Below are 56,373 nucleotides of genomic sequence, written 5' to 3'. Positions count from 1 at the left end.
GGCCCTGGCGCGTGCTAGAGTCCTCTGGAGTCTCGCCCGGAGGCGGGGGTTCGCGCGCTTGCTCGGGTTTCGACAAGGAGGATCGAAGATGACCGCCGCGATCATGACGTTGGGATTGGCGCTGGCCGTCGGCGGCGTGGGACAGGGGCCTTCCTGCGCGGGATGCGTTCAGGGGGTGCACCATCACCACGCCCGAGGGGGCCATGCGCACGGCCACGGCGGCCACGGACGTTCGGCCGGCTGGATCCTCCCCCCGGGCCCCGGCGACGGCTGGGGGTTCCCCAACGGCGAGCCCCACAACGCCGGCTGGTACTCGCCCGGCCATTATCTGCCGCTGGGGGCCGACCGCACCGCCGACTACTACTTCCCGCGCTACTTCGCCGTCCCCCCGGAGCAGATGTTCCCCGGGACCGACTACAACCCCTACGTCAATCGCGGCCAGCGCTACCTGCCGTTCGCGGGGGCGGGGGGCGACCACCCGGCCGGGGGGATGCCGCAGGATTCGTCGACCAGCCCGGTGCAGCCCTACACCTCGATGGACGGCGCGCAGCCGACCTCGCCCGTGCCGACGCTTCGCGGCCGGGTCGACGCCCCGCCCCTTCCCGCCTCCGGCGGCACCGGCCTGACCCCCTGATCCGGCCCCTCGGATCCGTCGCGACGCGGCGACCCGGCTCGACCGCCCGTGCAGGCCCAGGCCGGGGTGCACGGGCGTCGCCTTGTGCGGTGCTTGCCAACGTCCTAGCATTTCTTTACGATCGAGTGATCCGGATGTCGCGACCCCTGGCGATGCGCCGAATGCGTCGTCGAGGAAACCTCGCGAACCTTTCGGCCCGAGGGGTCGTAGCACCAGCACGCGACGGCCCTTCGTGGCCCGCGACCGCCGCGCCTCCCGTGCGCGATCGTCCGGGCTCCGCCCCGATCCGTGTTTCGAGACACGGCCGCCGGGTCATTCGCTCGTCTTCATCTGGTATTTTGTAAATCGATCGATCGTTCCCGACATCGACTTCGGCCTCGGCTGAGGGCTCCCGCATCCCGGCCGTCGATCCGTCGCCGCATTTCCGAGTTCCAACCTGAGTTGAGGCTCCGTCTTACATGAGTTCCGAAGTCATCATCGAGACGCGGAATCTGACCAAGGTTTATCGCGACTTCTGGGGAAGGCCGAAGGTCCAGGCGCTGAAGGCGCTTGACCTCCAGGTCCATCGCGGCGAGATCTTCGGACTCCTGGGCCCCAACGGCTCCGGCAAGACGACGACGATCAAGCTCCTCCTGGGGCTGCTGTTCCCGACCGAAGGGGACGCCCTGATCTTCAACGAGCCCACCTCCAACGTCTCCAAGAACGAGCGGATCGGCTATCTGCCCGAGGAGACCTACCTCTACAAGTTCCTCAACGCCGAGGAGACGCTCCACTTCTACGGCCGGCTGTTCAAGATGCCCTCCTCGGAGCGGAAGAAGCGGGTCGGCCAGCTCATCGACATGGTGGGGCTCTCGGCCGCCAAGCACCGCCAGCTCCGCGAGTACTCCAAGGGCATGCAGCGGCGGATCGGGCTGGCCCAGGCCCTGATCAACAATCCCGAGCTGATCCTCCTCGACGAGCCGACCTCGGGCCTGGACCCGATCGGCACGGCCGAGATCAAGGAGCTGATCCGCGAGCTTCGCGAGCAGGGGAAGACGGTCGTCCTCTCGGGCCACCTGCTGGCCGACATGCAGGACATCTGCGACCGGATCGCGATCCTCCACCGCGGCGAGCTGAAGGAGATGGGCAAGGTCACCGACCTCCTGACCGTCCAGGACGTGACCCAGATCAAGGCCCGCAACCTCGCCCCCGAGGCGCTCCAGGAGATCCGCGAGCTCATCGCCCGCCACGGCGGCGAGCAGATCACGATCGACAACCCGACCACCACGCTGGAAGAACTCTTCCTGCGGATCGTCCGCGAGAGCGAGCTGCACCCGGGCCGCCGCAAGGTCGCCGCGCCGGCCGCGCAGCCCGTCGTCGAGTCGGCCTCCAAGCCCTCCTGACCCGAAGCCCGACGCGCGGGGGCCGACGCGCCGCCCCGCGCGGCCCTCGCCCTCGGGTTTCCGACTCTCGCTCGCGCCCGCGTCCGGCCTCGTCGTGATCGTTAAAGGTCCTTATTCATCCCCGTCATCGCGAAAGCTCGGCGACGAGCCCGGCCTCCGGGCCGCGGAGCCTCGCCGCGAGCCCCGGGCGGTCGCCGTCCGGCATCCGAGGAGCAACCCCACCGATGTCCTCGTTCCTGAGTTGGCCCCTCTTCTGGGCGCAGGCGGCCACCCCCCCGCCGCCCGATATCGCCCCGGCGCTGCAAAACGCCCTCGTCTGGTTCTTCCTCTTCGGCGAGCCCTCGCTCTCGCTCCCCGGCCTGCTGGGGGGGCTGCTCACCTGGACCAAGGCCGTGGGCCTGCTCTCCCTGATCGGCTGGACCGGCTACTGGGTGATCACCGCCGTCAAGGAGCGGGTCGTCGGCGTCGGCAAGTGGTACGACTACCTCGGCCTGGCCGCCCTGCTCCTGATCCCCCTGACCGTCTTCGTCCAGGTGATCCAGGGGGAGAAGTGGATCAAGGCGACGACGATCGCCTCGGTCCCGCTGACCAGCCTGATGGGCTTCGCGGCGGTCTTCTTCCTGGGAGTCTGGGCGCTGATCGGCGTCTGGCGGACGATCGGCCGGCTGGGCAAGCGGGTCGATTATCTCGTGCTGGTCGGGATCGCCCTGGCGTTCATTTTGGGCCTGGGCGTCGGCCTGGTCATGGCGAACGTCCAATTGCTGCCGCAGATCATCGGCTCCCCCACCAGCAGCTGGCGCGACGGCGTCGTCTACGGCGCGCGGCTGAGCGTGACCTACATGGGCTTCGTGGTGCTGGCCCGGGTGGCGGGCCTGCTGCTGGCCGAGCTGGCCTCGGTCCGGGCCCGTCGGCTCTACGCGATCGGCCGGGTCACGCTCTATGAGTCGAACCGGAAGATGTGGGCCCCCTGGGTGGTGATCATCGTCTTCGGGATGGTCCTGGCGTTCACGCACTGGTTCCTGCAGCCCCCTCGGGCCGCGGAGATGGGGCGGCTCTACGTCGGCACCCTGACCCTGCTGTGCTCGCTGCTGTTGACCTCGATGGTGACGATCCTCGCCCCGATCAGCCTGCCGGCCGACATCCAGCAGCAGACGATCTACACCGTGGTGACCAAGCCGGTCCGCCGCCTGGAGATCGTCTGGGGCCGGATGCTCGGCTTCATGGCGCTGGTGACCGTCCTGGTCGCCCTGTTCGGCGGCGTGAGCCTGGCCTACCTGTGGCGGACCGTCCAGGGGCAGATCGCCCGGACCACGGCCGCCGCCCAGAAGGCCGAGGCCGACGGCCGGACCCGCGACGCCAATCAGCTTTACGAGCAGGCCGAGCAGCTCGCCTCGCGGATGGCGGCCCGCGTCCCGGTCAAGGGCTCGCTGTCGTTCCTGGACTCCAAGGGGACGCCCCACGCGATGGGGATCGACGTCGGCCAGGAGCAGTCGATGCGGGAGCCCCGCAGCCACATCGAAGGGGCGACCCCGGCGACGGCCATCTGGCGGTACGGCGTCGTCCCCGACCCGTTCTCGCCCCCCAACCGGCCGGTCATGCTGGATCGCCGGATCGACGTGGAGCAGTTCCTGCCCCGCGGGACCGTCGAGGGCGAGCAGAACCGGATGCTGGAGCTGCAGGCCCAGATCGTCGCGGCCGAGCAGGAGAAGTCCCGGCCCGAGGCCAGCCCGGCGGACGTGAGCCGGCTCGACGGGGCCATCGCCCGCAACAAGACGGAGCTGGACCGCGTCCGGGCCGAGTTCGAGTCGCTCTCCGCCCGCGCCGACGAGCTGAAGGCCGCCGGCGACGACGCGGGGGCGGCCGCCCTGCACGCGCCTTTGCTCCGGATCGAGATGACGTTCAACATCTACCGGACGACCAAGGGAGAGCCGGGCAAGCCGGTCTACGCCGAGATCGAGGTCACGAACTCCTCGACCGGCGCCTCGGTCGCCGACGTCTTCCCGATCAAGGAATACTACACCAACCGCCGAGACATCGACCCGGGGATCCTGACCGGCTCGCTCGGCAACCTCAAGATCGAGGTCCGCTGCATCAGCCCGACCCAGTACCTGGGGATGGCCGAGAGCGACCTGTACCTGCTCTCCGAGAACGGCAACTTCGGCCGCAACTACATGAAGGGCCTGTTCGGCATCTGGCTGCAGGCGATGGTGCTGACCGCCATCGGCGTGTTCGCCGGCACCTTCCTGAGCTGGCCGGTGGCCCTCTTGACGACGATCGCCTTCTTCATCGCCGGGCAGCTCGCCTTCGGCTTCCTGATCGACTTCACCCGCCAGGCGATCCTGGGGGGCGGGCCGTTCGAGTCGCTGATCCGGCTGGTCACGCATGACAACCAGATGTCCGAGCTGGCGCCCACCGCGGGCGTCGTCGTCGCCAAGACGCTGGACTCGCTGGTCATGCCGATCATGTCGATGCTGGTCTACGTCGTCCCCAACTTCCAGGTCCTGGACGTGAGCAACACGGTGGCCGACGGCTTCGCGGTCGACTGGCGGCTGATGGTCGGCAACACGCTCCTGGCCGTGGCCTACGCCTTGCCCTTCTCCATCGCCGGATACTTCATCCTCAAGAATCGCGAGGTGGCCGCATGAGGTCGCTGAACCAGACCAAGAAGATCATCTACGGCCTGGTCATCGTGCTGCTCTTCAGCGCGATGTACCCCTACACCCAGTGGCTCAACCGGGTGAAGGTGGAGAAGGACCTCGGCGAGGCCGCCATCGGCCAGATCGACACCGGCAGCTTCATGATGAAGCTGTTCCTCCTGGGCGGGTTCCGCGGCATCGTCGCGAACTACCTCTGGATCCAGGCCGAGGACTACAAGAAGAACCACGACTGGGACCGCCTGAAGGCCACCGTCGACCTGATCACCAAGCTCCAGCCCCACTTCCTCTCCATCTGGACGTTCCAGGGCTGGAACCTGGCCTACAACGTCTCGGTCGAGTGGGACGCCCCGGAAGACAAGTACGAGTGGATCAAGCAGGGGATCAAGTTCGTCCAGAAAGGCGTGGAGAACAACCAGCGGTCCCCCGACCTGATCTGGGACACCGCCTGGTTCTACTACCACAAGCTCGGCTTCTCGGACGAGTCGATCATCCTCCGTCGGCTCTTCCGCGACGACGACGACGAGGCGTTCAAGACCTACCGCGACCCCGAGAGCGGCCTGGAGGTCGTCCGCGGCGACAACTTCCAGCTCGGCTACGGCTGGTTCAGCCGGGCCGTCCGGCTCGTGGACGAAGGGGGCGCGCGGCTCGGCGGCGGCACGGCCGAGAACATCCAGTACATCGACCCGACCCCGCAGCGCAAGGGCCGCGCCGACGACATCGCCTTCCGGTCGATGCCCTCGCACGCCCAGACCCACTACGCCGCGGCGCTTGAGAAGATGAGCATGGCCGGGATCGAGGCCACCTTCGGCGAGGTCGCCAAGAACGAGTGGGCGCGGGCCCTCAACGAGTGGGTCAAGTTCGGCTCGCACGTCTTCATGTCGCACAACGAGGTCCTCCGCGACGGCAAGCTGGTCCGCGACGAGGTCCGCCTCGACGACGCCACCAATCGGGAGCGGTACAGCACCCTCACCGAGAACGCCCAGTACTGGACCGACCGCTGGGCCGACCAGATGAACTACCGCTACTGGAAGGAGCGCTGCCAGGCCGAGATGACCTCCGAAGGGGTGGCCGCCCGCCAGCTCTTCTACGAGGGGACCAAGGCCTACAAGACCGGCGACTTCACCCTGGCGGCGGGCAAGTTCCGCGACGGCCTGACCATCTGGAACGAGAACCTCAAGAACTTCCCGACCTATCGCGAGGACGACCTCAACCGCAAGGACACCGGCCTGGTCGTCAAGCGGTACGTCCGGGTCCTCCGCCAGCTCGGCGAGCCGGTCCCCGACACCCTGCCGTTCAAGGACCTGCTGGCGGCCGCCGAGGCCGACAACACGGTCGACCCGTTCGACGCGATCGAGATGCTGGGCGTCGGCGCGGGCGAGGTTTCCACGACCCCGCCGCCGACCTCCGGCCGCTCCTCCGGCCAGCCGGCGGCGGACGCCGTCCCCAAGGCCGGCCAGTAAGCGGCGACCCGCGTCGCCCCGACTTCGAATTCCCAACCCGGCTCCGGCCGCTCCCCGAGGGGCGGCCGGGGCCGGGGCGTTTTCCAGCCGAGAAAGGCCCTTCGATGAGCACCGGAGAGACGATCATCCGGGTCGGCCACAGCCCCGACTCCGACGACGCCTTCATGTTCTACGCCCTCACCCACGACCGGATCGACACCGAGGGCCTCCGCTTCGTCCACCAGCTCGAGGACATCCAGACCCTCAACAAGCGGGCCATCGCCGGCGAGCTGGAAGTCTCCGCGGTCAGCATCCACGCCTTCGCCTACATCGCCGACCGCTACGCCCTGCTCTCCTCGGGCGCCAGCATGGGCGAGCGCTACGGCCCCAACATCGTGACCCGCGAGCCGATGACCCTGGAGCAGCTCAAGGGGAAGACGATCGCCGTCCCCGGCACGATGACCTCGGCCTACATGGCGCTGCTGCTCTGCCTCGGCAAGGACACGCCGGTCGTCCAGATGGCCTTCGACGCCATCCTCCCCGCCGTCCAGTCGGGCGAGGTCGCCGCCGGCGTGATCATCCACGAGGGCCAGCTCTACTACCAGGAGAAGGGGCTGCACCAGGTCCTGGACCTGGGCGTCTGGTGGAACGACGAGACCGGGCTGCCGCTGCCGCTGGGGGGGAACGTCGTCCGCAAGGACCTGGGCGAGGAGATGATCCTCAAGATCGCCCGGCTCCTGAAGGCGAGCATCCAGTATGCCCTGGACAACCGCCAGGAGGCGCTCGACTACGCCTTGAAGTACGCCCGCGACCTCGACCCGGCCCTGGCCGACCGGTTCGTCGGCATGTACGTGAACCAGCGGACCGTCGATTACGGCCCGGAAGGTCGCCAGGCGGTCAAGCTCTTCCTGGATCGCGGGGCGGAAATGGGTTTGGTCCCGGGCCCGCTTGCCCTACAATTCGTGGGATGATCCCGAGGGCGAGGCCGCGATCGGGCGCCTTCGAGGCGCCCGGATGGTCCCGGACGCCTCGCCCCCGCTCCGATTGAGTCGAGGTCCCCTCCCGGATCGGAGCGGACCTCCCGAAGTTTCGAAGGGACGGGCGATGCCCAAGTCGTACAGCGCTCTGACGCCGCTGTCCGTGGACGGTCGGAACTACCACTATTACCGCCTGAGCGCGCTGGCCGATCACGGCCTGGACGCCTCGCACCTGCCGTTCTCGCTCAAGGTGCTGCTGGAGAACCTGCTCCGGTTCGAGGACGGCTCGACCGTCACGGCGGACGACGTCCGCAACCTGGCGCAGTGGGACCCCAAGGTCCTCCCCGACCGCGAGATCGCCTTCCGACCCAGCCGGGTGCTGCTCCAGGACTTCACCGGCGTCCCCGCCGTGGTCGACCTGGCCGCCATGCGCGACGCCGTGAAGACCCTGGGGGGCGACCCCCGGCGGATCAACCCGCTCCAGCCGGTGGAGCTGGTCATCGACCACTCGGTGCAGGTGGACGAGGCCGGCACGTCGCGGGCCCTGCAAGTCAACGCCGAGCTGGAGTTCGAGCGCAACCGCGAGCGGTACGCCTTCCTGCGGTGGGGCCAGAACGGCTTCGACAACTTCAAGGTCGTCCCGCCGGACACCGGCATCGTCCACCAGGTGAACCTGGAGTACCTGGCCCGCGTGGTCTTCGTGGACGACAAGGCGTCCGAGGGCGCCCTGGCCTACCCGGACACGCTCGTCGGCACCGACTCGCACACGACGATGATCAACGGCCTGGGCGTGCTCGGCTGGGGCGTCGGCGGCATCGAGGCCGAGGCCGCGATGCTCGGCCAGCCGGTCTCCATGCTCGTCCCCCAGGTCGTCGGCTTCCGCCTCGACGGCCGGCTCCCCGAGGGCGCCACCGCGACCGACCTGGTGTTGACCGTCACCCAGATGCTCCGCAAGAAGGGCGTGGTCGGCAAGTTCGTCGAATTCTACGGCCCCGGCCTGGCCCAGCTGCCGCTGGCCGACCGGGCGACGATCGCCAACATGGCCCCCGAGTACGGCGCGACCTGCGGCATCTTCCCGGTCGACGCCGAGACGATCCGCTACCTGCGGCTCTCGGGACGCCCCGAGACGACCATCCGGCTGGTCGAGGAATACTACAAGGCCCAGGGGATGTTCCACGAGCCGAACACCCCCGAACCGTCCTACTCCGACACCCTGTCGCTCGACCTCGCCTCGGTCGAGCCCAGCATCGCCGGCCCGCGACGGCCCCAGGACCGCGTCCGCCTGAAGGACTCCAAGCCGGCCTTCGCCGCCGCGCTCAAGGAGATGGTCGAGGCCCGCCCGTCGAAGGTCAAGCCGGCCGACCAGGCCGAGGCCGACTCGGACGGCGAGGGGAGCGACCTCAAGCACGGCTCGGTCGTGATCGCCGCCATCACCAGCTGCACCAACACCTCGAACCCCTCGGTCATGCTCGCCGCCGGCCTCGTCGCCAAGAAGGCCGTCGAGCGCGGCCTGGACGTCAAGCCCTGGGTCAAGGCGAGCCTGGCCCCCGGCTCGAAGGTCGTCACCGAGTACCTCAAGGAAGCCGGACTCGACGGCTACCTGGACCGTCTCCGGTTCAACACCGTCGGATACGGCTGCACCACCTGCATCGGCAACTCCGGCCCGCTCGCGACGGCGATCTCGGATGCGATCCAGAAGAAGGACCTCGTGGCCGTCGCCGTGCTCAGCGGCAACCGCAACTTCGAGGGCCGCATCAACGCCGACGTCCGGGCCAACTACCTGGCGTCCCCGCCGCTGGTCGTCGCCTACGCCCTGGCCGGGACGATGGACGTCGACCTCGCCGTCGAGCCCCTCGGCCACGACAAGCAGGGGAACCCCGTGTTCCTCAAGGACGTCTGGCCGACCCAGCGGGAAGTCGACGACACCGTCAGGACGGCGGTGAAGTCCGAACAGTTCCGCAAGGAATACGGCTCCGTCTACGAGGGCGACGCCCAGTGGCGAAGCCTCCCCACGCCCGAGGGGGACCTGTTCGACTGGCAGGACGACTCGACGTACGTCAAGAATCCCCCGTACTTCGAGGGCATGACGCTCAAGCCCCAGGTGCCCAAGCCGATCGAGGGCGCCCGCGCCCTGGCGTTTCTGGGCGACAGCATCACGACCGACCACATCTCGCCCGCCGGCTCCATCAAGGCCGACGGCCCGGCCGGACGCTACCTGATCGCCAACGGCGTCAAGCCGGCCGACTTCAACTCCTACGGCTCGCGCCGGGGGAACCACGAGGTCATGGTCCGGGGGACCTTCGCCAACATCCGGCTCCGCAACAAGCTCGCGCCGGGGACCGAAGGGGGATGGACGCGGCACCTCCCCGACGGCGAGGTCATGAGCATCTTCGACGCCTCGATGAAGTACCAGGCCGAGGGGACCCCCCTGATCATCCTCGCCGGCAAGGAGTACGGATCGGGCTCCTCGCGCGACTGGGCCGCGAAGGGGCCGAAGCTGCTGGGCATCTCCGCCGTCATCGCCGAGACCTATGAGCGCATCCACCGCTCGAACCTCGTCGGCATGGGCATCGTCCCGCTCCAGTTCGAGCACGGCCAGACCGCCGAGGGCCTCGGCCTGACCGGCGAGGAAGTCTTCCGGATCGAGAACCCCGACGGCACGCTCGCCACCCGGATCGCCGCGGCCAAGAACCTGACCGTCGCCGCCGAAAAGGCCGACGGAACCACGATCCGCTTCCCGGTCCACGTCCGCATCGACACCCCCCAGGAAGTCCACTACTACGAGAACGGCGGGATCCTCCAGTACGTCCTCCGCCAGCTCCTGAGCGTCAAGACCGAACTCTGACGCCCCACCGCCGATCCACGCCCGACGAACGAGCCCCCCGGGTCATCCGGGGGGCTCGTTCGCCTTCGAACCCGTCGAGTTCGGCATCGTCCCCCGTCGGACGACCTTCGAGATTGGCTTCGTTCGCGCCGGGGCGGGATCGAAGCCATTTGCCGTAAACATCGTACTGAAATTGGTTTGTGGAGGATTTCCGCGTTCGTGGATTGGGTCCGTTCGGCGGTTTTCATGAGACTTCTCACCGAACTCCACCGAGTTCCGGCGGAACCGCTCCGGGTGCCACGGGTTCCGCGAACCCGTGGACCGGCCGGGGATTGGGACGACCCTCGAGATTGGCTTCGTTCCCGCCGGGCCAGATCAAAGCCATTTGTCGCAAAAGATTGTGTGGTATTGACTTGTGATGCATATCGACGTTCGGGGATTGGGTTCGTTCGGCGTTTCTTCCTCATGCGGGACGGCCCGGAATCGTCTCGACCGCCCAGCAACCCTCGCGGCGCGCACGGACCGCCCCATAGTCATCATGGGACATCGGGCGCGGTTTGCGAGCGAGCGAGCGAGGGGCGTCGACCCGGGATGGCGGGTCGCGCGTCCCGATCAGGGCTCGATCGCGGGCGGCCCGAACCCGACGTCCCGGTCTCTCTCCAGTTCGCCGCCGTCGTCGACGAGATCCTTGCCGACGGAGTAGACCAGCCAGCCTTCGGGGCGCTTCCGCACTTGCAGCGGCTCGTCGGTGAAAGGGTCGAGCGTCGTTTCGCGGGGGAGGCCCAGCGCTTCGAGGTCGGGCGGGGCGTCGCCGTCGGGAGGGACGTGGGCCTGGAGGGCGTTGAGCACGCGGAGCGCCCGGGCGGCGGCCCGATGCACCGCGGCGGCCTCGTGGAAGCTTTGCGTGGCAGGCCTGAGCAGCTCGGCCAGCAGCTTCAGCGGGTGCCACAATCGGTTGAGCGCGGGCGAGGGGACGGACCAGCTCCCGCGCGACTTCCGAGGCCCGAGGTCGGCTTTCGCCAGCTCCTCGTCGAAGAGGTCCAGGAACATCACGGTCAGATTATTGCGCATCCAGCCTCTGAGCCAGAAGATCGAGGCCGACATCTCCGCGACGGAGGTCAGGGCGTAGGCGCGTTCGGTCTTCAGACCCCGGCGCAGCAGTTCGCCGTCGTCGTGGCGGGCCAGTTCCGCGTCGAGGGCGCGGCGGCCGTCTTCGGAGACGGAGACGCCCGCGGCTTCCAGCACCCGCGCCGCCGAGGCGGCCGACACGCGCGAGCAGGCGATGGCGGTCAGCGAGCTGATGAAGCCCGGGTCGCGTCCCCAGTGCCGCGACAGCTTCAAGGAAGCCACGGCGGCGGCCAGGGCCTCGTCGCCCTCCCCTCGCGCCAGTCGGAGCATCGACCAGCTCTCCAGCACACGGACCGCCGCGCGGTGCTTCCTGGACTGCTGGATCAGCCGGTCGGTCAGGAGGGCCGTGGTCGCGGCGTCGTCGAAGGCGTGCTCATAATCGGACCGCTCGGCGGCCTCCAGGAGTTGCGGGACGGCGCGGGGATGGCTGCGGAAGACCTCCTCCAGCGGGACCTCCTCGCCCGACTTGATCGGCCAGGTCGGGCGACCGGATTTGGGATGGAGGGCGAGCAGGCCCTTCTCGACGGCCTCGACGTCGGTCGCGGCGGCTTCCAGCAGGGCGTCGGCGTTGCTCTCGGGGGGGATCGTCGCGACCGCGAAATCGGCGATCGAGATCGGCTCGCCGGCCTGCCGGATCGCGGCGAGCCGGGCCTCAAGCCGACGGCCGGTGGTCCAGGTATAGGCCGCGCTCCATAACAAGAAGGCGGCCAGGAGCAGGCCGGCGGCGATCGCGGTCCACTTGAGGAATCGCTTGAGGAACCGTTTCATCGTCATCCTTCCGGGGCTCGAAGGTCGATTCGCGGGCCAGGTGTTCGAGCAGGTCCGCGTGGCGGCGGAGGTCGGCCTCGGTGGTCGAGGCGGTGGGACGGGGCGGGCGGGCCGCGAGCCGGTCGAGCAGCCGGCGGCCGGCCTCGGGGCTTGCGTGCTCGGAGACGTCGCGTGCCAGGTCCAGGACGTCGCGAGGTATGGGCCGGGGGCCGAACGCCCGCGCCAGCCGATCCTCGTTCTCCCGAGTGGCCAGGAAATTCAGCCCGGCGGCCAGGAGCAGGAGGGCGGCCGTTGCGGTCGCGGCCGGGAACCGGCGTCGAGGGGCGGCCGTCGCCAGTTCGGCGTCCATCGCCGCCAGGACCCGGGCGCGGAGTTCGGGCGGGGCCTTCCGGGGTGTGAGCCGTTTCAGGTGTCGTTCGAGTTCGTCGCTCATCGTCGCTCCCCGGCGAGGTGCACCTGCATTCGGGACAGGGCCGCGTGGAACCGGGCGGCGACGGTTCCCAGGGGGCGTCCCAGGATTTCGCCGATCTCGCGGAACGTCAGCTCCGCGTAGACTCTCAGCTCGACGATCTCGCGGTCCTCGGCGTCGAGGCTGGCCAGGGCGAGGGCGACGGAATCGGCCGCCTCGCGGGCCTCGGCGCCGTCGGACTCGGCTTCCTCGAACAGACCTCGGGAGGTTGCGGCGGCGATCGCCTCGCCGCGACGGCGGCGGGCGTCGAGCCAGCGGTTCGATTCGTTGCGGGCGATCGTGAAGGCGAAGGCGGCGAGGTCGTCCACTCGCCGCAATCCGTCGCGATTTCGAACCAGGCGGACGAACGTCTCCTGGAGGACGTCGTCGGCATCGGCCGATGCACCTAGACGGAGCATCAGATAATGGTGCAGCCGGTCGGCGAGCGCGTCGTAAACGGCCCGGAACGCCCCGGGATCGCCTCGCGCCATTCGTTCGGCCGGTTCGTGCATGGAGGTCCGGGTCTCGTCGTCGGTTTCGCGGGTCGGCCCTGGTGGGCCTTCTTCGGAGAGAGACCCGGTCGGCGTGGCGATTTTCGTCGATTTCGAGAAAAAAGGGGAAATTCCCCTTGGAGGGCCGGCGAGGCCGGGAGGTTCGGCCCTTCGTCGAGCTTCCTGCCTGGCGGAAGCGGGACGCTTTTGTATAAGATGGTGGACCAAACACAATCGGCGGACGGTGGACCCGGAATTCGGCCCGGCCGTGGCGTCCCCCCGTTCTTGAGCGGCATTCGCCTCGGGCCGTGGAGAGAGGAATCCCCGCCTCCGACCGGTCGGCGATTCGCGCGCGACACTCGCCCCGCCGCCCGAGCTCGCCGACGGATCGGCCCCTGAACTCGCCGTCGCCGGCCCCGCCGGCATCCGCATGGTCCGCCGTTCACTCAGGAGTCTGGTTGTTATGGCCTCAGTCCAAACGGAAGCTCAGCCGATCGTCGACAAGTCCCGCGCCCAGGACTGGCTCCGCCAGATGATGCTGATCCGCCGGTTCGAGGAACGGGCGGAGATGCTGTATCAGAAGGGGAACAAGATCGGCGGATTTTTCCACCAGTACAGCGGCCAGGAGCCGGTGGCGGTGGGGTCGATCGGAGTGCTCCGCGAGGACGACTGGGTCATCACCGCCTACCGCGACCACGGCCACGCCCTGGCCCTGGGGATGACGGCGCGGTCGGGGATGGCCGAACTGCTGGGGAAGGTGACGGGCTGCTCGAAGGGCAAGGGCGGCTCGATGCACTTCTTCGACGCCGAGAAGGGGATGATGGGGGGCCACGCGATCGTCGGCAGCCACATCCCGCTGGCGGCGGGCTTCGCGTTCGCGAGCAAGTACCGGGGCGAGGACCGGGTGGCCCTGTGCTACCTGGGCGACGGGGCGATCAACCAGGGCTCGGTCCACGAGGCCCTGAACATGGCCGCCCTGTGGAAGCTGCCGGTGATCTACATCGTCGAGAACAACCAGTACGCGATGGGGACCTCGCTGGTCCGCTCCAGCTCCCGCCAGGACCTGACCCTCCGCTGCGCCACGCCGTACGGCATCCCCGGCCACCGGATCAACGGCAACGACATCGAGCTGATGGCCCGGACCACGCTGGAGGCCGTCGACCACGCGCGGGCCGGCGAAGGCCCGAGCTTCATCGAGGCCCAGACCTATCGCTACAAGGGCCACTCGATCAGCGACCCGGGCAAGTACCGGATGCGCGACGAGCTGGACAGCTACCTGAAGAAAGACCCGATCGTCGTCTACGAGAACGTCCTCAAGGAGCGCGGCTGGATCGACGACGAGGCGATCGAGGCGATGCGCGAGGAGGTCAAGGCCGAGATCGAGGAAGCGATCGACTTCGCCGAGAAGAGCCAGAATCCTCCCCTCGAGGCCCTCTACGAAGACATCACGGTAGCCCCCTTCATCCCTCAGGAGTGAACATGGCGGTTTTTTCGTATCGCGAAGCGCTCAACCAGGCCATGACCGAGGAGATGGAGCGCGACGACAGCGTCTTCCTGATGGGCGAGGAGGTCGCCGAGTACGACGGCGCCTACAAGGTCAGCCAGGGGATGCTGAAGCAGTTCGGCCCCCGGCGGGTGATCGATACCCCGATCTCCGAGGAAGGCTTCGCGGGCATCGGCATCGGCGCGGCGATGGTGGGCCTCCGGCCGATCATCGAGTTCATGACCTTCAGCTTCAGCCTGGTGGCGATCGACCAGATCGTCAACAACGCCGCCAACATGCGGTACATGAGCGGCGGCCAGTTCGCGGTGCCGATCGTCTTCCGGGGGAGCTCGGGCATGGCCGGCTGCCTCGGCGCGACCCACTCGCACCGCCTGGAAGCCTGGTACGCCCAGATCCCCGGCCTGATCGTGATCCTGCCGGCGACCCCCGCCGACGCCAAGGGCCTGCTGAAGAGCGCCATCCGGTCCGACGACCCGGTCATCTTCATCGAGCATGAGGTGCTCTACCACGAGCGCGGGGAGATCCCCGACGGCGAGCACCTGGTCCCCTTCGGCAAGGCGGCCGTCCGCCGGCCGGGCTCCGACGTGACCCTCATCACCTACTCGCGGTCGCTGAAGCCGACCATGGCCGCGGCCGAGGAGCTGGCGGCGAAGGGGATCGACGCCGAGGTGATCGACCTCCGGAGCATCCGCCCGCTCGACATCGAGACGCTGGTGCAGTCGGTCTCCCGCACCCACCGCGCCGTGATCGTCGAGGAAGACTGGCCGTACTGCGGCCTCGGCGCCGGGATCTCCGACCGGATCACCCGCGAGATCTTCGACGAGCTGGACGCGCCGATCCTCCGGGTCGCCTCGGCCGACGCGCCGATCCCCTACAACAAGCAGCTCGAAGCCTCGATGCTCCCCTCCGTGCCCCGGATCCTGGCGGCGGTGAACGAAGTGGTCTATCGCTGACCCGACCGCCCCCGCGAATCCGAACGACATGACCGCTTTCCGAGAGTTCGATAGAGCGCGCGGGCCTTCGAAACGGCCCCCAGGAGCAGACTCGTGCCGATCGAAGTGACAATGCCCAAGCTCAGCCCCACGATGGAGAGCGGGGTCATCGCGCAGTGGCTGGTCAAGGTGGGGGACGCGATCAAGGAAGGCGACGTCCTGGCCGACATCGAGACCGACAAGGCCACGATGCAGATGAAGTCGTACGAAGACGGCGTCATCGCCCACATCGACCACCAGGCCGGCGACGAGGTCGCCCTGGGCGATCGCGTGATGGTCCTCGCCAAGAAGGGCGAGGACCCGAAGGCCGTCGCCGCCTCCCTGGGGGCGGCCGCCGGCGCGGCGAAGGCCGAGAAGACGGAAGAAGGCCAGCCGGTCGGCGACGAGAACGGCAAGCGCCAGGCCTCGGGCTCGGCCCCGGCCGCGGCGGCGGAAGCCGAAGCCGATGAGGACGAGGAAGAGCTGGTCGCCGTCGGCGCCGGCGGCCGGGTGAAGTCGAGCCCGCTGGCCCGCAAGATCGCGGCCGAGGCCCGGATCGACCTGAGCCGCGTCAAGGGGAGCGGGCCCGGAGGGCGGGTCGTCCGCCGCGACGTCGAGGACTTCCTCGCCGGCAAGGGCTCGTCCCAGGCCGCCGCCAAGGCCCCGAAGGCCGACAGGCAGGCCGTGGCGCCCGCCGCCGCTTCGGCGTCCCCCGCGCCGGCCAGGCCGGCCGCCCGGATCTCGACGGCGCCGCTGCAAGAGCAGCGCATCCCCAACTCGCGGATGCGCAAGACGATCGCCCAGCGGATGCTCCAGTCCAAGCAGTCCGTGCCGGAAATCCACGTCACGATGGACGTCCGGGCCGACAAGCTGGTCGCCCTCCGCGAGACGCTGAACAAGGAGCTGGCCGCCGAGAAGGTCAAGCTCTCGGTCGGCGACTTCGTCACCAAGGCGGTCGCCGTCGCCCTGCGCCGCCACCCGGCCCTGAACGCCTCGTTCGAGCCCGACGCGATCATTCGCCACGGCGAGGTCAACATCGGCATCGCCGTGGCGCTGGAGGAAGGCCTGATCGTCCCCGTTCTGCATCACGCCGACGAGATGGGCCTGATCGAGATTCGCAAGGGGAGCGAGGGACTGGCCTCGGCCGCCCGCAACGGGAACCTCTCCGGCGAGCAGCTCTCCGGCGGGACGTTCACGATCAGCAACCTGGGCATGTACGGCGTGAAGCAGTTCGACGCCATCATCAACCTGCCCGAGGTCGCCATCCTCGCGGTCTCGGCCGCCGAGAAGCGGCCGGTGGTCCAGGGCGACGCGATCGTCGTCGGCGACGTGATGACGCTCACCCTGAGCGCCGACCACCGCGCGGTCGACGGCGCGACGGCCGCGGACTTCATGCGGACGCTCAAGAACCTGCTGGAAGAGCCGGCGCGGATGCTGCTCTGATTCTTCCGGACCCGGCCCGCAGCAGGCCCCGTCCCGGCCTTCGCGACCTCGCGAGCCCGGCGTCGGGGCCTTCGCGTTTCGGTCCGCGGCGATCCCCCCTATAATGACGGAATCAATGAAAGTCCGGCGAGCGGACGCGACGAGTCGGCGCGACGGCGGCGCCCGGTACACCCCCTTCCTGGAAATGCGACGAATACGACCATGGCCAACGACTACGACATCGTGGTGATCGGCGGCGGTCCCGCCGGCTACGCCGGGGCGATCCGGGCGGCCCAGCTCGGCAAGCGCGTGCTCTGCGTCGAGCGCGACAAGCTCGGCGGCGTCTGCCTCAACTGGGGATGCATCCCCACCAAGGCGCTCCTCTCGAACGCCCACCTCGTCGAGATGGTGAACCGACACGGCGCGCAGTTCGGCTACCACGGCAAGGGCGACTGGAACTTCGGCGAGATCATCGGCCGCAGCCGGGGCGTGGCCGGGCAGCTCAACAAGGGGATCGAGGGCCTCTTCCGCAAGTACAAGGTCAAGTCGAAGTTCGGCGTGGCCAAGGTGATCGCGCCGGGCAAGGTCCAGGTCGGCGACGAGGTCGTCACGACCGACGCCATCGTCGTCGCCACCGGCGCCCGGCCCAGGCCGTTCCCCGGCGTGGAGTTCGACGGCAAGACCGTCATCACCTCCAAGGAGGCGATGTCGCTGCCGACCCAGCCCAAGTCGATGCTGATCATCGGGGCGGGGGCCATCGGCCTGGAGTTCGGCTACTTCTACAACGCGATCGGCACCAAGGTCACCGTCGTCGAGATGCTCGACCGCGTGCTGCCGATCGAGGACGAGGAGGTCTCCGACACCCTCAAGAAGAGCCTGACGGCCAAGGGGATCGAGATCCACACCAGCTCCAAGACCACGAAGCTGGAGAAGACCGCCAAGGGCGTGAAGGCGGAGATCGAGACGCCCCAGGGCAAGAAGACCATCGAGGCCGACGTCGCGCTGGTCGCCATCGGCGTGACCGGGAACGTCGAGGGCCTGTTCGCCCCCGAGGTCAAGGTCGAGCTCGACCGAGGGCACATCAAGGTCGACCGCGAGAACGGCTTCGTCACCGCCGTGCCGGGCGTCTACGCCGTCGGCGACGTCATCGGCCCCCCCTGGCTGGCGCACGTCGCCCACCACGAGGCCCTCTGCTGCATCGAGCGGATCGCCGGCCACTCCCAGCGCACGGTGGACTACGGGATCATCCCCGGCTGCACCTACACCGAGCCGGGCGTCGCCAGCGTGGGCCTGACCGAGAAGGCCGCCCGCGAGGCCGGCCACGAGATCCGGATCGGCAAGTTCCCGTTCGCCTTCAGCGGCCGGGCCCTGGCCGCCGGCGAGAGCGAAGGCTTCGTGAAGCTGATCTTCGGCAAGAAGTACGGCGAGCTGCTGGGCGCCCACCTCATCGGGTCGGCCGCCACCGAGATGATCAGCGAGCTGGTCATGGCGATGAAGCTCGAAGCCACCGAGGAGGAGATCCTCCACGCCATGCACCCGCACCCGACCTTCTCCGAGTCGATCATGGAGGCCGCCGGCCAGGGCCTCGGCGAGTCCGTCCACATCTGAGCCCAATCTCGCCCGGACCGCAGGTCCGCGTACCACCGAACGAAACAATGCCCCGCCCCCCCATGTTCAGGGGGGGCGGGGCGTTTTCGTGATCCGAGAGGCCTTCGTTTCGAGGGCGATCGCGAACGGTGGTTCATTCCCGCGTCGGCGTCTCGCGGCCACGACACGCCGCGCACGTCGCCACGCCGACGGTGCCGACGAGCAGGGAGATCACGCCGGCCGGCTCCGGGACGGCCGTGGTTCCGCTGCTCAGGAAGCCCTGGAAGCGTCCATCGGGGGTCGGGCCGAACTCGCCGCCGACCATCGAGAACGCCCCGATGCTCTCAAAGCCTTGCGAGCCGGGCTCGAAGTCACCGCCCGGGAGCCCGAGGCCGTTGAGCTGGAAGGCGTCGAGCAAGAGCGCGGAGGGGAGCATCTCGTCGACCACGTTCACGACGCCCATACCCAGCTGATAGATCCCGGCCGAGACGAGCGTCGTCGAAAACGAGAGGAGACCAGACTCCATCGAGAACGAACTGGACGAGGCCGTGAACGGCGTCGTCGCCACCTCGGCGATGACCATCGGGTCGGCGCCGTTGAGGCTGACGAAGGCGAAATCGTTGATCAGGTCGCCCAGGAGCGACGGATCTTCATTCGTCAGGAAGTTGAATTGAAACGTCAGGACGTCGCCCGCGGCGGCCGTGAAGCTCGTCCGCAGGCCCGAGCCGTTGAAGGCCGGACCGCCGATCCCGTCGAGCGCGCCGGTCGAGAGGCCGAGGAAGGATTCAAGCTCCGAGGCCGACACGGCGTCCCCCGCGCGGGCTGGGGCCGCGATCAGGGCCAGGGCGAGGACGGCGGCCGCGAAGAACGGCCGGCGAGCCGGTGAGTGCGAAGCGGGCATGGGGTGTAAGCTCCCTTGAAGACGACGTGGATGGGGATGAACGCGAAGGGCCCGACCCGGCGGGGCAACGGGCGGGCTCGGCCCGCTCCGTCGCCGACGTCGGTTCGAGTCGGATGAATCCTCGCGCCGAGGCTCAGAAGAACCGGGGGACGTTGAGGTTGTAGTACTCAGCCTCGAGGTACTCGAGCGCCAGCGCGAAGTTGAAGATGTCCACGTCGTTCATCAAGGGGAGGAGCGGCGGCCCGCCGTTGAGGCTGGCGATGAACGGCCCGGCCAGTTCGACGACCTTCTCAGGGGTCAGCGCCTGGTCGAAGCTCGACTCCTCGCCGAGGGCGTCCCGCGTGAGTCCCTGGTCCAGAAGCGTGTTCAGGTAGCCCGCGTGGCGAGCCTCCACCAGCGCGATCGACCCGGCGGCCGAAACGTAGCCCGCATCCTGGATCAGCGGCAGCGCCCCGAGATACGCCCCGACCCCCACGTTCTCCAGGGTCCGCGAGAGGTTGACGAACGCCATCAAGTTGGGCTGCAACAGATTCCGGAAGACCGGCTTGGGGCGGGCCAGGTCCCCCAAGGTGTCCAGGATCGCGTCGACGTGATCGTTCTCATGCTCCTGGATAGCTCGGAAATTCCTGGCGTTCCAGCCCCGGTACAAGGTCGGGATGTAGTTCGGATTGGTCGCGCCGGAGGCGGACCCGCCAAGGACGGCGGCCGCCGCCGGGATGGTCGCGACGGCCATCGCCGACTTCATGAAGGATCGGCGTCCGTCGCGCGGAAGGGGCTCCGATCCGAGGGCTTCCTGCTGGTCGGTCTTCATCGGGGTCGCTCCTGGGTCTGGGGGGGGAAAGGCGAGGAGAGCAAGGAAAGTGAATGAACCTATGAGAATAAGAGAATGAAAAACTCGTGAAGGGTCGGGCCGATCCCGGCTGGTCTCGGCGGGACTCGGATCAGGTGCAGTCGATCCCGAGGACGTCGGTCAGGTTGCCCGGGAGATCCTCATGGCCATCGCCGGCGGGGGGGGGCGAGGTGGGGAGGATGACGGCGGCGGCGGCGGTCGCCGCCAGGGCGGCCGTGACCGCGAGGATCAGGAGAGCCCGTCGGAGCATCGCCCACCGGGCCATCGGCGGCGCGACGATTCGGGGCAAGGAGGAGGAGCCCACAGTCGGCCGGGCGAGGGCTTGCGAAGTCGTGATCGTCTCCGCGGCTCGGAGCGTCGATTCGACGAATCCCGGATCGGCGGCGCCCGCCTCGCGCCTCCAGAGGAGGACCAGGCCCGTGGCCATGGCGACCTTGCGGCGGTCGAGGCGTTCGCGAAGGAGCTTGCGGCCCCGCACCAGCCGCACCTTGACCGTACCCGAGGCCCATTCGAGCTGCGACGCGGCCTCTTCGTGGGTCAGGCCTTCCAGATAGCAGAGGATCAGGGGGGCCCGGTACTTCTCCGGCAGCAGGTCCAGTTCTTCCCGTACGAGGAGGAACAGCTCGTAGTCCGGGCCCTGGGCTTGATCGGGGTCGGTCGGGTCCACTTCCGAGGTCCGCTCCCGCTGGGAGAGGCGGATGGATCGTTTACGGATCCGAGACGCGGTCTTGTAGGCCGTCCCGCAGAGCCAGCCCCGAAGCGTGTTGGGATCCCGGATCGCCCCGGCTTTCTGGAAGAGAGTCAGGAAGGTCGCCTGGAACGCGTCTTCCGCCAGATGCGCGTCGATCAACACGCCCCGGCAGACGCGGAGGACCATGGGACCGTGCCTGGCGACTAGGGCGGCGAACGCCTCCGGGTCGGATTGCTCGATGAAGTCGGCCAGAAGTCGGGGGTCGTCTTGATACATGCTCGTTGGCTCGCTCGGATCAGGCCGGTCGAAGCTCGGCTCTACGACTAACCTGCACCCGGACGGCTTCCCGGGTTCAACTTTTCAACTTCTCTGGAAATCCGACGGCGGCTTCAGCATGATCGAAAGATCAGCGCGGCGTGGCGAATTCTCATCTTTCCGAATCCTTCTCGCAAGGATGAGGCCGTATGTCGGGAAAGCCGTCGAGAGAACCGCGACGACCGGCGGGCCGGGCTCAGGATCGAATTCACGCCTGGGTCGTCGCCTTTGCGACGGCTGTCGTTGCGGCGTCCGGCTGCTCGGCCCCGGACCCTCTGGGCCGCGTCGCGGTGACGGGAGAGGTCTTCCTGGACGGCGAGCCCCTTGACTCGGGGGCGATCATGCTGGAGCCGGGGCCTGTGGGTCCCTCCACGGCGGTCGGCTCGACGATCCGGGCGGGCGGGTTCTCGATCCCCTTATCCGAGGGCCCGGTCCCCGGCCTCTACCGGGTCCGCATCTATGCGAGCAGCCGGGTGCAGGCCCCGGCGCCGCCGGGGACGTCGGACAGGAAGCCGAGAGCGATGGTCGAGAGGATCCCGGAGGATTACAACGCGAAATCGACGCGCACTGTGGAGATCCGGTCGGACGGCCGAAACCACCTGCGATTCGAGATCGTCGCCCGATCCGGCGGTCGCTCGGCGGCCGGAGATCCCTGATCGGGCGCACGTCCGTAGATATACAAAACTGGAGATTCGTTGATGCGAGCGACGAGCGACGGCCGCCGGGGCTTCACGCTGATCGAGCTGCTGGTGGTGATCGCCGTCATCGCGGTCCTGATCGCCCTGCTGCTGCCCGCCGTCCAGTCGGCGCGGGAGGCGGCGCGACGCTCCCAGTGCGTCAACAACCTGAAGCAGATCGCCCTGGCGACGCACAATTATCATGACGTCCACGGCACATTCCCCCCCGCGAAGAAGGGCTGCTGCTGGGGGACGTGGCTGATTTTCGTCCTCCCCCAGCTTGAGCAGCAGCCGATGTATAACGCCTGGAATCAGGGGGGGAGCAACGCGCCGGGATGGCCGACCGCGTTCGACGAGGATCTGCGCTATTTCGGGCCCGCCAATCAGACGGTGACCTCGCAGTGGGTCGGCGCGTACCTCTGTCCCAGCGACGGCCGCAACGCCCCGATCTCCGAGACGTTGCAGGGGAGGACGCTCGCCTGCACGTCGCACAATTACGCGGTGAACCTGGGCAACTCGGTCCAGACGCAGGTGGATTTCCAGGGTGTCCGGTTCGGCGGGGCGCCGTTCGTGGACGTGGGCTCGCCGTTGACGGACGAGTTGCGGCCCGGCAAGAAGACCGTGGGAATCGCCGCCCTGACCGACGGCCTCAGTTCCACGCTGCTGGCGTCCGAGGTCGTGGTCGGGCAGGGGCGCGACCTCCGAGGCTTCTCCTGGTGGGGGGATGCGGCGGGATTCGAAGCCTTTTTGGCCCCCAACAGCTCGTTCCCGGACGTCCTCTTCAGTCCGTACTACTGTGCGAACCAGTCGCCCAATCCCCCCTGCGTCGGCAAGACCACGGCCTTGCCGGACAACTACGCCGCCCGAAGCCGCCATCCGGGGGGGATCAACGCGACGATGGCGGACGGCGGAGTGCGGTTCATTCGCAACGAGATCGCCATCCAGGTCTGGCGCTCGTTGAGCACGTCGGCCGGGGGCGAGGTCGTCTCGGCCGACGCGTACTGACCTGACCGAAATGAGCGTGTGGCCGTGTCGGCGCGAGATCAGTCCTCTTCGTCGAATCGGCCGTTCGCCTCGGGGGGGCGGGTCGACCCGTCCTGGTCTTCGGGCCCGAGTTCGACCGGGGGGCCGGGGATGGCGTAGTCCTCGTCGATCCAGCGGCCGAGGTCGACGAGCCGACAGCGTTCGGAGCAGAACGGGAACGTCGGCAGGTCGTCGATGCTGGCGACCGCGAAGGGTTTGGAGCAGGTTGGGCAGCGGCCCTGGATCATGCCGTGGTCCCGCCGCTGGAGGAAGCCGGGGGGGCGGGCGCCGGGGTCGACTTGGGGGCGTCGCCGCCGGAAGAGGAGCCGCCGCTCGAGGTGTCGGCCTTGGCGGCTTTCTTGTAGGAGTCGCTGCGGTAGTCGGTCTGATAGAAGCCCGAGCCCTTGAAGAGGATGGCCGCGCCGGGGCCGATCTTGCGGCGGAGGGTGTGCTTCTCGCAGCCGGGGCAGAGGGTCTGGGGGTCGGCCTTGATGGACTCGTAGGCCTCGAACTCGTGTCCGCAGGCGTCGCAGATGTAGTCGTAGGTGGGCATCGTGGGCTCTCCTCCGCGTCAGGGCTTGACCGAGACGGCCACCTTGCTGGGCCTCAGCACGCGGTCGTGGATCGTGTATCCCTTGCTCAGCTCGGCGACGACGGTCCCCGCGGGGGCGTCGGCGTCGGGCTGCTGCATGAGGGCGTCGTGGAAGTTGGGGTCGAACGGTCGGCCCAGGGCCTCGATGGGCTCGACGCCGTACTTCGCCAGGGTGGCGAGGAACTGCTTGTGGACGATGTCCAGGCCGGAGGCCACCCCCTCGGCCTGGCTCCCGCGGATGGCGTCGGCGGCCCGCTCGAGGTTGTCGAGGACCTCCAGCAGATCCTGGCTGAGGTTGCCGACGGCGTAGAGTCGGTCGGCCTCGGCCTGCTGCTTGCTGCGCTTCTGGAAGTTGATGAACTCGGCGCGGGTCCGCAGGGACTGTTCGCGGGCCTCGTCCCGCTCCTTCTCGAGCTGGGCCGTCGGGGATGCGGTCTCGGCCTCGACGAACGGCTCGGCGGCCTGGTGCTGGTCTTCGTTCGGGGGGGGAGCGGAGCGGTTGGCGGCGTCGGACATGATGCGGATCTCCTGACCTGGGACGATCGAGGGCCTGGGAGGATGCGAGCGGTCGCGGGCGCCGACGGGATGCGTCGGCGTCAGGTCGATTCGGGGGTCTCGGACTCGTCCTCTTCGGTGAAGTAATCGCGGAGCCTCTCGAAGAAGCTTCGGCGACGGGGGCTGACCTGTTCGTGCTCGATCTCGGCGAACTCGCGGAGCAGTTCCTCCTGGCGGGTCGTCAGGTGCCGGGGGGTCTCGACGACGACCTCGACGATTTCATCGCCCCGGCCTCGGCCGCCGATGTCCGGCATGCCGCGTCCCTTGAGCCGGATGGAGTCTCCGCTCTGGGTCCCGCGGGGGACCTGGACGCGGCCGGGCCCTTCGAGCGTGGGGACCTCGACCTCGGCGCCGAGGGCGGCCTGGGCGAAGCTGATGGGGACCTGGCAGAGCAGGTCGTTTCGCCGGCGTTCGAAGAACTCGTGCTTGCGCACCATGATCTGGATCTGGAGGTTGCCGCGGGGGGCGCCCATGTCGCCGAGCTCGCCTTGCTGGCGGAGTTGCAGCCGCATCCCGGTCTCGACGCCCGGGGGGACGTCGACCTGGAGCTTGGCGACCTGGGGGACGCGGCCGGAGCCGTGGCAGCCGGGGCAGGGGTCGGTGATCTTGACCCCCTCGCCGCCGCAGGAGGGGCAGGTGGTCGCGACCTGGAAGAAGCCCCGGGTCTGGACGACCTGGCCGCGACCGCCGCAGTAGTTGCAGGTGGTGGCGACGGTCCCCTTCCGCGCGCCGGAGCCGTTGCAGTCGCCGCAGAAGTCCTGGCGGTTGACCTCGATGTTCCGGGAGGCGCCCCGCGCCGCCTCGTTCAGGCTGATCTCCAGCCGCATCAGGAGGTCGGGGCCCTGTCGGGGGCCGCGCCCGCGTCCGCCGCCGCCGCCGCCGAAGAGGTCGCCGAGCAGGCCGCCGCCGAAGATGTCGCCGAAGGTCGACATGATGTCGTCGGCGGAGCGGAAGTCGTGGAAGGCGGAGCCGTCGAGCCCGGCGTGGCCGTAGCGGTCGTAGCGCTGGCGCTTCTGGACGTCGGAGAGGACGTCGTAGGCCTCGGCGGCCTCGCGGAAGCGCTTCTCCGCCTCCTTGTCGCCGGGGTTGCGGTCGGGGTGGAACTTCAGCGCCATCTGGCGATAGGCGCGCTTGATCTCCTCGTTCGAGCTCTCGCGCGTGATCTCGAGGACTTCGTACAGGTCGCGTTTGGTGGTTGCCATCGGCGCGGCGTCTCGACGGTCGGGGTGCCGGGACGCGTCGCGACGGCCCTCCCCGAGCCCCGCGCGATCCCCTGTCCAACATCAAAATCTTAACATCCGGGCCCGTTTCCTCCCAGCCGGACCGATCCGGGGCGGGCGAGGGAAAGGGGCGTCGGAAAAAAACGGGCCGGGGCGGCGCTCGATCGACGGATGGATCGAGCCCGCGCCCCGGCCTTCGGCGCTCAGGTGGGACGTCGGCTCAGCGGACGGACCCCTCGACGCGGGGGCCGTTCTCCTTCTCGTCGTCCTTCAGGTTGGTGATGAGGGCCTCGGTCGTCAGCAGGAGGCCGGCGATCGAGGAGGCGTTCTGGAGGGCCGTGCGGGTGACCTTGGTGGGGTCGATGATGCCGGCCGCGAACATGTCGACGAATTCGCCCTTGTTGGCGTCGTAGCCCATCGAGCCGCCGGCCGCCTTGACCTCGTCGGCGATGACGCCGCCGTCGAAGCCGGAGTTGGAGGCGATGTAGCGGACGGGCTCTTCGAGGCCGCGGAGGACGATCCGGGCGCCGAGCTTCTCGTCGCCTTCGAGCGACTCGATCAGCTTCTCGACGGCCGGGACGACGCGGAGCAGGGCGGTGCCGCCGCCGGGGACGATCCCTTCCTCGGCCGCCGCGCGGGTGGCGTGGAGGGCGTCCTCGATGCGGGCCTTGGTCTGCTTCATGTCGGCTTCGGTCGGGGCGCCGACGCGGATCAGGGCGACGCCCCCGGAGAGCTTGGCGAGCCGCTCCTGGAACTTCTCCTTGTCGTACTCGCTGTCGGTCTCCTCGATCTGGCGGCGGAGCTGGTCGATCCGGCGCTGGATCTCCTCGCGCTTGCCGGCGCCCTGGATGATCGTGGTGCTGTCCTTGTCGACCTTGACCTGGCGGGCCTGGCCGAGCTGGGCGAGCGTGAGGTTCTCGAGCTTGAGGCCGAGGTCCTCGCTGATGACGGTGCCGCCGGTGAGGACGGCCATGTCGCCGAGCATCGCCTTGCGGCGGTCGCCGAAGCCGGGGGCCTTGACGGCCGCGATGTTGAGGATGCCGCGGAGCTTGTTGACGACCAGGGTCGCCAGCGCCTCGCCCTCGACGTCCTCGGCCACGATCAGCAGCGGCTTGCCCGACTGCGCGACCTTCTCCAGGAGCGGGATCAGCTCGCGGAGGCTGCTGATCTTCTTCTCATGGAGCAGGATGAGGGCGTCCTCGAAGACGACCTCCATCGTGGTCGGCTGGGTCACGAAGTAGGGGCTCAGGTAGCCCTTGTCGAACTGCATGCCCTCGACGAACTCGAGGGTGGTCGAGGCGGTCTTCCCTTCCTCGACGGTGATGACGCCGTCGCGGCCGACCTTCTCGACGGCGTCGGCCAGCATCTGGCCGACCTCGTGGTCGTTGTTGGCGGAGATGGCGCCGACCTGGGCGATCTCCTCCTTCTTGGACACCGGCCGCGAGATCTTGTCGTGGAGCTCCGCGACGGCCGCCTCGACGGCCTTCTCGATGCCCCGGCGGAGGGCCGTCGGGTTGGCGCCGGCGGTGACGTTCTTGAGCCCCTCGCGGTAGAGGGCGCGGGCCAGGATCGTCGCCGTCGTGGTGCCGTCGCCGGCCACGTCCGACGTCTTCGACGCCACGACGTTGACGAGCTTGGCGCCCATGTTCTCGAACGGGTCCTTCAGCTCGATCTCCTTGGAGACCGTGACGCCGTCCTTGGTGACGAGCGGGCCGCCGAAGGACTTGCTGAGGATGACGTTCCGGCCGGTGGGGCCGAGGGTCGATCCCACGGCCTGGGCCAGGACGTCGACGCCTTCCAGCAGCTTGCGGCGGGCGGCGTCGGAGAAGAGCAGTTGCTTAGCCACGGAAGAGAGCTCCTCGAACGAGGGGTGAGTTCAGGCCGGTCGACGCGACCCGGCTCACTTGACGACCTTGGCCAGGATGTCGGACTCGCGGAGGATCTTGATCTCCTCGCCGTCGACCTTGATCTCGGTCCCCGAGTACTTGCCGAAGAGGACCTCGTCGCCGACCACGACGCCGATCGGGCTCCGCTCGCCGGAGTCCAGGAGCTTGCCGGGGCCCACCGCCAGGACTTCGCCGCGCTGGGGCTTCTCCTTGGCGGTGTCCGGGAGCACGATGCCGCCGGCCGTCTTCTCCTCGGCCTCGATCTGCTTGATCACGACGCGGTCTTCCAGGGGACGAATGGTCAGCTTGGCCATTTTCGCGTTTCCTTCTCGTCTTATCGAATGAATCGAATCGGTGTTCGGTGATCGTTCGTCTCGGGAGTCGGGCGGGGCCCCTTCGCGAAGGGTCGGAAGGGGCCCGGGGGGGAGCGACGCGGGGCGTCGCTCACATCATCCCCATGCCGCCCATGCCGCCCATTCCACCCATGCCTCCCATGCCACCCATGGGGTCCATGCCACCGCCGTGGTGGTCATGGTGGCCGCCGCCGGCTTCCGGCTTCTTCGGGGGCTCGGCGATCATGGCCTCGGTGGTGAGGAGGAGTCCGGCCACCGACGCGGCGTTCTGGAGGGCGGTGCGGGTGACCTTGGCCGGGTCGACGACGCCGGCCGCCAGGAGGTCGCCCCAGGCGCCGCTCTCGGCGTTGTAGCCGAAGTTGGCGTCGTTCGACTTCTTGACCCGATTGACGACCACCGCGCCGTCGACGCCGGCGTTCTCGGCGATGTAGCGGGCGGGCTGCTCGGCGGCGCGACGGATCAGGTCGACGCCGAACTGCTCGTCGCCTTCGAGCTTGAGGCCCTCGATCGCCTTGGAGGCGCGGATCAGGGCGGTGCCGCCGCCGGGGACGACGCCTTCCTCGATCGCGGCGCGGGTGGCGTGCAGGGCGTCCTCGACGAGGGCCTTGCGCTCCTTCATCTCGGTCTCGGTCGCGGCGCCGACGTTGATCTGGGCGATGCCGCCGGCGAGCTTGGCGAGCCGCTCCTGGAGCTTCTCCTTGTCGTACTCGCTGTCGGTGGTCCCGACCTCGCGACGGATGGCGTCGGCGCGGCCCTTGATGGCCTCGCTGGTGCCGGCGCCCTCGACGATGGTGGTCGCTTCGCTGGTGATGGTCACCTTGCGGGCGCGGCCCAGGTCGGTGAGCTGGACGGCGTCGAGGTCGACGCCCAGGTCCTTGAAGATGGCCTTGCCGCCGGTGAGGATCGCGATGTCCTCGAGCATGGCCTTGCGGCGGTCGCCGTAGCCGGGGGCCTTGACGGCCGCGACCTTGAGGATGCCGCGGAGCTTGTTGACGACCAGGGTCGCCAGCGCCTCGCCCTCGACGTCCTCGGCGATGATCAGCAGCGGCTTGTTGGCCTTGGCGATCTTCTCGAGCAGGGGGATCAGCTTGGTGGGGGAGCTGACCTTCTCCTCGTGGATCAGCAGGTAGACGTCCTCGAGGACGACCTCCATGCGGTCCTGGTCGGTGACGAAGTGGGGGCTCAGGTAGCCGCGGTCGAACTGCATCCCCTCGACCACGTCGACCGTCGTCTCGAAGCCCTTGGCCTCCTCGACGGTGATGACGCCGTCGGTGCCGACCTTCTCGAACGCGTCGGCCAGCTTCTCGCCGATCGACATGTCGTTGTTGGCGGCGATCGCGGCGACCTCGGCGATCTCCTTCTTGCCGTTGATCTTCTTGGCCTGCGACTTGACGTTCTCGACGATGGCCGTGACGGCCTTGTCGATCCCGCGCTTGATCGCCATCGGGTCGGCGCCGGCGGCCAGGGCCTTGAGGCCCTCCTTGAAGATGGCCTCGGCCAGCACGGTCGCCGTCGTCGTGCCGTCGCCCGCGGCGTCCGAGGTCTTCGACGCCGCTTCCTTCACGAGCTGCGCGCCCATGTTCTCGTAAGGATCGGTCAGCTCGATCTCCTCGGCGACGGAGACCCCGTCCTTCGTCACCGTCGGGGCTCCCCACCCCTTGTCGATGACGGCGTTCCGACCCCGCGGGCCGAGCGTGCTGCGGACCGCGCGGGCCAGCTTGCCGACGCCGCTGGCCAGCTTCTGGCGGGCCTCTTCATCGTATGCCAGTATCTTCGCCACGTGGATTCTCCAATCGACGACTCGGACGTGTCGGCCGAGGGCGCTGTCCCGGCGCGACGCGGGGGTCGTGCCAAAAACGACTCCCGAGGTTATTCGACTCCCCCTAGATGCAACTCGCGTACCGGTGTTTCGATCGTGTCTCAAGATCCATTGAGACAACACGTTGCGTTCTCAAGCCGAGAGTCGGACGGCGGCTTTGGCTGCCGTTTTGACAGGGCCGCCTGCATTTTGGCGAGGGGGCCGGAGGGACCTGGAAGGGCGGCCGGCGGGAGGTTGCCGGGGCCTTTCCCATGCTCTACGATCGGGGCCTTCGAGGAATTGAGGCGTTTCCCGGTGCGAGATGGGGGGTGGCGACATGGTTTCCCTGGGCTTTTCGCGTGGGTTTCTGGCGGCGGTCGTCCTTGGGGCGGCGGGGATGGTTCCGACGTCGGCCGCGGAACCGCTCGACGCGGCGTCCGAGGTCGTCAAGCTCTGGCCCGGCGGGGCTCCCGGCGCCAGGGGGGACGACCTGGCCAAGGACGTGCCCACGCTCTCGGTGTTCCTGCCCGAACCGGGCGTCGCCACGGGCTCGGCGATCGTGGTCTGCCCCGGCGGCGGATACGGCGGCCTGGCCCTCGACCACGAGGGGAGGCAGGTCGCCGAATGGCTCAACTCGGTCGGCGTCGCGGCCTTCGTCCTCAAGTACCGGCTGGCCCCGGAGTATCACCAGCCGGCGATGCTTCACGACGTCAATCGGGCGATCCGCGTGGTGCGTCAGGGGGCCGCGAAGTGGGGCGTCGATCCGGGGCGGATCGGCCTGATGGGGTTCTCGGCCGGGGGCCATCTGGCCTCGACGGGGGGGACCCATTTCGACGCGGGCCAAGCCGACGCCGAGGACCCGATCGAGCGGGTCAGCTCGCGGCCCGACCGCTTGATCCTGGTCTATCCGGTGATCGCGATGGCGACCCCGTACACCCATCAGGGCTCCAACCGAAACCTGCTGGGTGAGAACCCCTCGGCGGAGCTGTTGAAGTTCTACTCCAACGAGCAGCAGGTGACGCCCCAGACGCCGCCGACGTTCCTGGCCCACACCAACGAGGACAAGGCGGTGCCGCCGGAGAACAGCCTCCTGTTCGCCCTGGCCCTGCGCAAGGCCGGAGTCCCCCTGGAGTTGCACATCTTCGAGAAGGGCCAGCACGGCCTGGGCCTGGGGGCGGGGGCCAAGCAGTTCAACATCGGTCCCGATCCGGCGTTCCAGGCCTGGCCCGGGCTCTGCGAGACCTGGCTCAAGGGCCAGGGGTTCCTCGACAAGCAGCCCGATCAGTCGCGCTGAGCTTCCGGGGCGACGGCCCGGGCGGTCGGCGCGATCGCCGGCCGCTCGGCGAACGCACGGAAGGCCCCCTCGACGGCCCGGGCTTCGGCCGTCTCCAGGCTGTCGGGGGCGATGAGGCGGGCCAGGTCGGCCGGCACGGTCCGCTCGTCCCCCTCGGGGACGTCGATCATCGCGAACGACCACGAGACGGGGATGCCGGCGAACGTCCTCGCCTTGACGTGAAGCGGGCCGTCCACGATCGCGGGGGAGGCCAGTTCGCGGATCACCGGGGCCGACCCCGAGGGAGAAGGCCGGCACGCGAAGAGACGCAGCCCTCCGGACGCGGGATCGACGAGCACCGCGTACAGCACGTCGAGCGTCACGTGTTCCGTCCCCGTCAGACTGGTGGTCGGCGTGCGGAGGATGGCGAAGGTCGGGGTCGTCGCCGTAAGCGTCGCCTGGTCCAGCTCGCGCGAGCCGGCGGCGAGGATGATCCGGTCCTTGGTCGACCATTCGCCCGAGGCGTCACCCACGTTCGTGGCGGTCACCACCACGTCGCCCCCGTCAGCCTCGCCGACGACCGGCGCGGCCAGTCCGACGCCGAGGCGAGTCAGGACGTACGGCCCTTCGGCCGAGGTCTGGGCCACGTCCGCCAGGATCACCAACCGGATGCGGCGGGCCGTCTCGAACGCCTCTTTCGAGAGCGTGTCGAGCGCGCCCGAGGCCAGCATCGGCGTCGACTTCAGGACCACGCGGCTCCATCCCGACGGCGGCTGCCGGTCGGTGAATCGCGTCCCCGGCGACAGGCGCTCCAGGCGGGGGCGACTTGCGACGGCCGAAACGTCGACCGCCTCGCCCTTGGCCGCAACGCCAACGGCTTCCGGTTCCGGCGAGGGATCGAAGCCCCCCGCCAGCAAGGGGATGATGACCAGCATGGCCACCGCCACACGCAACCAGTGTCGGGGCGAAAGGTTACCGGGAATTCTCACGTTCTCGCTCCCAGGGACCCCGACGCGGATTCACGCCCTCGCCCGACCGAGATCTTCGGCCGAACGACGATCTCGCGAGGCCCGATCCGAGCGGGCGAGACCACGGAAGGGTCAGAAGGCGGATGTGTGGCGATTTGCAGCATACAGACTCTCTAGTTTCTCCATTTTAGCACGTCGAGACGTGATTGATCGAGGAGCATCCTCGCATCTGTCGCGATTTCGCCACGATCGGCCATAGGAATATGGAGGCTGGACTCTCCGGAGTCGAGGATCGGCGAGGTGACGGGTAGACACCAAGCGTTCCGCAAACCCCGTTCCCCGGAGCGTGCCAGGTCGGCGCGAGGAGGAGCGGGGCGGTCCAGGTCGACGGGCGTTGACGATTGTAGAGGGCGGAGGGGTTTCCGGACTACCCGGATTTGGCGAAGGGGGAGGGGGCAACGCCGACGGCCCCGCTGGTGGGCGGGGCCGTCGGGGCGACGGGATGACGTGGAAGGGCTCAGCGGACCTCGGAGCGGGCCTGATCGCCGGTCGATCCTTCATCCTGGAGGAGCAGGATGAGCGACTGTTCGAGTTCGGCGGGCTTGAAGCCGAAGGGGCCGCGGGCGTTCTTGAAGGCGATCTTGCCCGCCGTGTCGATCAGATAGAAGCGGCCCGGCATCCCGCTGTAGCGGGCGCCGACGGCGTCGTCGATGGTGTCGACGAGCATCGGGAAGCCCAGGCTGAGGAGCTTCCCGCAGCGCTGGGCGACCTCGGCCCGCTCCTCGTAAGTGCGGGGCTGGGCGGTCGAGACCCCTACGGATTCGTTGGACTGCATCCGCCAGCCGTCGCTGGGATGGGCCTCGCGGACGTAGACCATGACGAAGGTGGCGCGGTCGCCGTAGCGGCGGTGGAGCTTCTCGAAGTTGCCGGCCATGCTGCGGAACGGGCCGCAGGTGAAATTGCCGAAGATTAGGACGACCGGTTTGGGACCGACGAGCTTCGACAGCGTCAGCTCGCCCTGGCCGTCGGCTGTCTTCAGGCTGAAGTCGGGGGCCGTCTCGTCAAGGTTCGGGCCGCTCTGGAGCGAGCCGATCTCCTGGCGGAAGAGGCCCTTGATGAGCTGCTCCTTGGTCGGCCGGTCGCCGGGGCCCATCGAGCCCGAGGGGGCGGGGAGCGCCCGTTCCAGGTCCATTCGTGAGAGGAAGCCCGCGTCGTCGGCGTCGGCGGCCTTGAAGAATCGCTCGATCTCCTCCCTCACGACCTTGCCGTCGCCGTCGCGGTCGAGGCGGGAGAAGAGCATGGAGCCGGGGGAGGGCATGTAGGCGCGGGAGAAGTCGAAGTCGGCCTGGGTCAGCCCGGCGTCGCGGTCGCGGTCGAGACGGGCGAAGGATTCGTCGTCGCCGGGATACTCCGCGCGGGCGACCTTGCCGTCGCCGTCGCGGTCGAATCGGGCGCGGACGGCGTCCCAACCGTAGCGGGTCTGGGTGACGGACGTTCGGAACCAGCCGTTCGTCGGCCCCATCGGCTCGTCGCTGAGGATGGCGGTGTACATGTCGAGCCACTCGGGCCGGTCCGGCCAGGCTTCGCGGAGCGCCCGGCTCGATTCGTCGGCGGCCGTCGCCGGCGCGGCGGCCTGGGGCTTCGAGGGCTCCTCGGCGATCGCCGAGACGCTGAGGCCCAGGCCGGCCGTGAGAATCGCGGCGTGAAGGGATGTTCTGACGAGCATATTCCAGATCCTCGGAGGATGGTCGGGGGTCGTGAGATCGGATTTCCTGATCATCGCATCATGTCTCGGAAGACGGTGAGGGCGGGGCTCGTCGTGACGAGGTAGTGGGCGTCCCGCTGGAGCTTCTTGCCCTTGGCCGCGAGGTTCAGCTTGACGCGGACTTCCAGGTTCGCGTCGGCAGGGACGCCGTCGCCTTCCACCTGATAGCTCTCGAGCTTGGCCCCCGACAGCCATTCCAGGTCCTGGACGACGATGGCCGGGGCCGCGTCCTTGAGGAAGTCGGGGGTCTTCCCCTCCTTCCAGGCGTCCAGGACGGTCTTCAGGGCGTCCATCGCGGGGCCGGGATCGACCGGATGCGCGACGCCCGACGAGCAGCCCGACGCGATCGCGGCCAGGGCGACGACCAGGGCGGCGACGGTCCGCCGCGCGAGGATCTTGTTGCGGATCGACATGCGATGTCCTCCCGATGCGAGCGCCGTTCGGCTCAGTAGGCGTCGCTGCTGATCACCTCGCCGCCGGAGATCGTGCCGAGGGCGCTCCAGGTGGCCAGGCTGATCGAGTCCTTGATGAACCGGACCGAGCCGTCGGCGAGCAGCAGGTTGACGCCGCCGGGGTGGAAGCTGCTCGGCGGCATCACCGCCCGGTTGGTGACGAAGAAGCCGCAGGAGCGGCCGTTGGGCGGGTTGATGTGCTGGAAGATGTGCTGGCCCGTCAGCCAGGGGGCGCCCATGAAGAGCGGGAACTGGTTCGACAGGTTGGAGACGTCGACCGCCCGGCACATGTTGTAGGCCTCGTCGACGGTCGTCGGCGAGAGCGGCGAGAAGAAGACGTCGGCGACCTTGCTGACGACGGCGTTGTTGCCGTCGGCCAGGACGCGCTCCGAGAACATGCCGGTGTTCGACAGGCCGTCCGTCACCTCGGCGAACCGCTTGGAGCTGTTGCCGTGGAACAGGCCGTTGGGCCGGGGCAGGCCCGCGTTGCCGCCGACGGCCTCCTGCCAGACGATGCCGCTCCCCATGTCGGCCATGTAATTGGTCCCGCCCCCCAGGGCCGGCAGCGGATTGCTCTGGTCCGAGGGGCAGACGAAGCCCGAGACGACGGTGAAGCGGGACGTCGAGTTGATCGGGTCGTCGTACTTCGCCGTGAAGTTGATCGCGTTGTAAACGGCCGACTGCTCCATCTGCGGCAGGAGCATGCTGAGCGCCGACAGCCCGGTGGTCCCGAAGACCATGTTCGCGCCCGGGAGCGCCCCGCGCGATTCGTGGTAGTTGTGACAGGCCAGCCCGATCTGCTTCAGGTTGTTCGTGCACTGGATCCGCCGGGCGGCCTCGCGGGCCGCCTGCACGGCCGGCAGCAGCAGCGCGATCAGGACGGCGATGATCGCGATCACCACCAGCAGCTCGATCAGCGTGAAGGCCGAACGTCGGTCTTGTATTGGAGAATTCATGATGTGCGAGTCCGTGGAAATGAATGGGCGTGGAGACTTGGGCGAATAATAACGAATAAGCATGCATTGTGACGATGCCGTCGCCGGCCCCTTCCTTCCCCCCTCGTGGGGGAAGGTGGCCCGGAGGGCCGGATGAGGGGGGCCATCAAGGCGGACGAGTCGAACAGCCGACGGCCGCTGCGCTCGTCGCCCCCAGATCCGCCGCTGCGCGGCTCCCATCTCCCTCGAGGGGAGAAGAAAGATCGCGCAACGCCGCCGGGTCGGATTCGAAGGCTGGAGGGCTGCTTCGTCAGGCGCCGCGCGGAGGGCGTTCGAGCGCGAGGGCCGCGAGGATGGGCGAGAGGAGGGGCTCGGCCCAGGCGGCGGTCGTGGCCGCGGGCGCGGGGGGAGGGGCCTTGAAGAGGGCGAGGCAGCCGTCGTCGCGATCGGGCAGGGCCGTCGGGGAGGGGGTCTCGGCCGAGGGCGCCTTCGACTTGCATCGAGGCCCGTGGCAGGGGAGGCCGGGGACGGTCCAGGTCGTCGCGTGGGGCGACGCGCCGAGTTCGAGGAGCTGGAGCGCGGCCGATGCTCGATGCGGGACGGTCGCCCCCGCCCGATGGGCGCAGTCGGCGGACGATCGGGGTGAAAAAGCCGCGCAGACGATCAGCGACGCCAGCAAAGGCGCGAGCCGGAAGGCCGAGAGTGACGATCGCGGCGTCGTCATGCGGTTCGGGTTCGCTCAAGGCCCGAAGGCCGGGACGGAAGCATGAGTTGGATGAGAATCAATCTATATCAGGTGGGCCTCCTGTCAATCATTTTCCGCCCGACGATGTCGAGAAACGACGAACGCCGCGAGGACGAGCTCCGCGCGGCGTTCGAGGGTTTCAGTCCGGATCGGAACGACGGGTCGTCACGTCGAACGGATGTTGAGTTCCTTGAGTTGTCGGGGCTCGACGAGGCCCGGCGCGCCGGTCATGAGGTCGGTCCCCTTGGCGGTCTTGGGGAAGGCGATGCAGTCGCGGATGTTGGTGAGCCCGGCGAACAGCATGACCATCCGGTCGTACCCGAAGGCGATGCCGCCGTGCGGCGGGGCGCCGTTGCGCAGGGCGCTCAGGAGGAAGCCGAACTTCTCCTCGGCCTGTTCGGGGGAGAGGCCCAGCAGGCCGAAGATCTTGGACTGGACGACCGGGTCGTGGCAGCGGATCGTCCCCCCCGCCCCTTCCTCGCCGTTGATGACGAGGTCGTAGGCCTGGGCCCGGACCTTCAGCGGTTCGGTGTCGAGGAGGTGGAGATCCTCGGCGAGCGGCATGGTGAACGGGTGGTGCTCGGCGACGTACCGATTCTCGTCGGCGTCCCACGCCAGGAGCGGGAAGCGGACGACCCAGGAGTAGTGGAACGCCTTGGGGTCGTACAGCTTCAGCTCGGCGGCGAGCCGGGCGCGGAGGTTCGAGAGGGCCTGGCTGGTGACGGCCTGGGTGTCGGCGACGATCAGGATCAGATCGCCGGTTTTGGCGTCGAACCGCTCTCGGAGCTGGGCCTGGACTTCGGGCTTGAAGAACTTGGCGGTCGGCCCGGCGAAGGTCTCGGCCTCGACCTTGAGCCAGACCAGGCCCTTCGCGCCGAAGTTGCCGGCGAACTCGGTGAGGCCGTCCAGGTCCTTTCGGCTGTACTTCTCCCCGCCGCCAGGCGCGCAGAGGCCTCGGATGCGGTTCCCCGCCTCCTTGGCCATCTGGAAGACGCGGAACTCGGTCTGGTCGGCGATGTCGGCCAGGTCCTTCAACTCCAGGTCGTAGCGGAGGTCGGGCCGGTCGCTGCCGAAGCGTTCCATCGCGTCGTGGTAGTTGACGCGGGGGAGCGGGAGGCTCAGCTCCTGGCCGGCGAACTCCTGGGCCATCGCGGCGATCAGGGGCTCCATCGAGGTCATCACGTCCTCGTCCTCGACGAACGACATCTCGATGTCGAGCTGCGTGAACTCGGGCTGCCGCGTGGCACGGAGGTCCTCGTCCCGGAAGCAGCGGGCGATCTGGAAGTAGCGGTCGAAGCCCGAGACCATCAGGAGCTGCTTGTAAAGCTGCGGCGACTGCGGCAGGGCGTAGAAGTGCGACGCGTGGACCCGGCTGGGCACCAGGAAGTCGCGGGCGCCTTCCGGCGTGCTCCGGCCCAGGATGGGGGTCTCGACTTCCAGGAAGCCCTGATCCGAGAGCACCCGGCGCATCGTCTGGCCGACCTGATGGCGGAGGATGAAAACGCGCTGGAGGTCGGGACGCCGGAGGTCGAGGAAGCGGTACTTGAGCCGCAGTTCCTCATTGGGCTCGGGGCCGTTGATCTCGAACGGGGGCGTGGGCGAGGCGTTGTAGACGACCAGCTCGACCGCGCGGACCTCGACCTGGCCGGTCTTGAGCTTGGGGTTTTCCTTGCCGGCCAGCCGGCCGGCGACCGTGCCGCGGATCCCCACGACGTACTCGTTGCGAAGCTCGCGGGCCTGGGCCTGGAGGTCGGCCCCGGCCTCGGGCTCGAAGACGACCTGGGTGACGCCGTAGCGGTCGCGGAGGTCGATGAAGACCAGGCCCCCGAAGTCGCGCCAGGCGTCGACCCAGCCGTTGAGCGCGACGGCCTGGCCGACGTGTTCCTTGGTCAATTCCCCGCAGGTATGCGTCCGTTTCAGCAGCATGGTTCGCTCGGCGGCCTGTCGATTGTCGTAAATTCCGACGTCGTTCGGGTTTGGGTCGCCCCGCGCGGAGCCCGGACGAGACGTCGCGAGGTCGTTCACGATACCCCGCCCCGTTTCGGAGCGTCAAGCGGTCGGGCTGGTTCGGACCGCGGCCAGGTCGTCCCAGAAGCCCGGGTAGGTCTTGGCGACGCAGCCGGGGTCGAGGATCGTGACGCCGGGGATCTTCAGGCCGGCCAGGGCGAAGGACATCGCCATCCGATGATCGTCGTAGGTGGCGATCGCGGCCGGCCTGAGGGCGGAGGGCTCGGGGGGGATGATGAGCAGGCCGTCGTGCTGCTCGGAGACGTCCGCGCCCAGCTTGCGAAGTTCGGCGGCGAGGGCGGCGATGCGGTCGGTCTCCTTGTGGCGGATGTGGCCGACGTTGCGGATCCGGGTGACGCCGTCGGCGAACAGGGCGACGACGCCGAGGGTCATCACGGTGTCGCTGATCGCGTTCATGTCAACGTCGACCGCCCGCAGCGGCCCGCCGGTCACGGTCGTCCGGTCGCGCTCGCGGACGACGGTGCAGCCCATGTGCTCCAGGACGTCGACGAACTGCACGTCCCCCTGGATGCTCGACGAGCCGAGGCCCTCGACGGTGATCGAGCCGCCGGTGATCGCGGCGAGGGCGAAGAAGTAGCTGGCGGCCGAGGCGTCGGGCTCGATCGAGTAGTCGCGACCGTTATACCGGCTGGGGTGGACCACGAACCGCTTGTTCTTGCGGTTGCTGGGCTCGACGCCGAACTCGCGCATCACGTCGAGCGTCATCGCGATGTAGGGCTGCGAGACCAGCGTCCCCTCGACGTCGACGACCGTCTCGCCTCGGGAGTAGGGGAGGGCCATGAGGAGGCCGCTGAGGAACTGGCTGGAGACGTCGCCCCGGACGAACGCGAAGCCGCCGTCGAGCCCGTCGGCGTCGATCTGGACCGGCGGGCAGCCCGTCCCCAGTTCGCTCCTGGTGAACGCCCCCAGGCCGTTGAGCGCCTGGAGGAGGTCGGCGACGGGTCGCTGGCGCATCCGGGGGGTGCCGTCGATCCGGTACTTCCCCTTGCCGGCCGCCAGGGCGGCCGTCAGGAACCGGAGGGTCGTCCCGGAGTTGGCGACGTGGAGGTCGGCCTCGGGGGCGGGGAATCGGCCGCTGCAGCCCGTGATGCGGATCGTCGCCGTCGCCGCGTCATGCTCGACGGCGATCCCCAGCGCCTTGAGGGCGTCGATCATGACGCGGGTGTCTTCGCTGTCGAGCGCGCCGGTGAGGACGCTCGGCCCTCGCGCCAGGGCGGCGACGATCAGGGCTCGGTTGGTGAGGCTCTTGGACCCGGGGACGCGCACGGTCGCGGTCGGCGCGGGGCCGTTCCAGGGATCGATCGTCAGTTCGGCGGGATAGTCGGGCATCGTTCGTCCGTTGGGGCGTTGTCGGTTGGCTGTCAGGAGTTCGTGTCGGAGGGCTTCGGCTCGGGGAGGGCCCCGGCGATCCGGCGGCCGGCCTCCTCCGGGGTGAGCCCGGCCAGGAGGATGCGCTTGTGGCGCGAGGTCTCGCCGGAGACGAGGGCGATCGCCGACGGCCGCAGGCCGAGCGCGTCGGCGAGGACGTCGAGGATCGCGGCGTTGGCCTTCCCCTTGTCGGGGGCGGCGGTCACGGCCACGCGGAGGGCGCCCGCGCGTTCGCCGAGGAGCCCGTTGCGGCGGGCGCCCGGCTGGGCGTGGACGTTCAGGAGCACGCCCTCTTTGCTCGGGGTCAGCTCGATCACGAGTCCACCCCCTCGAAGAGCGCCGAGCCGACGCGGACGAGGGTCGCGCCTTCCTCGACGGCCGCCTCGTAGTCGTTGGACATGCCCATCGAGAGGTCGGGGAGCGGGCGGCCGATCCGACCGGCCAGCGCGTCCCGGATGGCGCGGAGGCGGATGAAGGAGGGCCGGGCGGTCTCGGCGTCTGTGCCGTAGGCGGCCATCGTCATCAGGCCGATGAGCCGGATCCGCGAGCAGGCGGCGATCGCGTCGGCGTCGGTCAGGACCGCGGCGTCCTTCCAGCCGTGCTTCGCCTCCTCGTCCGACGTGTTGACCTGGAGGCAGACGGCCGGCGGGTCGGCGACCTCGCCCGCCAGCTCGTCGAGCGTCCTCAGGAGCTTCAGCGAGTCGACCGCGTGGATCACCCGGACCATCGGGAACGTCCGCCGGGCCTTGTTCCCCTGGAGGTGCCCGATGAGGTGCCAGCGGATCGCGGCCGGGCCGTCGGCCAGCGCGTCGACCTTCTCCCAAAGTTCCTGCGGGTAGTTCTCTCCCAGGTCGAGCATGCCGGCCTCGACCAGGGGCCTGACCATCGCGACGGGCCGCTTCTTCGTCACGGCGACGAGCGTCACCGAGGCCGGATCGCGTCCCGAGCGGCGGGCGGCGTCGGCGATCCGGTCCTGCACGGAGAGGAGGTTGTCGCGGATTCGGGCGGTGTTCATGGCGGGTCGTCGGTCGGGGCTTCGGGGTGACTCGGGGAGGACGTATCGGTTATGTTCGAGCCTTCAGCCGGGCCGTCGTTGAAGACGGCCCGCGCACACGCAAAGGTCGAGGCGAACTTCCGATGAAGCCCATTCTCATCATAACCGGAATCCTGTCGGCGGTCCTGATCACGGTCCAGGCCGTCCTCGGACTCCTCATCCGGCGCGGGGCCGACCCGAGCCTGACGGGGGCCCACTTCCACACCGGCATGTTGACGGCCGTGGTCACGATCGTCTACGTCGCGCTCTCCCTGACGGTGATCCTCGCCAAGCCCCGCGACCGGAGCTTGTGAGCCGCCGGGCCGGGATCGCCCGGCTCGGGTTCAGGCCAAAGTCGCGATCGCTTCGACGTCCCCCTCGGGCGTGAAGCGTCCCACCACGAATCGGTCGGTGGTCGAGAAGCCCAGGAACGACCTCCTCACGGGAGGGCCGAGGCTCCGGTAGACCACGAACGTCTCGTCCCGCCCCCAGGTTACGCGAGCGGCCCAGGCCGTCTCGGGCGGGCAGACCTTGCCTTGCTCGGCCACCGTGAGGCGGTTCCAACGGAACGGCTTGCGGTGGCGGGCGTGGTCCCACGAGACGAGCAGGGGCAGCCACGCATCGCCGCCCTCGGCGAGCGGCCGGACGATCATCCGCCGCGACGCCTCCTCGTACTCCAACGCGCCGCGACCGATCAGGATCGCCTGGGCGGACTTCCCGGGCGCCCCCGTCTTCAGGAGGAAACCGCCGGGCGTTTCCAGGGGGGCGACGATCAGGCCGGAGGGGACGTCCAGCCGCGTCTCCGGCGCGTCGTCGGGCCGCAGCCCGTCGAGCTGGTCGGCCAGGATCGCGAGCCGACGGCCTCGGAGCATCATGGCCAGGCGGGTCACCCGACGACCCCCGGACGAGAAGCTCCACTCGGCCACGTCGGCGTTCGAGCTGGTCGCCCAGGCCGTCGGCTTCGCCGCCTCGGGGAGGACGCTCGGCGTCGACGGATCGGGCGTCGACCATTCCGAGGAGAGCCACGGCGTTCCGGCGCCGTAGAGTTCGAATCGCGTCCCGGCTCCGGCGTCGCGCTGGTCGAAAGTCAGGAAGTCGCCCCGGCGCGTCCAGTCCGCCCGCAGCACGCCCAGCACGCGATCGCCGCTCGACCAGGCGGGGAGGGGGGGCGGTACGGGGTCGACGTCGCGGCCCGGGAACCACCAGTCGAGGACTCGCCCCACGTCGGGCTCGCGGAAGGTCGCCAGGAGCCCCCGCCAGTATTTGCGCGGCGACTCGGGCTCGGTTCGATCGGGGGCGAGGCCCGCCGTCCGGCCGTCGGGGCGGGAGAACCGGAGGAGCATCCGGAAAAAGCCGGTGAGCCGCTCGTCGAGCCGGGGCGGCCAGCCCTCGCCGCGACCGCGCGCCTCCGCGAGACGACCGAGCACGCCCGACCACTCCGAGAGGGGGAGTCGGATCGGGTCGCCCTGCTCGCCCAGCTCCCGGATGAACCAGCCTTCCAGCGGCGTGGCATCGCCCTGAAGCTTCCAGGCGTCGACGGCCAGGCCGAGATCGTCGCGACCGGCCGGATTCGGTTTCTCTCGATCGACCATATTCGACCTTGGCGCCCCCTCGGATCTCCACACCAGGAGGACCCGAGTCGCCTCGGCTCCCGCGTGATGATGTATTCGGCAGCCTGTGCCCGAATCTTGTGCGGTCGTGGTCGTTCCGTGGGTGCAGAACGGTGGGAGACGCGGTGGGAATCGGGCTTTCTACGCCAGCGTCCGAAATTTTTCGATTGTCGTAAACCCCTGAATCACAGGAAATTTCGACGAGAGGCGGGCCTTGAATCGGGAGTAATGGCCCCTCGGATCGGCTCGCTTTCAGGTTCTGGCACCGCCTTTGCTTTTTCATCCTGGCGTTGACGACGAGAGACGCGAGACGGAGACGAAAGTCAAACTGGTTCAAAAGGTTGCGACGGAGACAGAGACCCGAGCCGAGAGGCTCGACACATTGTAAGAAGCCACCCCACTGGCGACGATCGGTTTATCCGATCTCCCCGCCAAAGGGCGAGCGGGAAACCTCGCACGACCCCCCGCTCGCCCTTTCTTCACCAAGGTTCCGATCCCTCGCCGGCACGAAAGGCGGGGGAGACGTCGAGCCTGCACGAGCCAACCGGCTAGTTGAGACGGTTCTTCGCGACGAAGGGAGAGGTCGTCGCGAGGGTCTGAATCTCTAGCCGGTTTCTTCCACCCGGTTCCGTCCCTCCCCGTCTCGACGACGGGGGGGGCGAGCCGACTCGAGCCAACCGGCTGTAGAACGGCGGTCCACGACCGAGGGAGAGGCGGTCGTAGGTCTCTGGGATGCAGTCCGGTTTCTTCCAAGGGCGTCCAGTCCCCGGCCTTCCCAGGTCGGGGACCTCAAACCGACCGGCCCGCTGATTGGAACGTTCACGACGAAGGGAGAGGTCGTCGTGAGGGTTCCGGTCAGCGGGCTGGTTTGGGTCATTTCGAAGCCCTCGCGCCGCCGGCCTGGATCGAAGCCCTTCGCGTCGATCGCGGGAGCAGAGAGGCGGACGCCGCGCCTCGCGGCTAGAATGGGGGCTTCGGTGCAACCGGATGACGCATCGGGGGCGTCTCGCTCCCCATTGGACTCGACATGGGTGGAAAGATCGTGAAACAGACGGGCGGCAGGCGGCTGGCGGCGTGGTTCGTGATCGCGGCGATCGGTTTGAGCGGGGGGCTCGCCCGGGGGCGGGAGCTTCCCGAGCCGACCGCGGAGACGGCGGCGCAGCTCGGCTTCGACGCCGAGCGCCTGGGCCGCATCGACGCGGTCGTGGAGCGGGCGGTCGCCGAGGGGAAGGTTCCCGGGGCGGTCGTCCTGGTCGGTCGCGGCGGCGGGGTCGCCTACGCGAAGACCTTCGGCAAGCGCGCCGTCGAGCCGACCGAGGAGCCGATGACGCGGGACACGATCTTCGACATGGCCTCGCTGACCAAGCCGATCGCCACCGCGACCTCGGTCATGGTCCTGATCGAGGAGGGGAAGATCCGCCTCTCCGACTCGATCGTGAAGTACTTCCCGGAGCTGGACAACCACGGCAAGGGGCGGATCACCGTCGACCACCTGCTGCGACACCGCGCCGGCCTGATCCCGGACAACGCCCTCGGCGACTACAAGGACGGGCCTGAAGCGGCCTGGAAGCAGATCGCCGAGCTTCAGCCGGTCGCCCGGCCGGGCTCGAAGTTCATCTATTCGGACGTGGGCTTCATCATCCTGGGCAAGCTCGTCGAGAAGGTGTCGGGCAAGCCGCTGGACGAATTCGCGGACGAGCGGGTGTTCGGGCCCGCCGGGATGGTCGACGCCCACTTCCGGCCGACCGCCGGCGACGCCTCGAATCGGCCGCCCCTGGACCGCGTCGCCCCGACCGAGAAGGAAGGGGACGCCTTCGTCCGGGGCGTGGTGCACGATCCCCGCTCGCGGGCCCTCGGTGGCGTGGCGGGTCACGCGGGCCTGTTCGCCACGGCCGACGACGTCGCGAACTTCGCCCGGATGCTCCTGTACTACGGCGCGGCCCCGTCGGGCTATCGCGTCCTCGCCCCTCTGACCGTCCGACTCATGCGCGACCCGGCCGACACCCCGGCGGGGCAGCGTCGCGGGCTGGGCTGGGACGTGGAGACCGGCTTCAGCAGCCCCAAGGGCGAGCTGTTCGGCCCGTCGAGCTTCGGCCACACCGGCTTCACCGGCACGAGCGTCTGGATCGACCCGGAGACCCAGACGTTCGTCGTGATCCTCACCAGCCGCCTCCACCCGAAGTCCAACCCGTCGCCGTCGACGCTCCGGCGCGACGTCGCCACGCTGGCCGCCGCGGCGCTCGTCGACCCGCCGGCCGTCCGCGCCCCGGCCTCCACCGCTTCGGACTCCGAATCGTCCCCCGCCCCCACGCCGTTCGCGACGGTGACGTGCGGGATCGACGTCCTGGCGGCCCGCGGCTTCGACTCCCTGAAGGGGAAGCGGGTCGGCCTGGTCACCAACCACACCGGACGCTCGGCGGACGGCCGGTCCACGATCGACGTCCTGTTCGCCGCCCCCGACGTCAAGCTCGTCAAGCTGTTCAGCCCCGAGCACGGCATCCGCGGCCTCCTCGATCACGAGAAGATCACCAGCGGCGTCGACGAGGCGACCAAGCTCCCGGTCGTCAGCCTGTACGAAGGCAAGAAGCGCAAGCCGCAGGATGAGGACCTCGCCGACCTGGACGTGCTGGTCTACGACATCCAGGACATCGGCGTCCGCTACTACACCTACGCCTCCACCCTGGGACTGGTGCTGGAAGCCGCCAAGGCCAACGGCAAGAAGCTGGTGGTGCTCGACCGCCCCAACGCGATCGGCGGCGTCGACTTCGGCGGGCCGGTGCGCGACGAGAGCTTCGAGTCGTTCGTCGCCTACCACGCGATCCCGATCCGCCACGGCATGACGGTCGGCGAGCTGGCGAGGCTGTACAACGCCGAGCGCAAGATCGAGGCCGACCTCGAAGTCGTCCCATGCGAGGGCTGGACCCGAGGGGCCGCCTACGATCGCACGGGCCTGCTCTGGGTCAATCCCTCGCCCAACATGCGGAGCCTGACCGAGGCCCTGCTGTATCCCGGCGTGGGCTGGCTGGAAGGGACGAACCTGGCGACCGGACGCGGGACCGACACGCCCTTCGAGCGCGTCGGGGCGCCCTGGATCAAGCCGGTCGCCTGGGCCCGCTCGCTCGACGCCCAGGGCGTCCCGGGCGTGAGCTTCACCCCCCTGGAATTCTCGCCGACCGAGCGCCAGTACAAGGGGGAGACGTGCGGCGGGGTGCAGATCCAGATCACCGACCGGGCCGCGTTCGACCCGATCAAGCTGGGCCTGGCCCTCGCGCTGACGCTCCGTCGCGACTACAAGGACGACTGGAAGCCCGAGCGCATGCCCACCCTGCTCTGCGACGAGGCCACCTACCAGGCGATCCTCGACCTCAAGAGCCGGGACCAGATCGAGGCCCTGTGGACCCAGGAGTTGGCCGACTTCGGGGCCGTCCGTGAGCGTTACCTGATCTACCCCGAATGATCGGGCGTCCGCACCGTCCGGCCGTGAGTCCGAATCACTGGCGGACTCGCGGCCCGACGGCGAGCGGTCGGGGGTCGACCGACGGGTCGTCGGCGCGATAGTCGTCGCGGACCCAGGTCCGGAACCGCTCGGGCGTGTGGGCCAGCCCCTGTTCCGACAGCCAGGCGGAGTACTCGTTGATCGGCTCGTGCAGCCGTTCCGGCCCGAAAAGCGGCACGTGGTTGTGGTAGAGCGTGAAGCCGGCCATCGCGGCCTCGGGCGGCTGGCCGGCGATCATCAGGTTGTAGACGACGGTCGCCAGCCCGGTGCGATCGGCCCCGGCCCGGCAGTGAAAGAGGACGGGGAGGCGGCAGGTCGTGATCACGTCGATCAGCAGCAGCAGCTCGCGACGCCTCGGCCGCCGGACCGCGCTCAGCGGCAGGTCGTAGAAGTCGACGCCGGCTTCCTCCGTGGCGCGAACCTCGTTGACGTACCAGGGGTCGTCCGCGTCCCCCCCGCGCAGGTTCAGGACGGTCGCGAGCCCATGCTCCCGGATCATCGCGTCGAGCCGCGAGGTCGGCTGGGCGGAGCGATAGGCCCGACCGGGATCGACGACGCCGAGATTCTGGCTGTAATACGGCCTGAACGCGAAGGCGGCCACGCCCAGCAAGCTCGCCAGGACCAGGACCCTCGCCGTTCGCCGCAAAGTCCAGCCGCGACGCGTCGGGGTCGGGTCGGGGTCGGTTCGCGCGTCCGTGGGCTGGATCGGGATCAAGTCGTCACCCCTTCGATTCGGATCGGAAGGCTCGTTCGTCATCTTGGGTCGGCCCTCGCGCCCGGTCAACCCCGCTTGCGCATCGCCGAGGCGGGCGGCCGGGGAGAAGCGACGCGGACCGATCCGACGTCGGGCGAGGGGCCCGCGGTCGGATCGGTCCATGCGTCGGGGTCGGTCCGTGTGGTCGGCTGGGGCCGATCAGGCGGTCAGCGGGCGCCCGGCTGGGTCAGCAGGGACGGCTGCGTGGCGGCGGCTCCGCCCGCCCCTCCCAACCCGCCCGTGCCCTGGGAGGCGAACTGCACCGATCGGATGGTGAAGCTGCTCTGGAGGATCGACTGGAGCACCGTCTGGAAGGGAGCGACGACGCGGTCCAGGAAGATCGTGGTCCTGACGATCGGGTCTCGATAGACGACGAGCCGGTCGCCGGGCATGAGCTGATAGTTGGTGGCGGGGTCGCCGCCGCTGGTGATCGCCGCCAGGTTCACCGGCAGGAGCTGCTCGCAGCAGGCCCCCGCCGGGGCGGGGCGGACCAGCCGGATGTTCTGCGGCGCGGCCGTGGGGAGCAGGCCGCCGGCGTACTGGATCGCGTCCAGCACCGTCTCGTTCCCCGTGATGGGGAGCTTGCCGGGGGCCCCGACGTCGCCCAGGACGTAGTAGTTCTTGCTGTTGTATGCGGTGACGTCCACGAAGACCCGGTCGGTGTCCTTGGGGTCGATCGGGATCGGCTTGCCCGTCTTGGGGTCTTCCTCGAACAGGCCGAGAAGCTCGTCGCTGAGGTACTTCCGCAGGTGAAGGACGATCTTCTCCTTGACCTCCGGGATGGTGAGCCCGGCGACGTAGACTTCGCCGTAGAAGCCCAGCGTGATCTTGCCGTCCGGGCGGACCAGGCGCTCGCCGGAGATCGGCCGGCCTTCCAGGGCCTCCAGCACCTCGACGAGGATCAGGTCGGGGGGCTCGACCACGTAGTCGGGCATCGAGACCTTCTTGAATTCGGTCGGGATGTTGCTATTGGCGATCGCCTCTTCGGGCGTCTTGACCGTCTGGCAGCCGATCGCGCCGCAGGCGGCCAGCAAGATGACCAGCCAGCCGGCCCGGCGGATACTCCCTGAGCTTTCCATGCCTTCTCCTCCCGGCATTCCGAGACCGGCTCGGCAGAGATCCCTTCTCCTGCATCGAGCGGCCGCCGCGATCCTTCGCGACATATCCCGCTCGCCGGATCCCAATTTCTGACTCTCGACAAGGATCGGCGGCTTGCGCCCCGGACCCAGACCCGCGTTCCCCGCGTTTGGTCTTGATACGTCTTAAAATCGGCACGATCCCCCGTCCGCTCAAATCGAAACCGGGCGATTCCCGGTTATCGGAGGCCTTCGGGGAAAAAACCGGCCGGGCGATTGTAGTAATTCCGGGTCGTCGCCTGGCTGACCGGGGCGGAGACGTTGGTGGCCGTCCCCCGGCCGTACCGGTTGAAGAAACTCGAGGCCTGCCCACCGGGCGCCCCCAGCGTGGGACGTCGGCCCGACCCCGTCCTGGAACCGGCCGACCCACGAGCCCCGCTGATCCGCCCCGACCCGATCCCCGTCAGCCGTTGGGCCGAGGTGGCCGCCGCGAGCCCGGCCTGGGCCCTCGTCATCGGCACCGCCGTCCCCATCATCATCTGCGCGGCCAGGGGGTCCACGACGACCGGCTTCATCGACGGATCGAACATGATCATCGGCTCCGCCGAGACCGCCGCCGTCTGCGCCCTGGCCGAGGAGCCCAGCAGAGCCGCGACGACCAACGCCGCCGCCGCCAACCGGGCCGACAGCCGAAATTCCTCGCTCATGCTCCACCCCCACTCGCAGGATCGGCCCGGGGCCGAACGAACGCCCGAACCGCCTCGCTCGCAATGAGGGACGCGACGGGGACCACGCGACGCCACCCCCTTCATCGGCCCGGATGCTCCCTCCGTTTTAATCATTCGCACGGGATTCCTCCTGGCTTTCCTTGCATCCGCCCCGCGCCGCAAATTCCGAGTTTTCGCTATTTGCGCAAAGCCCGAGTTCTACGCCGGTTAGCCATTTTATCTGGAGCATCGCGGCGGGGGGACCCGATCCAAGGGCAAGAGCCGTGATGGCGTAGTCGAGCTGGGTCGGCCTCCCCCAGGAGTACCGGAGGCGAAGCGTGCAACCCGATCGATCGAGGCAAGGAATGCACACGAAATCATGGAGAAGGCTTCTCGGGCCGCTGCTCCTCGCCATGGCGGCGAGCGTGGTCCTCTCGGAGTCGGCCCAGGCGCAGCAGACCGGACTCTTCCCCCTGCACCCGATCAAGCGGCAGCGGGTCCCGTGCAACCAGGAAGACCCGGTCTACCGCATCTACAAGGACCAGTATTTCGGGTATCACCCGACCCTCTGGCGTCGCTTCCCCAGCGGCTGGGGCGCGCCGAGCCCCGAGGCTCCGGACGCGAAGGCCTCGTTCCAGCAGATCCCGCTCCAGCCCCCCGAATGGTACGGCGAGGATGAGGAGCCGGGGGCGCCCGGCACCGAAGGCGCCCCCAACCAGCCGGATGCGGCCAGGCCGAACCTGCCGACCCCTCCCAACGAGGACGAACGCAGCCCGTTCGAGATGGATCCCCGCGCCGGAGCCGGCGCGGCGCCGGGCCTGGAGACGCCGTCTCGGACGGAGCCCTCGCCCCGGACCGAGCCCGCAGTGCCGGAGGAGGATCCGAACCGCTCCCCGTTCGATGTTCCGGGACCCCGGGCGAACGCCCCTCGGGCCAAGCCCCCTGAGCTCGCCCCGCCCTCCACCCCCTCCGCGTTCCGGAGCGGACGGCCCAGCCGCATGACCGAGGCCGACGTGAGGCAGGCGGGGAGCCCGATCCTGGCGATGCCCGACGCGGACGACGAGCCCTATGAGGCTCCGAGCCTCGGCGGACCCGCCCATAACCACACCCATAATCACGCCGCGGACTCGTCCCAGGGGCAGGCCCCTCGACGGAACCGGCTGGCCGCGATGATGGACGGCTTCGGCTGGAACGTCAGCCGTCGCTGAGCCGCCGCCACCTCGACGATACGAGGTCCGAGGGCGGGGCTTCGGGATCGCGTCCCCTCGCGGGACGCCCCCCGGAGGCCCGCCCTCGTCGGCGTTCGCGGCCCGCTGGAGCGTCGTTCGCCGATTCCCGCCCTGCGCCCTAGCGACGCGGGGCCGACCGTCGCCACAATCGGGTCAGGTCGAGAGGCCCTCGCCATCGTCCCCGCTCGTCCGGCTTGAACCGGGGCGTCGGCCTCTCCCCCCGAGAACCGAACGGTATGCCAAGCCCGCGAAACCGACCGCGACTGTTCGCACCAATCGCCGCAGCGCTCGTCGCCGGGGGCCTCTTCCTGGCCGTCGCGGCGAGCGGCGAACGCCTCGGGAACTGGCGTCCCGGGTTGCTGATCGGCCTCGGCCTGGCCGTCTGCCTGACGCTCGGCGTGCTCGGCCTTGCGCTGGTTCGAAGCCGCCGCGAGGCGCGGGACGATCGCGAGGAGGCGTCGCCGCTCGACCCCGTCGCGCTCGCGGAGGCCGCCCAGCAGCAGTCCGCCAGGGCCCGCGAGTACATCGCCAGGATCCGCGACGACCGCCGTCGCGAGGAGCTTCAAGGCGAACTCGTCCGCCTCGACGAGGGCCGGCTCGCCGCCTCGGGCGAACTCGATATCGTCGTCTTCGGGACCGTCTCGGCGGGCAAGACGTCGCTCATCAACGCCCTGATCGGTCGCGAGGTCGGCGAGACCGGCGCGGTCATGGGGACGACCCGCCAGGGGGAGAATCACATCTACACCCTTCAGGGCGCCGAGGGGGTGCTTCGCCTGGTCGATACGCCGGGGATCGCCGAGGCGGGGCCGGGGGCGGCGGGCGCGAGCAGGAGGCCCGGAAGCTGGCCGAACGGGCCGACCTGCTCCTCTTCGTCGTCGATCACGACCTGATCCGACGCGAGTACGTCGCCCTGATCGAGCTGGCCCGGCTGGGCAAGCGGTCGATCGTCGTCCTCAACAAGAAGGACCGATTCCCCGAGGCGGACCTGGCGGCGATCCTGGCCAAGCTCCGCGAGCGGCTGGAAGGGGTCGTGTCGGCCGAAGACGTCGTGCCGGCGGCCGCCGCCCCCCGGCCCTTGCCCGTCCGCGAGCGGCTGGCCGACGGCTCGTCGCAGATGGTCTACGAGGTCCAGGAGCCGGACGTCAAGGCCCTCCGCGAGCGGATCGCCCGGGTGCTCGCGTCCGAGGGTCCGCTGCTTCGCATCGCCAACCTGCTGCTCAAGACGAAGGCGCTGGGCCGCGAGGCCGAGTCCACGCTCGACGCGGAGCGGCGGCTGAAGTGCGAGGAGCGGATCGACCATTACCAGTGGGTCACCGCGACGACCGTCTTCGCCAACCCGATCCCCGCCCTGAATCTGGTCCAGGGGGCGGCGGTGCAGCTCGACCTGATCGCCGACCTGGCCCGCGTCTACGACCTGGACCCCAGCCCGGTCCGGCTCCGAGCGCTGGCCGCCCAGCTCGGCCAGGCGATGCTCAAGGTGGGGCTGGTGGAGGCGGCCTCGTCGGTGGTCGCCGGGGTCTTCAAGCGGACGCCGACGACCTTCGTGGCGGCGGGCGCGGTGCAGGCCGTCACGATGGCGTACCTCGCCCGCATCGCCGGCGGCGCGCTGGCGGAATACTTTCGAAACGGCGAGAGCTGGGGGCCGGCCGGGATCGAGGGCGCCGTGCTCCGGCAGTTCGAGGCCAACAGCCGGGCCGACTTCCTCCAGGACTTCGCCCGCCAGGGGCTCGACCGCTTCCTGAGCCGGGTCCGCCTCAAGCCCGCGACCGCCCCCGATGGCCACGCCCGCTGATCGGCCCGACGACGAGACGATGAAGGGTATCTTGAGATGAGCACGCCCTCAGACCCCGAGACGCCCGATCGGGACGCCGCCGAGGCGCTCGGACCGTTGCTCGACGATCTGGAGCGGGCCGCGAAGGCCCCCGCCGGCGCGCGCCCGCCCGACGCCGTCGAGCGGGCGCGGGACAGCCTCGACGCCACGCTCGACGCCCTCAAACTCACCCCCGAGGAAGAGCGGGCGATGGCCCCGGAGCTGGCGCGGCTCCGCGAGCTGGCCAAAAAACTCGACGAGACGACGGTCGAGATCGTCGCCTTCGGGATGGTCAGCCGGGGCAAGTCGTCGGTCCTCAACGCGCTGCTCGGCCGCGACCTGTTCGAGGTCGGCGCGACCCACGGGACCACGGATCGGCGATCCGCGCAGGAGTGGGTCGAGGGGGTCGACGGGCCCGCCGGGTTCGCGGACGCGCGGCTGATTCTGGTCGACACGCCGGGGATCGACGAGGTCGGCGGCGAGATCCGAGAGGCCCAGGCCCGCGACGCCGCCCGCCGCGCCGACCTGATCCTGTTCGTCGTCTCGGGCGATATGCAGCGAGCCGAGACCGACGCCCTGGTCGAGCTTCGTCGGCACAAGAAGCCGATCATCCTGGTCTTCAATCAGGTCGACCGCTATCCCGACGCCGACCGCGACGCGATCCACGCCATGATCGAGGACGAGCGGGTCAAGGGCTTCGTCCGACCCGAAGACGTCGTCCACTGCGCCGCCAGGCCCGACCCGATCGCCGTGAAGGTCCGCGGCCCGGACGGGAAGTCGCAGATCGAATGGGAGCGGCCCGCCCCCCTGATCGAGCCCCTGAAGATCCGCATCCTGGACGTGCTGGAGCAGGAGGGAAAGGCGCTGGTGGCGCTCAACACGCTGCTGGCCGCCGGGGACCTCCACGCCGAGATCCTCGAGCGCAAGGTGCGGATTCGCGAGGAGGCCGCCGGCCGCCTGATCTGGAATTACTCGCTGGCCAAGGGGGCGGCCGTCGCGCTCAACCCGATCCCGGTGGCCGACCTGGCGGGGGGCCTGGCGGTCGACGTGGCGATGATCCTGGCCCTGAGCAAGGTCTACGGCATCGCCCTGACGCGGCCGGCGGCGATCCGCCTGGTCCGCGACATGACCGTGGCCCTCGGCGCGACCGGGCTGGTGCAGGTGGCGACCCGGCTCGTCGGCAGCGGCGTCAAGGCGTCGATGGCCGGCCTCACGGTGATGTCCGGCGGGCTGGCGGCGCCTCTGACCGCGCTGGGGTACGGGGCGATCGGCCTGACCCAGGCGGTCGCCTCGGCGTCGGCCTCCTACGTCATCGGCCACGCCGCCGGGACGTACCTGAGGCAGGGGGGGGAATGGGGCCCGCACGGCGTCAAGAACGTCGTCCAGCAACTCCTGACGCAGGCCAAGGCCGACTCGATCGTCGACAGACTTCGCGACGAGCTGAAGTCGCAACTGAAGCCCTGACCCCGATTCGACCGTGAAGCCATGAGCCCGAAATCGCGAAACATCCTGATCGCCGCGGCCGGCGTGGCGACGCTGCTGGGGGCCCTGGCCTTCGAGGTCGTCGCGACCCGGCCCGTCCGCCGCGCCGTGAGGGCGTACTCGGAGCTGATCACGATCGCCAACCGGCCGGACCTTTCGGACGAGGCGCGGATCGAGGCCGCGCGTCCGTACTTCTCCTCGCGCTACCTCGCCTCCCGCCCGATCCGGCCCGCCGCCGGGGGGGGGATCGTGGGGCTCCCCCGATCCATCAGCACCAACTTCCAGGCATGGCGGGAGGGGGACGCGGTCTGGATCTGCCCCACGAACCGCGTCGGCCTCGTCCATCGGCTCGTCGAGGAGGACGGCCGCTGGCGGTTCGACGGCCTGGTCGGCCTGCTTCGAGGCCGCAACGAACTCGTGCCCGTGGACGAGACGATCGAGGATGCGACCCTCGATGCCGGACCGATCACCCGTCCGTGAATCGGGCCCGGCCTTCACCCCTCCCGGGGGGAATCGGCCGAGGCCGTCACGGTCCCCGATTCGTTCCGTCCCGGTCCTCGCCTTGCGTTTCCAGCCACGCCTGGAGGTCTTCCGGCGGGATCTGGTCGGACACGTTCCGCGAGGGGGGGCCGCCCCGTCTGGGATAGGCGAGGTGGCGGAGGAGCTGGGAAACCCAGCGGGCGAGCGAGACCAGGAACAGCAGGCCGATGATGGTCAGCGACCAGGTGAGGATCCGGTTCGACTCTTCGGCCGGGGACGCGACGGGTCGGCGGTCCCAGCCGATCTTGCCGACGAGCACCGGCGCGCCCCGGGCGACGTCCGCGGCCTGGTACTTCATCACCTTGAGGAAGTAGCCGTTGAAGACCACGCGCTCGTTGACCTCGACGCCGATCGGGAAGCCGTCGGGGGGCTCCTCGAACACGCAGTCGAAAGGATAACGGCGCGCGTCGGGGGTGACGATCCAGGCCTCGTAGAGCCAGCCGGTCTTGCTCAGCTTGGACTCGAACCGGACCACCCGGAGCGCCGCGCCCTGGATATGGACCGGCACGCCGCGATACCGCTCGGGACGCTCCCAGAGGTGGGTGAGGAAGACGTCGCGGCGGGCCTCGCTCGCCAGCTCGGCCGGGGTTCGCTCGCGGGCTTTCTCCAGCAGGTAGGCGTAGGCGGCGTTGTCGCGGAACGACATCGAGGTCCGGTCGGTCACGGTCTCGAAGACCATAGAGCGGTCGGGCTCGATCGGGGCGGGCGCGGGGCCGGCGCGGAGCGGGGGCTCGGGGGGCGGGGGGGCGTGCGTCGGGCGAAATACCAGACGGCCCCCCAGCCGGCCAGGGTCACGACGGCGAGCAGGGCCAGCCGGGGGAGTTCCGACCCTCGGAAGAACGGGCTGGGTCGATCCATGGCGGGTCAGCCTCCGTCGTCGCCCCGCAGCTCGTCGAAGCTCAGTTTCGGCTCCTTCTTCGCCTTGATGAACGCGTTAGTGAAGGCGTCGATGATCGTCATCAGCTCGGCGTAGCGGAGGTTGGGGTCGACCTTGATGAGGGTCTGGTCGAAGGGGACGTCCGGGTCCTGGAAGTGGCGGTCGAGCTCCTGCGCCAGCGCGGCCGGGTCGTTCGAGACGTCGACGTCGGAGACGTTCACCTGCACCAGTCGGCCCGCGTCGTCGGCCCGGAGGATGACGGGGAGGGTCCGCAGGCTGGCCGGCAGCTCGTTGGAGGCGGCGGGGTCGGCCGGGGCGGCCGCGGCCATCGCCGTCGCGGGCTGGGCGGGGAGGAGGTTCATCACGAACTGCCCTTCCACCGGCGCGGCGCGATAGGTCAGGACGAAGAAGGTCAGGAGCTGGAACGCCATGTCGAGCATCGGCGCGACCGGCACGTCCGGCCCGTCCATCTCGATCCCTCCGCCTCGACGTGCCACGGCGCCTCCCCCCGCTTGAAGAATTCACGGATATGGATATGTGAGATCAAGTGCGGATCATGGCTTTGAGGGCGAACTTGCGGAAGCCCTGGGCCTGGCAGGCCTTGATGATCCCCAGCACCGAGCCGAAGGTCGTCTCCTTGTCGGCCCGGAGGATGATCGTGGTGGGGAGCCCGGCGGTCGCCGGGTCGAACTTGACGCCCGACGCCTTGAGCCCCAGCTTCACCAGGTCGGCCTGATGGCGGATCGTCTGGACGGCCTGGTCGATCCCCATGGCTTCCTCGCCCTGGAGGAGGCGGCCGTCAGAATCGACGTTGAGCACCAGGCGGTCCTCGGCGATCCTCGCGTCGTCCTCGACGGGCCGGGCGGAGCCGGCGTCCGGGAGGTTGATGCGCTGGTCGTAGTTGTCGCTGGCGAAGTTGATCACGAGCATGAAGAACGTGATGAGCTGGAAGACGATGTCCAGCAGCGGAGTCAGGTTCGGCTCCGCTTTCTCCTTGGAAATGACTCCCTCGCTCATCGCGTCGGCTCCCGTGGCTCGGCTTCGGCTCGGCTCGATTCGGTTCAGTTGGGTTCAAGCCGAAGGCTTGGAGGCGGTCTTGGCGGCCGTCACCAGCGAGGTGATGGTGCGGTCGGCCACGCGGTTGGCCTCGATGCTCATGGCCGCCACGCGGTTGCGGAAGAAGGCGAAGAAGAAGATCGCCGGGACCGACAGGGAGACCCCTTCCAGGGTGATGAAGAGGGCCGTCGAGATGCCGGCGGCCACCTTGTCGGGCCGGGGCTGGGCGCCGGCGGCGGTGGCGATCTCACGGAAGCTCTCGATCATGCCCCAGACCGTGCCGACCAGCCCGATCATGGGGCCGAGGGTGCCGATCGTGGCCAGGTAGCTGATCTTCATCTCCAGCTCGGTGACGATCTCGGCGGAGGTGACGGCCATCGCCTCCTTGGCCTCGGCGCGGCCGTTGGGGAGGTTGGCGATCCCGGTGCGGACCAGCCGGGCCAGGAACGAGTCGTTGTCGCGGCAGAGGTCGTACGCCTCCTGGAACTTCTTGTCGCGGATCGCCGCCTCCAGCTTCTCCACGAGCGGCGGCGGCACGGCCTCGGTCACGCGATACTCGATGAACAGGCGGATCACCAGGGCCGTGAAGTAGACCGACAGGAAGACGAGGAAGACGCCGATCGGGCCCGACGCCCGGATGGCCCACTGGAGCATGTTCTCGGGCGCGGGGGGCGCCGTCGCTTCCTCGCCGGGGGTGGGGGCGGCCCCTTCGGCCTGCGCGGGTTCTTCGGCTGTCGCCGCGGGGGCGGCGGCGGGATCGGCCGGCGCTTCCGCAGCCGCGGGGGCGGCTTCCGGGGCCGGTTCCTGGGCCGAGAGCCTCGACGCCCCCCCCGTCGCCAGCCAGATCAACAAGGCCGTCGCCGTCGAGAACGCCAGCCAAGCTCCGCCCGCGAGACGGGCTTCCTGTCTCAGACGCATGAAACGCTCCCCCGCCTGGCTCGCCCAGGGCCGCCGGAATTTCCGATGTGATCTCGACCGAACGATCCGCCCCGCGGATTCACTATCCGACGCCCGCCCGACGCTGTCAATCCGCACGAATTCGGCCCCGTCGCCCGGGCCGCCGGATTGGGTTCGATCGGCTTCGGCCGTCGTCCCGCGAACGCGTCGAAAATCGGCTTAAAGTTCGACTTGCAAGAAGTTTGCGAGCCCGACGCTGTTGGCTTCGATTGGGTTCGATCGGCCGGAATCGACTGCCTCCGACACCCTCGATTCCAACCTGCGGCGGCCACCAGGGCGCACCAAATCCGCGCCGCGGTCGCGCTTAACTATACGACGTTTCGCGCGGCTTGCGACGCGGCGGTCGCCGGAAATCGTCTCCCCGGGCCGCTGGGAGTCCGATCCTTCCGGACTTACTTCAATTCCTTGATCGCGATGTTCTTGAACTGGACGAGGCTGGGGGGGCCGGTCCATTCGCCGGCGGCGTTCTTGCCGCCGTGGTGCTGGAGGGCGAGTCGGCCCTTCGCGGGGAGGTCGGGGATGGTGGCGGCTTCGATGACGACGACGCCGTTGAGCGCGGTCGTCACGGTCTGGCCCTTCACGGTGATCTCGAAGTGATTCCACTCGCCGACGGGCTTGTCGGCCTGGTGCCTGGGGGTGACGGCGGCGCGGAGTTCGGGGGAGGTGGACGGGTCCGTCCGCAGGCCGTACATCTCGCCCGAGCCGATCGGCCAGCACCAGATGTTGGCCTGGTAGCGACCGCTGCCCCGGAGGAAGACGCCGGAATCGGCGTCCGGGAGGGCCAACTTCAATTCCTTGCCGTGGACGTCCTTCGCGTGGGTGCCGTCCGGGAGGATGTAAGGGATTCCCTTGTTGATGTAAGGAGCTTCCTTGAGACGCCAGTCGACCTTCAGGACGAAGTCGCCGAACTCGCGTTCGGTCCAGAGTTCCTTGTCGTCCTTGGCCTGGCTCTGGGCGTCGTAATCGATGACGCCGTCGACGATCTTCCAGTGGCCGCCGTCTCCCTCGGGGAGCGTCCAGCCGGTGAAGTCCTTGCCGTTGAAGATCGGCGTGAAGCCGTCGGCGTCGGCGGGCGCCTCGGCCCGGACGGACGAGGCCGCCAGCAATCCCAGCGCGGCG

General features: G+C 69.1%; 52 protein-coding genes (1 of these 52 running past the window's edge). 21 read left to right on the top strand and 31 right to left on the bottom strand.

What is annotated here, in order from left to right; all coding sequences use genetic code 11:
- The first annotated feature begins 88 nt into the window (after positions 1-88).
- The 6 genes from VT85_RS20765 (at position 89) to acnA (ending at position 9,934) form a co-directional block, all read left to right on the top strand.
- Positions 89-634 carry a hypothetical protein gene (locus tag VT85_RS20765; RefSeq protein WP_068419645.1) on the top strand — a complete coding sequence of 182 codons (546 nt, stop codon included), beginning with the start codon at positions 89-91 and terminating at the stop codon, positions 632-634.
- 458 nt (positions 635-1,092) lie between these two features.
- Positions 1,093-2,016 (top strand): ABC transporter ATP-binding protein, encoded by a 924-nt coding sequence (locus VT85_RS20760; protein ID WP_068419644.1) that lies wholly within the window; start codon positions 1,093-1,095, stop codon positions 2,014-2,016.
- Between the two features lie 224 nt (positions 2,017-2,240).
- Positions 2,241-4,661: a hypothetical protein gene (locus VT85_RS20755; protein WP_068419642.1), complete on the top strand. Its 2,421-nt coding sequence runs from the start codon at positions 2,241-2,243 to the stop codon at positions 4,659-4,661.
- A complete protein-coding gene (locus tag VT85_RS20750; protein ID WP_068419639.1) occupies positions 4,658-6,133 on the top strand; it encodes a hypothetical protein in 1,476 nt (491 codons plus the stop codon). Before VT85_RS20755 ends, VT85_RS20750 begins: the two co-directional genes overlap by 4 nt.
- Positions 6,134-6,237: 104 nt before the next feature.
- On the top strand, positions 6,238-7,083 hold the full coding sequence (locus VT85_RS20745; protein ID WP_068419637.1) for a menaquinone biosynthesis family protein: 846 nt from the start codon (positions 6,238-6,240) through the stop codon (positions 7,081-7,083).
- A 133-nt stretch (positions 7,084-7,216) separates the two neighbouring features.
- Positions 7,217-9,934: an aconitate hydratase AcnA gene (acnA, locus tag VT85_RS20740; RefSeq protein WP_068419635.1), complete on the top strand. Its 2,718-nt coding sequence runs from the start codon at positions 7,217-7,219 to the stop codon at positions 9,932-9,934.
- A 591-nt stretch (positions 9,935-10,525) separates the two neighbouring features.
- Here the strand turns inward: acnA and VT85_RS20735 are convergent.
- The 3 genes from VT85_RS20735 to VT85_RS28690 are packed head-to-tail and all read right to left on the bottom strand — an operon-like array spanning position 10,526 to position 12,769.
- Positions 10,526-11,809 (bottom strand): hypothetical protein, encoded by a 1,284-nt coding sequence (locus VT85_RS20735; protein WP_068419634.1) that lies wholly within the window; start codon positions 11,807-11,809, stop codon positions 10,526-10,528.
- On the bottom strand, positions 11,694-12,242 hold the full coding sequence (locus tag VT85_RS27870) for a hypothetical protein (protein ID WP_156512988.1): 549 nt from the start codon (positions 12,240-12,242) through the stop codon (positions 11,694-11,696). The genes VT85_RS20735 and VT85_RS27870 overlap by 116 nt, the downstream gene beginning before the upstream one ends.
- Positions 12,239-12,769, bottom strand: coding sequence for an RNA polymerase sigma factor (locus VT85_RS28690; RefSeq protein ID WP_068419633.1), 531 nt, complete (start codon positions 12,767-12,769; stop codon positions 12,239-12,241). The genes VT85_RS27870 and VT85_RS28690 overlap by 4 nt, the downstream gene beginning before the upstream one ends.
- Positions 12,770-13,211: 442 nt before the next feature.
- On the opposite strand from VT85_RS28690, the gene pdhA reads away from it, so the two are divergent.
- The 4 genes from pdhA to lpdA all read left to right on the top strand — a co-directional run bounded on the left by pdhA (position 13,212) and on the right by lpdA (position 18,253).
- Positions 13,212-14,225 (top strand): pyruvate dehydrogenase (acetyl-transferring) E1 component subunit alpha, encoded by a 1,014-nt coding sequence (gene pdhA, locus VT85_RS29340; RefSeq protein WP_156512987.1) that lies wholly within the window; start codon positions 13,212-13,214, stop codon positions 14,223-14,225.
- Positions 14,222-15,205, top strand: coding sequence for a pyruvate dehydrogenase complex E1 component subunit beta (locus VT85_RS20720; protein ID WP_231871419.1), 984 nt, complete (start codon positions 14,222-14,224; stop codon positions 15,203-15,205). The genes pdhA and VT85_RS20720 overlap by 4 nt, the downstream gene beginning before the upstream one ends.
- Positions 15,206-15,298: 93 nt before the next feature.
- Positions 15,299-16,666, top strand: coding sequence for a dihydrolipoamide acetyltransferase family protein (locus VT85_RS20715; RefSeq protein ID WP_068419627.1), 1,368 nt, complete (start codon positions 15,299-15,301; stop codon positions 16,664-16,666).
- 201 nt (positions 16,667-16,867) lie between these two features.
- Positions 16,868-18,253: a dihydrolipoyl dehydrogenase gene (lpdA, locus tag VT85_RS20710; RefSeq protein WP_068419626.1), complete on the top strand. Its 1,386-nt coding sequence runs from the start codon at positions 16,868-16,870 to the stop codon at positions 18,251-18,253.
- Between the two features lie 133 nt (positions 18,254-18,386).
- Here the strand turns inward: lpdA and VT85_RS20705 are convergent, their stop codons facing one another.
- The 3 genes from VT85_RS20705 to VT85_RS20695 all read right to left on the bottom strand — a co-directional run bounded on the left by VT85_RS20705 (position 18,387) and on the right by VT85_RS20695 (position 20,950).
- Positions 18,387-19,133 (bottom strand): hypothetical protein, encoded by a 747-nt coding sequence (locus VT85_RS20705; protein WP_068419625.1) that lies wholly within the window; start codon positions 19,131-19,133, stop codon positions 18,387-18,389.
- Between the two features lie 133 nt (positions 19,134-19,266).
- Complete coding sequence (locus VT85_RS20700; protein WP_068419624.1) at positions 19,267-19,944, bottom strand: ferritin-like domain-containing protein; 678 nt, start codon at positions 19,942-19,944, stop codon at positions 19,267-19,269.
- 130 nt (positions 19,945-20,074) lie between these two features.
- A complete protein-coding gene (locus tag VT85_RS20695) occupies positions 20,075-20,950 on the bottom strand; it encodes an RNA polymerase sigma factor (protein ID WP_068419623.1) in 876 nt (291 codons plus the stop codon).
- A 188-nt stretch (positions 20,951-21,138) separates the two neighbouring features.
- Between VT85_RS20695 and VT85_RS20690 the strand changes: the two genes are divergently transcribed.
- Positions 21,139-21,645 carry a hypothetical protein gene (locus tag VT85_RS20690; protein WP_156512986.1) on the top strand — a complete coding sequence of 169 codons (507 nt, stop codon included), beginning with the start codon at positions 21,139-21,141 and terminating at the stop codon, positions 21,643-21,645.
- Positions 21,646-21,687: 42 nt separating this feature from the next.
- The gene (locus tag VT85_RS20685) at positions 21,688-22,671 is read left to right on the top strand and encodes a DUF1559 domain-containing protein (protein WP_068419619.1); all 984 of its coding nucleotides are present in this window, start codon (positions 21,688-21,690) and stop codon (positions 22,669-22,671) included.
- Between the two features lie 38 nt (positions 22,672-22,709).
- On the opposite strand, the gene VT85_RS20680 is transcribed toward VT85_RS20685, so the two are convergent.
- The 7 genes from VT85_RS20680 to groL (VT85_RS20650) form a co-directional block, all read right to left on the bottom strand.
- A complete protein-coding gene (locus VT85_RS20680; RefSeq protein ID WP_068419618.1) occupies positions 22,710-22,937 on the bottom strand; it encodes a DNA gyrase inhibitor YacG in 228 nt (75 codons plus the stop codon).
- Complete coding sequence (locus tag VT85_RS20675) at positions 22,934-23,242, bottom strand: FmdB family zinc ribbon protein (RefSeq protein WP_068419616.1); 309 nt, start codon at positions 23,240-23,242, stop codon at positions 22,934-22,936. Before VT85_RS20675 ends, VT85_RS20680 begins: the two co-directional genes overlap by 4 nt.
- An 18-nt stretch (positions 23,243-23,260) precedes the next feature.
- A complete protein-coding gene (grpE, locus tag VT85_RS20670) occupies positions 23,261-23,797 on the bottom strand; it encodes a nucleotide exchange factor GrpE (protein ID WP_068419614.1) in 537 nt (178 codons plus the stop codon).
- Positions 23,798-23,877: 80 nt separating this feature from the next.
- Complete coding sequence (gene dnaJ / locus VT85_RS20665) at positions 23,878-25,038, bottom strand: molecular chaperone DnaJ (RefSeq protein WP_068419612.1); 1,161 nt, start codon at positions 25,036-25,038, stop codon at positions 23,878-23,880.
- Positions 25,039-25,276: 238 nt separating this feature from the next.
- Positions 25,277-26,902, bottom strand: a complete 1,626-nt coding sequence (groL, locus tag VT85_RS20660) for a chaperonin GroEL (protein WP_068419610.1) — start codon at positions 26,900-26,902, stop codon at positions 25,277-25,279.
- Positions 26,903-26,956: 54 nt separating this feature from the next.
- Entirely contained in the window at positions 26,957-27,256 is a 300-nt protein-coding gene (gene groES / locus VT85_RS20655; protein WP_068419609.1) for a co-chaperone GroES, read from the bottom strand.
- A gap of 130 nt (positions 27,257-27,386) precedes the next feature.
- Positions 27,387-29,075, bottom strand: coding sequence for a chaperonin GroEL (groL, locus tag VT85_RS20650; protein WP_068419608.1), 1,689 nt, complete (start codon positions 29,073-29,075; stop codon positions 27,387-27,389).
- A gap of 415 nt (positions 29,076-29,490) precedes the next feature.
- Here groL (VT85_RS20650) and VT85_RS20645 point away from each other — a divergent pair, with 415 nt between their 5' ends.
- The gene (locus VT85_RS20645; RefSeq protein ID WP_082859029.1) at positions 29,491-30,387 is read left to right on the top strand and encodes an alpha/beta hydrolase; all 897 of its coding nucleotides are present in this window, start codon (positions 29,491-29,493) and stop codon (positions 30,385-30,387) included.
- On the opposite strand, the gene VT85_RS20640 is transcribed toward VT85_RS20645, so the two are convergent.
- The 9 genes from VT85_RS20640 to VT85_RS20600 all read right to left on the bottom strand — a co-directional run bounded on the left by VT85_RS20640 (position 30,375) and on the right by VT85_RS20600 (position 39,642).
- Positions 30,375-31,355 (bottom strand): hypothetical protein, encoded by a 981-nt coding sequence (locus VT85_RS20640; protein ID WP_156512985.1) that lies wholly within the window; start codon positions 31,353-31,355, stop codon positions 30,375-30,377. The two genes, VT85_RS20645 and VT85_RS20640, sit on opposite strands and share 13 nt — an antisense overlap.
- Before the next feature lie 496 nt (positions 31,356-31,851).
- Positions 31,852-33,060 carry a deiodinase family protein gene (locus tag VT85_RS27865; protein WP_197490907.1) on the bottom strand — a complete coding sequence of 403 codons (1,209 nt, stop codon included), beginning with the start codon at positions 33,058-33,060 and terminating at the stop codon, positions 31,852-31,854.
- Positions 33,061-33,110: 50 nt separating this feature from the next.
- Entirely contained in the window at positions 33,111-33,512 is a 402-nt protein-coding gene (locus VT85_RS28685) for a hypothetical protein (protein WP_068419606.1), read from the bottom strand.
- A 32-nt stretch (positions 33,513-33,544) separates the two neighbouring features.
- The gene (locus VT85_RS20625) at positions 33,545-34,507 is read right to left on the bottom strand and encodes a DUF1559 domain-containing protein (protein WP_082858773.1); all 963 of its coding nucleotides are present in this window, start codon (positions 34,505-34,507) and stop codon (positions 33,545-33,547) included.
- Between the two features lie 289 nt (positions 34,508-34,796).
- Positions 34,797-35,210, bottom strand: coding sequence for a hypothetical protein (locus VT85_RS20620; RefSeq protein ID WP_068419602.1), 414 nt, complete (start codon positions 35,208-35,210; stop codon positions 34,797-34,799).
- A gap of 186 nt (positions 35,211-35,396) precedes the next feature.
- Entirely contained in the window at positions 35,397-37,157 is a 1,761-nt protein-coding gene (aspS, locus tag VT85_RS20615) for an aspartate--tRNA ligase (RefSeq protein WP_315850931.1), read from the bottom strand.
- 123 nt (positions 37,158-37,280) lie between these two features.
- Positions 37,281-38,588, bottom strand: coding sequence for a 3-phosphoshikimate 1-carboxyvinyltransferase (aroA, locus tag VT85_RS20610; protein ID WP_068419600.1), 1,308 nt, complete (start codon positions 38,586-38,588; stop codon positions 37,281-37,283).
- 32 nt (positions 38,589-38,620) lie between these two features.
- Complete coding sequence (locus VT85_RS20605) at positions 38,621-38,944, bottom strand: DUF167 domain-containing protein (RefSeq protein WP_068419598.1); 324 nt, start codon at positions 38,942-38,944, stop codon at positions 38,621-38,623.
- On the bottom strand, positions 38,941-39,642 hold the full coding sequence (locus VT85_RS20600; RefSeq protein WP_068419596.1) for a YggS family pyridoxal phosphate-dependent enzyme: 702 nt from the start codon (positions 39,640-39,642) through the stop codon (positions 38,941-38,943). The genes VT85_RS20605 and VT85_RS20600 overlap by 4 nt, the downstream gene beginning before the upstream one ends.
- A gap of 122 nt (positions 39,643-39,764) precedes the next feature.
- Here VT85_RS20600 and VT85_RS20595 point away from each other — a divergent pair, with 122 nt between their 5' ends.
- Positions 39,765-39,974: a hypothetical protein gene (locus tag VT85_RS20595; RefSeq protein ID WP_068419595.1), complete on the top strand. Its 210-nt coding sequence runs from the start codon at positions 39,765-39,767 to the stop codon at positions 39,972-39,974.
- A gap of 30 nt (positions 39,975-40,004) precedes the next feature.
- On the opposite strand, the gene VT85_RS20590 is transcribed toward VT85_RS20595, so the two are convergent.
- Positions 40,005-41,252: a hypothetical protein gene (locus VT85_RS20590; RefSeq protein ID WP_068419594.1), complete on the bottom strand. Its 1,248-nt coding sequence runs from the start codon at positions 41,250-41,252 to the stop codon at positions 40,005-40,007.
- Between the two features lie 1,045 nt (positions 41,253-42,297).
- On the opposite strand from VT85_RS20590, the gene VT85_RS20585 reads away from it, so the two are divergent.
- A complete protein-coding gene (locus VT85_RS20585; protein WP_068419593.1) occupies positions 42,298-44,727 on the top strand; it encodes an exo-beta-N-acetylmuramidase NamZ domain-containing protein in 2,430 nt (809 codons plus the stop codon).
- 34 nt (positions 44,728-44,761) lie between these two features.
- On the opposite strand, the gene VT85_RS20580 is transcribed toward VT85_RS20585, so the two are convergent.
- Positions 44,762-45,481 (bottom strand): tyrosine-protein phosphatase, encoded by a 720-nt coding sequence (locus tag VT85_RS20580; protein WP_197490906.1) that lies wholly within the window; start codon positions 45,479-45,481, stop codon positions 44,762-44,764.
- 206 nt (positions 45,482-45,687) lie between these two features.
- On the bottom strand, positions 45,688-46,599 hold the full coding sequence (locus tag VT85_RS20575; RefSeq protein WP_082858772.1) for a polysaccharide biosynthesis/export family protein: 912 nt from the start codon (positions 46,597-46,599) through the stop codon (positions 45,688-45,690).
- Between the two features lie 321 nt (positions 46,600-46,920).
- Between VT85_RS20575 and VT85_RS27860 the strand changes: the two genes are divergently transcribed.
- The 6 genes from VT85_RS27860 to VT85_RS20545 all read left to right on the top strand — a co-directional run bounded on the left by VT85_RS27860 (position 46,921) and on the right by VT85_RS20545 (position 52,304).
- The gene (locus tag VT85_RS27860) at positions 46,921-47,370 is read left to right on the top strand and encodes a hypothetical protein (protein WP_156512983.1); all 450 of its coding nucleotides are present in this window, start codon (positions 46,921-46,923) and stop codon (positions 47,368-47,370) included.
- 298 nt (positions 47,371-47,668) lie between these two features.
- Positions 47,669-48,511: a hypothetical protein gene (locus VT85_RS20560; protein ID WP_156512982.1), complete on the top strand. Its 843-nt coding sequence runs from the start codon at positions 47,669-47,671 to the stop codon at positions 48,509-48,511.
- A gap of 257 nt (positions 48,512-48,768) precedes the next feature.
- Positions 48,769-49,422, top strand: a complete 654-nt coding sequence (locus tag VT85_RS27855; protein ID WP_156512981.1) for a GTPase — start codon at positions 48,769-48,771, stop codon at positions 49,420-49,422.
- Positions 49,423-49,562: 140 nt separating this feature from the next.
- Entirely contained in the window at positions 49,563-50,324 is a 762-nt protein-coding gene (locus tag VT85_RS27850) for a YcjF family protein (protein ID WP_156512980.1), read from the top strand.
- Between the two features lie 36 nt (positions 50,325-50,360).
- Entirely contained in the window at positions 50,361-51,806 is a 1,446-nt protein-coding gene (locus tag VT85_RS20550; RefSeq protein WP_068419584.1) for a YcjF family protein, read from the top strand.
- A 21-nt stretch (positions 51,807-51,827) separates the two neighbouring features.
- A complete protein-coding gene (locus VT85_RS20545; RefSeq protein WP_068419582.1) occupies positions 51,828-52,304 on the top strand; it encodes a hypothetical protein in 477 nt (158 codons plus the stop codon).
- Positions 52,305-52,350: 46 nt separating this feature from the next.
- Here VT85_RS20545 and VT85_RS20540 read toward each other — a convergent pair whose 3' ends face one another.
- The 6 genes from VT85_RS20540 to VT85_RS20520 form a co-directional block, all read right to left on the bottom strand.
- The gene (locus VT85_RS20540) at positions 52,351-53,043 is read right to left on the bottom strand and encodes a hypothetical protein (protein ID WP_068419581.1); all 693 of its coding nucleotides are present in this window, start codon (positions 53,041-53,043) and stop codon (positions 52,351-52,353) included.
- Complete coding sequence (locus VT85_RS27845; protein WP_156512979.1) at positions 53,025-53,222, bottom strand: hypothetical protein; 198 nt, start codon at positions 53,220-53,222, stop codon at positions 53,025-53,027. Before VT85_RS27845 ends, VT85_RS20540 begins: the two co-directional genes overlap by 19 nt.
- A 6-nt stretch (positions 53,223-53,228) precedes the next feature.
- The gene (locus tag VT85_RS20535; protein ID WP_197490905.1) at positions 53,229-53,738 is read right to left on the bottom strand and encodes an ExbD/TolR family protein; all 510 of its coding nucleotides are present in this window, start codon (positions 53,736-53,738) and stop codon (positions 53,229-53,231) included.
- A 46-nt stretch (positions 53,739-53,784) separates the two neighbouring features.
- Entirely contained in the window at positions 53,785-54,258 is a 474-nt protein-coding gene (locus tag VT85_RS20530; RefSeq protein ID WP_068419577.1) for an ExbD/TolR family protein, read from the bottom strand.
- 54 nt (positions 54,259-54,312) lie between these two features.
- A complete protein-coding gene (locus VT85_RS20525) occupies positions 54,313-55,215 on the bottom strand; it encodes a MotA/TolQ/ExbB proton channel family protein (RefSeq protein WP_068419575.1) in 903 nt (300 codons plus the stop codon).
- Positions 55,216-55,646: 431 nt separating this feature from the next.
- On the bottom strand, positions 55,647-56,373 hold the 3' portion of the coding sequence (locus tag VT85_RS20520) for a DUF1080 domain-containing protein (protein ID WP_068419573.1). The gene runs 26 nt beyond the window's last position; only the last 727 of its 753 coding nucleotides appear in the window; its start codon lies off the right edge, out of view; the stop codon is at positions 55,647-55,649.

Source organism: Planctomyces sp. SH-PL62 (genome assembly GCF_001610895.1).
Lineage (GTDB): Bacteria > Planctomycetota > Planctomycetia > Isosphaerales > Isosphaeraceae > Paludisphaera.
This window is presented reverse-complemented; position numbering and strand designations above follow the sequence as displayed.

Bases quoted from the DNA above. Each gene is read 5' to 3' on its own strand.
- VT85_RS20530 (WP_068419577.1), bottom strand. From the start codon at position 54,258: ATGAGCGAGGGAGTCATTTCCAAGGAGAAAGCGGAGCCGAACCTGACT.
- aspS (WP_315850931.1), bottom strand. From the start codon at position 37,157: ATGCTGCTGAAACGGACGCATACCTGCGGGGAATTGACCAAGGAACAC.
- VT85_RS28690 (WP_068419633.1), bottom strand. From the start codon at position 12,769: ATGCACGAACCGGCCGAACGAATGGCGCGAGGCGATCCCGGGGCGTTC.
- VT85_RS20585 (WP_068419593.1), top strand. From the start codon at position 42,298: ATGGGTGGAAAGATCGTGAAACAGACGGGCGGCAGGCGGCTGGCGGCG.
- VT85_RS27845 (WP_156512979.1), bottom strand. From the start codon at position 53,222: ATGGATCGACCCAGCCCGTTCTTCCGAGGGTCGGAACTCCCCCGGCTG.
- VT85_RS20750 (WP_068419639.1), top strand. From the start codon at position 4,658: ATGAGGTCGCTGAACCAGACCAAGAAGATCATCTACGGCCTGGTCATC.
- VT85_RS20600 (WP_068419596.1), bottom strand. From the start codon at position 39,642: ATGAACACCGCCCGAATCCGCGACAACCTCCTCTCCGTGCAGGACCGG.
- VT85_RS20700 (WP_068419624.1), bottom strand. From the start codon at position 19,944: ATGAAGACCGACCAGCAGGAAGCCCTCGGATCGGAGCCCCTTCCGCGC.
- VT85_RS20685 (WP_068419619.1), top strand. From the start codon at position 21,688: ATGCGAGCGACGAGCGACGGCCGCCGGGGCTTCACGCTGATCGAGCTG.
- dnaJ (WP_068419612.1), bottom strand. From the start codon at position 25,038: ATGGCAACCACCAAACGCGACCTGTACGAAGTCCTCGAGATCACGCGC.
- grpE (WP_068419614.1), bottom strand. From the start codon at position 23,797: ATGTCCGACGCCGCCAACCGCTCCGCTCCCCCCCCGAACGAAGACCAG.
- VT85_RS20590 (WP_068419594.1), bottom strand. From the start codon at position 41,252: ATGGTCGATCGAGAGAAACCGAATCCGGCCGGTCGCGACGATCTCGGC.
- aroA (WP_068419600.1), bottom strand. From the start codon at position 38,588: ATGCCCGACTATCCCGCCGAACTGACGATCGATCCCTGGAACGGCCCC.
- VT85_RS20545 (WP_068419582.1), top strand. From the start codon at position 51,828: ATGAGCCCGAAATCGCGAAACATCCTGATCGCCGCGGCCGGCGTGGCG.
- VT85_RS20680 (WP_068419618.1), bottom strand. From the start codon at position 22,937: ATGATCCAGGGCCGCTGCCCAACCTGCTCCAAACCCTTCGCGGTCGCC.
- VT85_RS20525 (WP_068419575.1), bottom strand. From the start codon at position 55,215: ATGCGTCTGAGACAGGAAGCCCGTCTCGCGGGCGGAGCTTGGCTGGCG.
- VT85_RS20550 (WP_068419584.1), top strand. From the start codon at position 50,361: ATGAGCACGCCCTCAGACCCCGAGACGCCCGATCGGGACGCCGCCGAG.
- VT85_RS20705 (WP_068419625.1), bottom strand. From the start codon at position 19,133: ATGCCCGCTTCGCACTCACCGGCTCGCCGGCCGTTCTTCGCGGCCGCC.
- VT85_RS27870 (WP_156512988.1), bottom strand. From the start codon at position 12,242: ATGAGCGACGAACTCGAACGACACCTGAAACGGCTCACACCCCGGAAG.
- VT85_RS20755 (WP_068419642.1), top strand. From the start codon at position 2,241: ATGTCCTCGTTCCTGAGTTGGCCCCTCTTCTGGGCGCAGGCGGCCACC.
- VT85_RS20595 (WP_068419595.1), top strand. From the start codon at position 39,765: ATGAAGCCCATTCTCATCATAACCGGAATCCTGTCGGCGGTCCTGATC.
- VT85_RS20765 (WP_068419645.1), top strand. From the start codon at position 89: ATGACCGCCGCGATCATGACGTTGGGATTGGCGCTGGCCGTCGGCGGC.
- VT85_RS27855 (WP_156512981.1), top strand. From the start codon at position 48,769: ATGCCAAGCCCGCGAAACCGACCGCGACTGTTCGCACCAATCGCCGCA.
- VT85_RS20560 (WP_156512982.1), top strand. From the start codon at position 47,669: ATGCACACGAAATCATGGAGAAGGCTTCTCGGGCCGCTGCTCCTCGCC.
- VT85_RS20745 (WP_068419637.1), top strand. From the start codon at position 6,238: ATGAGCACCGGAGAGACGATCATCCGGGTCGGCCACAGCCCCGACTCC.
- VT85_RS28685 (WP_068419606.1), bottom strand. From the start codon at position 33,512: ATGTCGATCCGCAACAAGATCCTCGCGCGGCGGACCGTCGCCGCCCTG.
- VT85_RS20760 (WP_068419644.1), top strand. From the start codon at position 1,093: ATGAGTTCCGAAGTCATCATCGAGACGCGGAATCTGACCAAGGTTTAT.
- groES (WP_068419609.1), bottom strand. From the start codon at position 27,256: ATGGCCAAGCTGACCATTCGTCCCCTGGAAGACCGCGTCGTGATCAAG.
- VT85_RS20690 (WP_156512986.1), top strand. From the start codon at position 21,139: ATGTCGGGAAAGCCGTCGAGAGAACCGCGACGACCGGCGGGCCGGGCT.
- VT85_RS20695 (WP_068419623.1), bottom strand. From the start codon at position 20,950: ATGTATCAAGACGACCCCCGACTTCTGGCCGACTTCATCGAGCAATCC.
- VT85_RS27865 (WP_197490907.1), bottom strand. From the start codon at position 33,060: ATGCTCGTCAGAACATCCCTTCACGCCGCGATTCTCACGGCCGGCCTG.
- VT85_RS20675 (WP_068419616.1), bottom strand. From the start codon at position 23,242: ATGCCCACCTACGACTACATCTGCGACGCCTGCGGACACGAGTTCGAG.
- lpdA (WP_068419626.1), top strand. From the start codon at position 16,868: ATGGCCAACGACTACGACATCGTGGTGATCGGCGGCGGTCCCGCCGGC.
- VT85_RS20620 (WP_068419602.1), bottom strand. From the start codon at position 35,210: ATGACGACGCCGCGATCGTCACTCTCGGCCTTCCGGCTCGCGCCTTTG.
- acnA (WP_068419635.1), top strand. From the start codon at position 7,217: ATGCCCAAGTCGTACAGCGCTCTGACGCCGCTGTCCGTGGACGGTCGG.
- VT85_RS20625 (WP_082858773.1), bottom strand. From the start codon at position 34,507: ATGAATTCTCCAATACAAGACCGACGTTCGGCCTTCACGCTGATCGAG.
- pdhA (WP_156512987.1), top strand. From the start codon at position 13,212: ATGGCCTCAGTCCAAACGGAAGCTCAGCCGATCGTCGACAAGTCCCGC.
- VT85_RS20735 (WP_068419634.1), bottom strand. From the start codon at position 11,809: ATGAAACGGTTCCTCAAGCGATTCCTCAAGTGGACCGCGATCGCCGCC.
- VT85_RS20575 (WP_082858772.1), bottom strand. From the start codon at position 46,599: ATGGAAAGCTCAGGGAGTATCCGCCGGGCCGGCTGGCTGGTCATCTTG.
- VT85_RS20645 (WP_082859029.1), top strand. From the start codon at position 29,491: ATGGTTCCGACGTCGGCCGCGGAACCGCTCGACGCGGCGTCCGAGGTC.
- VT85_RS20540 (WP_068419581.1), bottom strand. From the start codon at position 53,043: ATGGTCTTCGAGACCGTGACCGACCGGACCTCGATGTCGTTCCGCGAC.